48 protein-coding genes and 1 riboswitch (1 of these 49 running past the window's edge) are annotated in these 57671 nt (G+C 58.8%); of the genes, 19 read left to right on the top strand and 29 right to left on the bottom strand.

Annotation, left to right across the window (positions count from 1 at the left end; genetic code table 11):
- Positions 1-297 carry the 5' portion of a hypothetical protein gene (locus tag QSV77_RS11435; protein ID WP_302733559.1) on the bottom strand. 189 nt of this gene lie to the left of the window's left edge, so only the first 297 of its 486 coding nucleotides appear in the window; it begins with the start codon at positions 295-297; its stop codon lies off the left edge, out of view.
- 243 nt (positions 298-540) lie between these two features.
- Here QSV77_RS11435 and QSV77_RS11430 point away from each other — a divergent pair, with 243 nt between their 5' ends.
- From QSV77_RS11430 to QSV77_RS11405, 6 genes are all read left to right on the top strand, one after another.
- Positions 541-1404: a MurR/RpiR family transcriptional regulator gene (locus tag QSV77_RS11430; protein WP_046799507.1), complete on the top strand. Its 864-nt coding sequence runs from the start codon at positions 541-543 to the stop codon at positions 1402-1404.
- 83 nt (positions 1405-1487) lie between these two features.
- Positions 1488-2270: an SDR family oxidoreductase gene (locus QSV77_RS11425; RefSeq protein ID WP_302733558.1), complete on the top strand. Its 783-nt coding sequence runs from the start codon at positions 1488-1490 to the stop codon at positions 2268-2270.
- A gap of 44 nt (positions 2271-2314) precedes the next feature.
- Positions 2315-4234: a beta-N-acetylhexosaminidase gene (locus QSV77_RS11420; RefSeq protein ID WP_302733556.1), complete on the top strand. Its 1920-nt coding sequence runs from the start codon at positions 2315-2317 to the stop codon at positions 4232-4234.
- 12 nt (positions 4235-4246) lie between these two features.
- The gene (locus tag QSV77_RS11415; protein WP_302733555.1) at positions 4247-5680 is read left to right on the top strand and encodes a M81 family metallopeptidase; all 1434 of its coding nucleotides are present in this window, start codon (positions 4247-4249) and stop codon (positions 5678-5680) included.
- A gap of 62 nt (positions 5681-5742) precedes the next feature.
- Positions 5743-6948 carry an MFS transporter gene (locus QSV77_RS11410; RefSeq protein WP_302733554.1) on the top strand — a complete coding sequence of 402 codons (1206 nt, stop codon included), beginning with the start codon at positions 5743-5745 and terminating at the stop codon, positions 6946-6948.
- Between the two features lie 78 nt (positions 6949-7026).
- Entirely contained in the window at positions 7027-7767 is a 741-nt protein-coding gene (locus tag QSV77_RS11405; protein ID WP_269701271.1) for a copper homeostasis protein CutC, read from the top strand.
- Here the strand turns inward: QSV77_RS11405 and QSV77_RS11400 are convergent.
- The 7 genes from QSV77_RS11400 to QSV77_RS11370 form a co-directional block, all read right to left on the bottom strand.
- The gene (locus tag QSV77_RS11400) at positions 7733-8884 is read right to left on the bottom strand and encodes a glycosyltransferase family protein (RefSeq protein WP_302733552.1); all 1152 of its coding nucleotides are present in this window, start codon (positions 8882-8884) and stop codon (positions 7733-7735) included. The two genes, QSV77_RS11405 and QSV77_RS11400, sit on opposite strands and share 35 nt — an antisense overlap.
- Positions 8881-10128 carry a glycosyltransferase gene (locus tag QSV77_RS11395; RefSeq protein WP_302733551.1) on the bottom strand — a complete coding sequence of 416 codons (1248 nt, stop codon included), beginning with the start codon at positions 10126-10128 and terminating at the stop codon, positions 8881-8883. The genes QSV77_RS11400 and QSV77_RS11395 overlap by 4 nt, the downstream gene beginning before the upstream one ends.
- Before the next feature lie 44 nt (positions 10129-10172).
- Complete coding sequence (locus QSV77_RS11390; protein ID WP_269701278.1) at positions 10173-11381, bottom strand: glycosyltransferase family protein; 1209 nt, start codon at positions 11379-11381, stop codon at positions 10173-10175.
- Positions 11382-11453: 72 nt separating this feature from the next.
- Positions 11454-12629, bottom strand: coding sequence for an ABC transporter permease (locus tag QSV77_RS11385; RefSeq protein ID WP_302733550.1), 1176 nt, complete (start codon positions 12627-12629; stop codon positions 11454-11456).
- A complete protein-coding gene (locus QSV77_RS11380; protein ID WP_142842335.1) occupies positions 12626-13624 on the bottom strand; it encodes an ABC transporter permease in 999 nt (332 codons plus the stop codon). The genes QSV77_RS11385 and QSV77_RS11380 overlap by 4 nt, the downstream gene beginning before the upstream one ends.
- Position 13625: 1 nt before the next feature.
- Positions 13626-15527 carry an ABC transporter substrate-binding protein gene (locus QSV77_RS11375; RefSeq protein ID WP_302733549.1) on the bottom strand — a complete coding sequence of 634 codons (1902 nt, stop codon included), beginning with the start codon at positions 15525-15527 and terminating at the stop codon, positions 13626-13628.
- A complete protein-coding gene (locus tag QSV77_RS11370; protein WP_302733548.1) occupies positions 15524-17416 on the bottom strand; it encodes an ABC transporter ATP-binding protein in 1893 nt (630 codons plus the stop codon). The genes QSV77_RS11375 and QSV77_RS11370 overlap by 4 nt, the downstream gene beginning before the upstream one ends.
- Before the next feature lie 211 nt (positions 17417-17627).
- On the opposite strand from QSV77_RS11370, the gene QSV77_RS11365 reads away from it, so the two are divergent.
- Positions 17628-18587 (top strand): glycosyltransferase family 32 protein, encoded by a 960-nt coding sequence (locus tag QSV77_RS11365; RefSeq protein WP_302733547.1) that lies wholly within the window; start codon positions 17628-17630, stop codon positions 18585-18587.
- On the opposite strand, the gene QSV77_RS11360 is transcribed toward QSV77_RS11365, so the two are convergent.
- Together QSV77_RS11360 and QSV77_RS11355 are read right to left on the bottom strand one after the other, a co-directional pair.
- Positions 18579-19322, bottom strand: a complete 744-nt coding sequence (locus QSV77_RS11360; RefSeq protein ID WP_302733546.1) for a polysaccharide deacetylase family protein — start codon at positions 19320-19322, stop codon at positions 18579-18581. The two genes, QSV77_RS11365 and QSV77_RS11360, sit on opposite strands and share 9 nt — an antisense overlap.
- Positions 19319-20416 (bottom strand): glycosyltransferase family 4 protein, encoded by a 1098-nt coding sequence (locus tag QSV77_RS11355; RefSeq protein WP_302733545.1) that lies wholly within the window; start codon positions 20414-20416, stop codon positions 19319-19321. The genes QSV77_RS11360 and QSV77_RS11355 overlap by 4 nt, the downstream gene beginning before the upstream one ends.
- Before the next feature lie 127 nt (positions 20417-20543).
- Between QSV77_RS11355 and QSV77_RS11350 the strand changes: the two genes are divergently transcribed.
- On the top strand, positions 20544-21884 hold the full coding sequence (locus QSV77_RS11350; RefSeq protein ID WP_161991393.1) for a nucleotide sugar dehydrogenase: 1341 nt from the start codon (positions 20544-20546) through the stop codon (positions 21882-21884).
- A 12-nt stretch (positions 21885-21896) separates the two neighbouring features.
- Positions 21897-22379 (top strand): class I SAM-dependent methyltransferase, encoded by a 483-nt coding sequence (locus QSV77_RS11345; protein ID WP_142842340.1) that lies wholly within the window; start codon positions 21897-21899, stop codon positions 22377-22379.
- A 37-nt stretch (positions 22380-22416) separates the two neighbouring features.
- Here the strand turns inward: QSV77_RS11345 and QSV77_RS11340 are convergent, their stop codons facing one another.
- The 4 genes from QSV77_RS11340 to QSV77_RS11325 form a co-directional block, all read right to left on the bottom strand.
- The gene (locus QSV77_RS11340) at positions 22417-24111 is read right to left on the bottom strand and encodes an adenylate/guanylate cyclase domain-containing protein (RefSeq protein WP_302733542.1); all 1695 of its coding nucleotides are present in this window, start codon (positions 24109-24111) and stop codon (positions 22417-22419) included.
- Positions 24112-24433: 322 nt separating this feature from the next.
- The gene (locus tag QSV77_RS11335) at positions 24434-25294 is read right to left on the bottom strand and encodes an MBL fold metallo-hydrolase (protein ID WP_142842342.1); all 861 of its coding nucleotides are present in this window, start codon (positions 25292-25294) and stop codon (positions 24434-24436) included.
- 185 nt (positions 25295-25479) lie between these two features.
- Positions 25480-25935: a cyclic nucleotide-binding domain-containing protein gene (locus tag QSV77_RS11330; protein WP_046799488.1), complete on the bottom strand. Its 456-nt coding sequence runs from the start codon at positions 25933-25935 to the stop codon at positions 25480-25482.
- Positions 25936-25978: 43 nt separating this feature from the next.
- Positions 25979-28696, bottom strand: a complete 2718-nt coding sequence (locus QSV77_RS11325; protein WP_302733541.1) for an ABC transporter ATP-binding protein — start codon at positions 28694-28696, stop codon at positions 25979-25981.
- Positions 28697-29041: 345 nt separating this feature from the next.
- Between QSV77_RS11325 and QSV77_RS11320 the strand changes: the two genes are divergently transcribed.
- A complete protein-coding gene (locus tag QSV77_RS11320; RefSeq protein ID WP_302733540.1) occupies positions 29042-30862 on the top strand; it encodes an alpha/beta fold hydrolase in 1821 nt (606 codons plus the stop codon).
- Here QSV77_RS11320 and QSV77_RS11315 read toward each other — a convergent pair.
- Genes QSV77_RS11315 through QSV77_RS11295 form a run of 5 tightly spaced genes read right to left on the bottom strand, consistent with a single transcriptional unit; the run spans position 30830 to position 36618 of the window.
- Entirely contained in the window at positions 30830-33286 is a 2457-nt protein-coding gene (locus QSV77_RS11315; protein WP_302733539.1) for a glycoside hydrolase family 2 protein, read from the bottom strand. The two genes, QSV77_RS11320 and QSV77_RS11315, sit on opposite strands and share 33 nt — an antisense overlap.
- A complete protein-coding gene (locus QSV77_RS11310) occupies positions 33283-34266 on the bottom strand; it encodes a DUF1839 family protein (protein ID WP_302733538.1) in 984 nt (327 codons plus the stop codon). The genes QSV77_RS11315 and QSV77_RS11310 overlap by 4 nt, the downstream gene beginning before the upstream one ends.
- Positions 34267-34272: 6 nt before the next feature.
- On the bottom strand, positions 34273-35181 hold the full coding sequence (locus QSV77_RS11305) for an amino acid--[acyl-carrier-protein] ligase (RefSeq protein ID WP_302733536.1): 909 nt from the start codon (positions 35179-35181) through the stop codon (positions 34273-34275).
- 4 nt (positions 35182-35185) lie between these two features.
- On the bottom strand, positions 35186-36367 hold the full coding sequence (locus tag QSV77_RS11300) for an acyl-CoA dehydrogenase family protein (protein WP_302733535.1): 1182 nt from the start codon (positions 36365-36367) through the stop codon (positions 35186-35188).
- Positions 36367-36618: an acyl carrier protein gene (locus tag QSV77_RS11295; protein WP_003504852.1), complete on the bottom strand. Its 252-nt coding sequence runs from the start codon at positions 36616-36618 to the stop codon at positions 36367-36369. The genes QSV77_RS11300 and QSV77_RS11295 overlap by 1 nt, the downstream gene beginning before the upstream one ends.
- Before the next feature lie 182 nt (positions 36619-36800).
- A riboswitch (TPP riboswitch) is annotated at positions 36801-36912 on the top strand.
- Positions 36913-37006: 94 nt separating this feature from the next.
- Here QSV77_RS11295 and thiC point away from each other — a divergent pair.
- The 6 genes from thiC (at position 37007) to QSV77_RS11265 (ending at position 42273) form a co-directional block, all read left to right on the top strand.
- Positions 37007-38830, top strand: coding sequence for a phosphomethylpyrimidine synthase ThiC (thiC, locus tag QSV77_RS11290; RefSeq protein WP_302733529.1), 1824 nt, complete (start codon positions 37007-37009; stop codon positions 38828-38830).
- 1 nt (position 38831) lies between these two features.
- On the top strand, positions 38832-39836 hold the full coding sequence (gene thiO / locus QSV77_RS11285) for a glycine oxidase ThiO (protein ID WP_302733528.1): 1005 nt from the start codon (positions 38832-38834) through the stop codon (positions 39834-39836).
- A complete protein-coding gene (gene thiS, locus QSV77_RS11280) occupies positions 39805-40002 on the top strand; it encodes a sulfur carrier protein ThiS (protein WP_174032668.1) in 198 nt (65 codons plus the stop codon). The genes thiO and thiS overlap by 32 nt, the downstream gene beginning before the upstream one ends.
- Before the next feature lie 4 nt (positions 40003-40006).
- A complete protein-coding gene (locus QSV77_RS11275; protein WP_302733527.1) occupies positions 40007-40780 on the top strand; it encodes a thiazole synthase in 774 nt (257 codons plus the stop codon).
- Positions 40781-40869: 89 nt separating this feature from the next.
- The gene (locus QSV77_RS11270; protein WP_302733526.1) at positions 40870-41874 is read left to right on the top strand and encodes a P1 family peptidase; all 1005 of its coding nucleotides are present in this window, start codon (positions 40870-40872) and stop codon (positions 41872-41874) included.
- Positions 41875-41877: 3 nt separating this feature from the next.
- Positions 41878-42273 (top strand): winged helix-turn-helix domain-containing protein, encoded by a 396-nt coding sequence (locus QSV77_RS11265; RefSeq protein WP_302733525.1) that lies wholly within the window; start codon positions 41878-41880, stop codon positions 42271-42273.
- Here the strand turns inward: QSV77_RS11265 and modC are convergent.
- The 4 genes from modC to QSV77_RS11245 all read right to left on the bottom strand — a co-directional run bounded on the left by modC (position 42242) and on the right by QSV77_RS11245 (position 46358).
- Entirely contained in the window at positions 42242-43318 is a 1077-nt protein-coding gene (modC, locus tag QSV77_RS11260) for a molybdenum ABC transporter ATP-binding protein (protein WP_302733524.1), read from the bottom strand. The genes QSV77_RS11265 and modC overlap by 32 nt on opposite strands.
- Positions 43315-44022, bottom strand: a complete 708-nt coding sequence (gene modB, locus QSV77_RS11255; RefSeq protein WP_065116060.1) for a molybdate ABC transporter permease subunit — start codon at positions 44020-44022, stop codon at positions 43315-43317. Before modB ends, modC begins: the two co-directional genes overlap by 4 nt.
- A gap of 53 nt (positions 44023-44075) precedes the next feature.
- On the bottom strand, positions 44076-44867 hold the full coding sequence (gene modA / locus QSV77_RS11250) for a molybdate ABC transporter substrate-binding protein (RefSeq protein ID WP_142842356.1): 792 nt from the start codon (positions 44865-44867) through the stop codon (positions 44076-44078).
- A gap of 207 nt (positions 44868-45074) precedes the next feature.
- The gene (locus tag QSV77_RS11245; RefSeq protein WP_302733523.1) at positions 45075-46358 is read right to left on the bottom strand and encodes an FAD-binding oxidoreductase; all 1284 of its coding nucleotides are present in this window, start codon (positions 46356-46358) and stop codon (positions 45075-45077) included.
- 130 nt (positions 46359-46488) lie between these two features.
- Here QSV77_RS11245 and QSV77_RS11240 point away from each other — a divergent pair, with 130 nt between their 5' ends.
- Both QSV77_RS11240 and QSV77_RS11235 read left to right on the top strand, forming a co-directional pair.
- Positions 46489-47403 carry a LysR family transcriptional regulator gene (locus QSV77_RS11240; RefSeq protein ID WP_302733522.1) on the top strand — a complete coding sequence of 305 codons (915 nt, stop codon included), beginning with the start codon at positions 46489-46491 and terminating at the stop codon, positions 47401-47403.
- Positions 47404-47506: 103 nt separating this feature from the next.
- The gene (locus QSV77_RS11235; RefSeq protein ID WP_003521320.1) at positions 47507-47743 is read left to right on the top strand and encodes an Lrp/AsnC ligand binding domain-containing protein; all 237 of its coding nucleotides are present in this window, start codon (positions 47507-47509) and stop codon (positions 47741-47743) included.
- A gap of 273 nt (positions 47744-48016) precedes the next feature.
- On the opposite strand, the gene QSV77_RS11230 is transcribed toward QSV77_RS11235, so the two are convergent.
- The 3 genes from QSV77_RS11230 to epmA form a co-directional block, all read right to left on the bottom strand.
- A complete protein-coding gene (locus QSV77_RS11230) occupies positions 48017-48205 on the bottom strand; it encodes a hypothetical protein (protein WP_045019798.1) in 189 nt (62 codons plus the stop codon).
- 377 nt (positions 48206-48582) lie between these two features.
- Positions 48583-49647, bottom strand: coding sequence for a lysine-2,3-aminomutase-like protein (locus QSV77_RS11225; protein ID WP_271362442.1), 1065 nt, complete (start codon positions 49645-49647; stop codon positions 48583-48585).
- Positions 49644-50708, bottom strand: coding sequence for an EF-P lysine aminoacylase EpmA (gene epmA / locus QSV77_RS11220; protein WP_302733518.1), 1065 nt, complete (start codon positions 50706-50708; stop codon positions 49644-49646). The genes QSV77_RS11225 and epmA overlap by 4 nt, the downstream gene beginning before the upstream one ends.
- A gap of 250 nt (positions 50709-50958) precedes the next feature.
- On the opposite strand from epmA, the gene efp reads away from it, so the two are divergent.
- Positions 50959-51528 (top strand): elongation factor P, encoded by a 570-nt coding sequence (gene efp, locus QSV77_RS11215; RefSeq protein WP_142842361.1) that lies wholly within the window; start codon positions 50959-50961, stop codon positions 51526-51528.
- A 114-nt stretch (positions 51529-51642) separates the two neighbouring features.
- On the opposite strand, the gene QSV77_RS11210 is transcribed toward efp, so the two are convergent.
- The 3 genes from QSV77_RS11210 to QSV77_RS11200 form a co-directional block, all read right to left on the bottom strand.
- Entirely contained in the window at positions 51643-53085 is a 1443-nt protein-coding gene (locus tag QSV77_RS11210) for an efflux transporter outer membrane subunit (RefSeq protein WP_271362440.1), read from the bottom strand.
- Between the two features lie 150 nt (positions 53086-53235).
- Positions 53236-56325, bottom strand: coding sequence for an efflux RND transporter permease subunit (locus QSV77_RS11205; RefSeq protein WP_142842363.1), 3090 nt, complete (start codon positions 56323-56325; stop codon positions 53236-53238).
- A gap of 53 nt (positions 56326-56378) precedes the next feature.
- Positions 56379-57581: an efflux RND transporter periplasmic adaptor subunit gene (locus QSV77_RS11200; protein ID WP_302733517.1), complete on the bottom strand. Its 1203-nt coding sequence runs from the start codon at positions 57579-57581 to the stop codon at positions 56379-56381.
- Positions 57582-57671 lie beyond the last annotated feature (90 nt).

Genomic DNA, 57671 nt, shown 5'->3' with positions numbered 1-57671 from the left:
GGTGGTGAAGATGGCGCCTCTTGGGTCTTCGGCAAATTGCTGGGTTTGAAAATCCTTGGCCTGTTTCAGCCACTCGTCGCGATAGGCGGCGAGCGACGGGAAGGACAGGCGCCAATTGTCCGGATTAGTCTCACGATTGGCGTTGATGCCGAGAAAGCCGTCCTCGACGAAATCATCCGCGACCTGCGACCAGTCGGCGGCGAGGAAGGCATCGATGTCCCGCGTCACCAGCATTTCCCAGATCGAATGGCGGGCTGTGTCTGTTTCGGTAAAGGGGTTTTTGAATGGATCGCGCATGGTTGTGGTCCGTTGTTGAAATTATTTTCAGGATTTGGAGATTTCTCTGGCGCAGATTGTTGGCATATGCTCATCTCGCAATCAACAAAGAAAATCATTTTCAAATCAAGGATATTCGGCGTGTCGTCATCGGGACGGAAGATGGTCGATTCATGGGTATGCACGGTTGACGGGCGTCTTGGATTAGGATGCATCGGTAACGGGGCCAAGCCTTAAGTTTTGGCGGAACGGAGACCGGTGAACATGGATATTTTCGCAAGAATACAGGAAGACAGGGGGCAGTTCTCGCAATCGGAACGGCGGATCGCCGATATTCTGGTTTCGGACTTCGAATTCGCCGTCAATGCCTCGATCATCGAGCTTGCGGCTCGCGCCGAGGTTTCTCCGCCGACGGTGACACGTTTCTGCCGTCGTGTGGGTTGTCTGAGCTTTTCGGATTTCAAGGTCAGCCTCGCCAAGACGGCTTATGTGGGCATTCGTTATCTCACCTCGGAACCATCGAGCACCGGCCCGTCCGATGTTGCCGAGGAGGTGCTTGCCAAGGCGCAGGAAGCGCTTTTCCTGCTGCACAAGACGCTTGACCCCGCCCTTGCCGAAAAAGCGGCGATCAAGATCGCCAATGGCGGCATGATCTATGCCTTCGGTGCCGGCGGCAATTCATCGATGATCGCCTCGGAAATCCAGAACCGGCTGTTCCGCCTTGGTCTGCGTGTCTCCACCAGTGCCGATCACAGCATGCAACTGATGATGACGGCCGCCGCACGCAAGGAAGACGTGATCATCGGTTCGTCCTTTTCCGGTCGCAATATGGAACTGGTGAAGTGTTTCAGGCTGGCGCGGGAAATGGGAGTGACCACCATCGCGCTGACCCAGAGTGACACGCCGCTTGCCGTGGCTGCGGATATCGTCGTGGCCGTCAATGTGCCCGAGGGAAACAACATCTTCCGTCCGACCTCATCGCGTTACGCCTATCTGGCGGCCGTCGATATTCTGGCGACACTTGCCGCTTATCACCACCGGCAAAGGTCGATGGTGACGCTGCGTCACATCAAGCAGCAGCTCGTGGAACATCGCGATTCGGATGACAAGCAATTGCTCGGTGACTGAGCAAGGACAATGAAAAAACAGGGCTGCATTGCCTGATATCCCGCACCGTGGCGGGTTGGAAAGCTTCAAGGGAGTGGTAGGAGATGAAGGACAGGAAAGACCAGCTTGCCGTCGTTACCGGCGCGGCAGGTGACATTGGTCGGGCGATTGCGGTAGCACTTTCTGAAAGTCATGCGAAGGTGGTGCTCGTCGATATCGATGCCGATGCCTTGTCCAATGCGCTTTCCCAGCTTTCCGGCCCCGGCTTTGTCGCGAAGTCCTGTGATGTCACCGATCCACAGGACCTTGCGCGGCTGGCCGCCGAGCTTGCGGAACTGGGCGATGTCGCGACCCTCGTCAACAATGCGGGTGCTGCAAGGGCCGTCAGTCTGCACGACACGACCGCCGACATATGGCGCAAGGACAATGCCCTCAATCTGGAAGCGCCGTTTCTGTGCTTCAGGGCTTTTGAGGAAGCGCTGAAGCGGACACAAGGGTCGGTGGTCAATATCACCTCCGTCAATGGCATGGCGGTGTTCGGCCATCCGGCCTATAGCGCGGCCAAGGCCGGGCTGATCCATCTGACGAAGCTGATCGCCGTCGAATACGGAAAATTCGGCATCCGCTCCAACGCCGTGGCGCCCGGAACCGTGCGCACCCAGGCCTGGGAAGCTCGGGCGGCCAGCAATCCGCAGGTCTTTGAGGAAGCGAAGCACTGGTATCCGCTGCAGCGGATCGTGCGGCCAGAAGATGTGGCCAGCGCCGTCGCGTTTCTGGCCGGTCCGCAGGCACAGGCCATCAGCGGCGTGTGCTTGCCGGTCGATTGCGGGCTGACGGCGGGGCAGGCGCCGCTGGCCCGGACTTTTTCGCAATCCGAACACTACTGATCGAAGCCCTCTCAGGGGCTCAATACGCAATGAAGGGCAGCATCATGGCGCTCGCAAATTATCGTCTCGAAAATTCATGGCATCCGCTCGCAGAGTCCGCATCCGGCGGCTTTACGTTCACGCTGGTCAATCTTTCCCGCGAACCGCTGAAGGATTTTCGCATCGTCTACACCTCGCTGACGCGGACGGTGGACAAGCCGGTTTGCGGCAATGCCGTTTATCTGCGCCGCAATGCCAATTTCCATGAGTTTGCGCCGCCAGCTGGTTTCGTGCTCGAAGCGGGGAAATCCTGGCGCTTCACCGTCGATGGCCTCCTGAGGCCTGCCCGGCATCGCACCGACGGGGCGAAATCCGCCTATGTCAGCCTTGCCGATGGTACACATCGCGCCGTTGATGTCGGCGATTTGATGCTGGATGGGCGTCATAGCGAGCCGGCACCAGTGCTGCTTCCGGAAGGCGAGCTCGATCTGCCTTTCGCCATCCAGCCATGGCCCGCTGAAATCAATGCCGAACCGGGCGAGGGCTTTCCTGTCGCGCTTTTCCCGACGGAAGACGCAAGCACGGAAGAGGTTCTTGCGGTGGAAACCGTGCTTTCCCTGTTCCGCAGGCTTTTTACCGTCGGTCATGTGCCCTTCAGCCTTGCGCCGGTTCATGAGGGAAAGCCGCTTCATTTCAAGCAACATAGCGGGCTGGAAGCGGAAGGGTATCGCATCACCTTCTCCGAAGATGCGGTCGTCGTGGAGTATTCGGCCGCTGCCGGTCTGCAATATGGCCTGACGGTTCTGGCGCAATTGCTGCATGGCGCGCGCGTCGATCCCAAATTCCGGTTCCCGGCGTCCGGCAGCATCAGCGATGCGCCGCGTTACAGCTGGCGCGGCTGCCATCTGGATGTCTCGCGGCAATTTTATCCGACCGGCGATGTCGTGCGGCTCATCGATATTCTCGCATGGCTGCGCATGAACCGTTTCCATTGGCACCTGACGGATGACGAGGCATGGCGTCTCGAAATCAGGGCCTATCCGCTGTTGACCACCGTGGGTGCGACCCGTGGTCCGGATGCACCGCTTCTGCCGCAGCTTGGCAACGGGGCTGAGCCGGTTTCGGGCTATTACACCCAGGACGACGTGCGCAGGGTCGTTGCTCACGCGGCCGCGTTGAATGTCGAAATCGTGCCGGAGGTTGATATTCCCGGCCACAGCACGGCGGCTCTCGTCGCCTATCCGGAATTGACGGATGGGCAGGAAGCGCCCGACAGTTATCGCTCGGTGCAGGGATATCCGAACAACGCGCTCAACCCAGCCATCGAGCCGACCTATGAGTTCCTCGGCAAGATATTTGACGAGATGGTGGAGCTGTTCCCGTCGCGGTTGATCCATATTGGCGGCGATGAGGTTGCGGATGGTTCATGGCTGGCCTCGCCGCTTGCCAAGGCATTGATGGAAAAGGAGGGACTGGACGGCACCTTCGGCATCCAGTCCTATTTCATGAAGCGTATTCAGGGGATGCTGCATGAGCGTGGCCGCCAGCTTGCCGGCTGGGACGAAGTTTCCCATGGTGGCGTTGTTGATCCGGCTGGAACATTGCTGATGGCTTGGCAGAAGCCGGAAGTCGGTCTTGAGCTTGCAAAACAGGGTTATGACGTGGTGATGACACCGGGTCAGGCCTATTATCTCGACATGGTGCAGGATGAAGCCTGGCAGGAGCCGGGTGCAAGCTGGGCCGGCACCGTTCCGCCCTCGCATACCTATGCCTATGAGGCCGTCGGCGAATTTCCCGAGGAATTGAAGGAGCGGATGAAAGGTGTTCAGGCCTGCATCTGGTCGGAACATTTCCTCAACCGCGCCTATTTCAACCATCTGGTTTTCCCGAGATTACCCGCCATTGCCGAGGCGGCATGGACGCCGAAGGCGCAGAAGGACTGGCTGCGGTTCTCCGCCATCGTTCCCTTGAGCCCGGTTTATTAAGGGGAAGGTGCCATGCGTATTGCCGTTGGTGGAATCCATACCGAATGCAGCACCTATTCGCCGGTGCTGATGGGCGAGCAGGATTTTCGCGTCTTTCGCGGTGCGGAGCTTCTGGAGGCCGAATACTTCAATTTTCTCGGCGAAGGCAGGGCGGAAGTGCTGCCGCTTCTGCACGCTCGTGCGGTGCCGGGCGGTCCGGTGTCACGGGTGGCTTATGATGCATTCAAGGCGGAGTTTCTTGACCGTCTCAAGGCTTGCCCGCCGCTCGACGGGCTTTATCTCGCCATGCATGGCGCGATGAATGTCGAAGGCATGGATGATGCGGAAGGGGACTGGATTTCCAGCGCTCGCGCCGTCGTCGGGCCGGATGTGATCATTTCCGCGAGCTACGACCTGCATGGCAATGTCAGCCAGACGATCGTCGATCAGCTGGATATATTCGCCGGCTACCGAACTGCGCCACATATCGACGTACGCGAGACGATGGTGCGGGCTTGGACGATGTTGCTCAAGGCCCTGAAAACGGGTGAAAAGCCCGGTGTGGCTTGGGCGAAAATTCCCGTTCTCCTGCCCGGTGAAAAGACGTCCACCGAAGATGAACCGGCCAAAAGCCTTTATGAGGTTCTGCCGGGCTATGACACCCGGCCCGGCATTTGGGACGCGAATTTCATGATCGGTTACGTCTGGGCTGATGAGCCACGGGCGACGGCCTGCGCGGTGGTGACGGGATCGGACCGAGAGGCCGCACAGGCCGTTGCGGCCGAAATCGCGCAATCTTACTGGGATGCCCGGCAGAATTTTCGTTTCGGTCCTGTGACCGAGCCGCTTGAGGCCATTCTGGATATTGCGGAAAAGACGGCTACCGGCCCGATCATTCTCGCTGACTCAGGCGACAATCCAACCGGTGGCGGGGTCGGCGATCGTGCCGATGTTCTGGCGGCGCTGATTGCGCGCAACTGGCAGGGTGCTCTCCTGGGCGGCATAACCGACCGACCGGCGGTCGAAGCCTGCTTTGCGGCAGGCGAGGGGGCGGGCCTTTCCCTGAAGATCGGCGGCAGTCTCGATCCGCAAAGCCCTTCGGTCACTGTCGAAGCCAAGGTCCTGAAATTGGATGATTCCAGCGCTGCGGATCAGCGGCAGGCGGTGGTAGGTATCGGCGGCATCACCGTCATTCTGGCGGCGCGACGCAGGCCCTATCACATGATTTCGGATTTCACGCGTCTCGGTTTTGATCCGAAGGCGATGAAGCTGCTGGTCGTCAAATCGGGTTATCTTTCACCGGAGCTTGCGCCGATCGCCAATCCCAACCTGATGGCGCTGACAGAAGGCGTTATCAATCAGGATATCGAAAACCTTCCCAACCGCCGTCGGGACGGGGATTTTTACCCATGGAAGCCGCATTTCGATTATATGCCCGAACCCATTCTTTCGGCCCGCTGGCGATGACAGCGGTCCGGTAGCTTTTATCCAGCGATCCGGCGGGGCCGGATCATCTCAGGCGAATATCCATGCCGTCGGCTCTTTCCATCGTCATCAACAATCCGTCGATCCGCATCGGGGCGCTCGCCATCCTGTTTTTCGGATTTTCGAATGCGGCGACCGCACCTTATCAGGCGGTCATCGGCATTCGCGAAATCGGGCTCAGCAACACCGTTTATTCCCTGCTAATGCTGTTTGCCGCCATCATCAATGTCAGCGCCAGCGTGCTGATGGGCATTGTCGCTGACAGGTTGGGCGAATATCGCAAACCCATGCTCTATATCGCGCTGTTCGGTGTCAGCGGTTATATGCTGGTTTATCTGGCGGGGAATGCCACGGCCTTTGTGAGCGCGAAGCTCATTCTCCTGCCGATTTTCGGGGCGATGAACTCGCTGATCTTCGCGCATGTGCGCGCCGATGCCCGCAATCTTTCGACGGGCGACATGATTGCCGTGAACTCGATCATGCGGGCGACAATCTCGCTGTCATGGGTGCTGGTACCGGGCATCGTCGGCATTTTTCTCATCAGTTCCGGCAATATGCTGACGGCCTTCCTGTTTTCCGGCCTCTGCGCACTCGTCTGTTTTCTGCTCGTCGCCTTCTGCCTGCCTCGGGCCGCCACGCCGGCGGCGGTGAATACGGAAGCGCGTTTCGGTCTGCGTGCCTCGCTTGCGGAAATCGGATCACGGCGGGTTTTGTTGCGGATCATCGCAATCGCGCTCATCTGCTCGATGCTGCATCTCAATGATTCGATACGTTCGCTCATCATCACGGGCCAGGCGAAGGGCACGGTGGCGGATATCGGCATCGTGGCGGGCATCGTTGCTGCGCTGGAAATCGTCTTCATTCTCTTATGGGGCTGGATCGAAAAGAAGGTGCCGCAAACCCTGACCTTGGCGGCGGGAGCGGTGCTTTATGCGGCCTACCTCATTCTGCAGGGGCTTGCGACGGAACCCTGGCATATCTACGCGCAGACGTTCATCAGCGCGCTGGGGGCTGCTGCCATCATCAGCATCCCCATCACTTATCTGCAGGAGTTGATCGCGGACCGGCCGGGGCTTGGAAGCTCGCTGATCGCGGTCAATATCTTCCTCGGCGCAGGTCTTGGCGCTTTGATTTTTGCTCTGGGAACGATGGTCTCCACCTATTCGGGTACCTCGATATTGGGGGCCATCGTGGGTCTTGGCGGTGTTTATATGCTCTACACGCTTGATGGGACGGGTCGCCGCAGGTAGAGCGTCGAACCCAAAAGTGTGGCGGTTTTCAAATGGTCCAGTGCGTAAACAGGGCACGTTCAAATGAAAGAGGTTAGGATGATTCTCGAGATTTGCGTGGACGATGTGGCCGGTCTGGAAGCGGCGGTTCGGGGCGGAGCCGATCGGATCGAGTTATGCGCTGCGCTTTCCGGCGGCGGTGTAACGCCGTCTGCCGGCTTCATGCAACGGGCGGCGTCCTGTGGATTGCCCGTCAGCGTGATGATCAGGCCGCGCGCCGGTGACTTCGTGTTCACGCGCGATGAAGCCGATGTGATGAAACGCGATATCGACGCGGCACGTGCGGCAGGCCTTTCCGGCCTGGTGCTTGGCGCATCGCTTGTCGATGGCTCGCTGGATATCGCTCTGCTCGAGGAACTGCGCCGTCACGCCGATGGGCTGGATATGACGCTGCACCGCGCCTTCGATGTCGTTCCCAATATGGATGAAGCGCTGGAGGCGGCCATCGCGCTTGGTTTCCCGAGAATTCTGACCTCCGGCGGCGCGCGCTCGGCGCTTGAAGGGATAGAGGCGCTGGCGCATCTATCCGAGAAAGCAGCCGGTCGGATTGTCATCATGCCGGGTGCCGGCGTGCGTCCGCAGAGCGTGCAGGCATTGCTGGATCGCTTTCCGATTACGGAAATCCACGCATCCTGTTCTGCCGTCCCATTTTACGACCCGGAAAGCCGGGTGGCGAAGCTCGGTTTCACCGGCGATGGGCGCAAGGGCACGGATGAGGCGGCGGTTCGCGAATTAAAGGCGATGCTTAGCGCTCATCATAAAGGCGGCGCAAAGCTCTAGCCGTACCGGCCGCCCCATCGAGATCAAGGTGGATTGCGTCCGGTCCCGGCAGGGCCAATGCCGCCGTGATGGCATCGGCCATGGATTGCGCGGAGATATCCTTTTCCTCCAGAACCTGCGCGAGCCCCAACCGCGCGAGCCGCTCGGCACGGGCGCTCTGTTCGGTTTCGCCACCGACTGCGAAGGGTATGAGGAGTGAGCGGCATTTGGCCTGAAGAATATCGCAGACGGTGTTGTAACCCGCCTGTGAAACCGAAAGCCGCGCGCCGGCGAGCAGGCTCGCGAAATCCTTGCGGAAACGGAAGACAGAGACATTCTCCGGTGCCTCAGCCGAAATCGCGTCGAAATCCACCTGGGGCATGTTGGGGCCGGTGACGAGGCACCAGTTCCCGATGTCGTCCAGCAGCGGTGCGGCCTCAAGGGCTGCCCGGACAAGTGCTGCACCGACCGCGCCACCGCCGGCGGATACCACGATATCGAATTTCTCCGCCGGTTGCGGCGGTGGAAGCGGGGCAACAAGGCCGGTATAGACGATGCGCTGGCTGATCTCGCCGGCAAAGGGGAAGGTGTCTTCCAGCCGGGCGAAATTCGGATCGCCATGCACCAGCACGGCATCGAAATGTTTTTTCACCAGTGACACGGTTTCTTCGTCCCGGCCCGGCTTGGTTTTTTCCTGCAGGATGTCGCGCAGCGATGTCATGACCAGCGGGCGCGGTTCGCTGTCCTCGATCTCGTCGAGCAGCGGCAGCAATTCGAACCGCACCTGCCTGCGGCCGAAGGGGAAAGCTTCGATAATGACGATATCGGGTTTTGCACCGTGATAGGCGCCAATCAGCATATCGGTTCTGAGCTTCCTGAAGGCGTCGTCCACCGGCTTGCCGGAACTGTCGACAAGACCGGAAAAGCTGCCGTCGCTGACGGCGATCGGTGGTAGCTCGACATGGCGGATTCCCTCGCCCGGAAAGCCCGGAACCGGGGTGCCGCCTGTGACCAGAACGACATCGAAACCATTCGTCTGCAGGGCATTGGCAATGCGGCTGGCGCGGGCGATATGGCCGATGCCCAGAAGATGCTGGACGTAAAAAAAGACGGAAGGACGCTTTTCCGGTTCACTCATGGTGCTTTTTCCCACTCGGTCTCGAACAGGGCCTTCAGCTCGCTAATGCTGGTGCGGTGGTCGAAAGCGGTTCGCACACGGTTCTCGGCGGCACTGCCCAGACGCTGGCGCAATTGCGGATCGGTGATCGCGCTGCGCAGAGCCTGCGCGAAGGCGGTCGGATTTTCCGGTTCCGTCAGCAAACCGTTTTCGCCAGAGACGAAAAATTCCGGAATGCCTGAAATATTGGTGGAAATGCAGGTCAGCGCCTGGCTGGCGGCTTCGACCAGCACATTGGGAAGGCCGTCACGGTCGCCATCGCTGGTAATGCGGCAGGCAAGTGCGAAGAGATCAGCTTCCCGGTAGTTTTCCAGCACCTGTTTCTGGTCCATGGCGCCGGTCCAGACGATCCTGCCGGCGATGCCAAGCTCGTCGGCGAGTTTCCTCAGTGCCGTAAGTTCGTCGCCGCCACCGATATGGGTGAAACGCCAATGGATATCCTGCGGCAACGAAGCCAGCGCCTGCAGCAGAATATCGATGCCTTTTTTCTTGACTGCCCGACCGACGCTTAAAATCCGAACCGGATCATCTGCATCCGATCCGTCTCTTGCCGGTCGCGATGTTTCGAAATGCGGGAAGCGGGTGAGATCGAGCCCGTGATAGCTGAGATGCACGTTCTGCTTCGCCCCCGAAAGGGTCTGCAAATGCTGAAAACCGCCGGCAGTGCAGGTCACGGCCCAGCGGGCGCTTTGCAGCTTGGCGGCAAGGTCGCGATCATTCGAGGTCCAGATATCCTTGGCATGGGCGGAAATCGTCCAGGGTGTGCCGGTGATCAGATGGGTATAGGCAGCGACCGAAGCGGGGGTGTGGATGAAATGGACATGCAGCCACTCGGCATCCACAGGCCATTCATGCGCCAGCACGGCGGCTTGACCGAAACGGCGGAGGCGGTTGCGGCTGAGATCATGTGGCAGATCACTGAAGAAGCGGCGGAGCGCGCTGGTGAAGCCCGGTTTCTTGCGGCAGGCCCACAGCGCTTTCAGAACGCGCAGCGGCTCCTCATGCAGATATTCCGGCAGGTAGGTGACGGGTGCGCGGATTTCATCGTGAACGGGGTGACGTTTCTTGTCTGTCGGCCGGCGCATGGACATGAGTTCAAGTTTCAGTCCCGCCTTTTCAAGTCCCAGAAGTTCCTGGGCGATGAAAGTCTCGGACAGGCGCGGATAGCCCTTGAGGAGCACCACGATTTTTTTTGTATCGGTCACGTTGCGCGTGTCTCTTTTTGAAGCGGTGGTTGTCGGGGAGCCGGTCACGCGGAGAGCGTGATTGGCGTCCGTTCGCCCTCGGGCGGCAGCCATTCGGCGATCCGTTTCGATATATTTTCCAGACCGTCGAGCTTCAGCTCCCGCGAATTGACGGAGGGTGGTGCACGGCCGGGCAGGGCTTTGAGAGCTTCCGCCATTTTTGCGGGGTTTTCGGCATCCTCCGGCAAAAGCATGTCGAAAAGGCCGAGTTCCGAGGCGCGGCTGGCGCGGATCAGCTGCTCTTCCCGCGGCACGGTGCGCGGCACGACGAGGGCGGGCTTGTCGAAGGACAAAATCTCGCAGACGGTGTTATAGCCGCCCATCGATACGACGGCCTGGGCGCCGGCAACGAGATCTTCCATGCGATTGTCGAATTCGATGATCTCGATATGCGGAATATCGGCGACGCTGCTCATGAAGCGCTGACGCTGATCCGCCGGCATATAGGGGCCGAGAACCACCAGTGCCTTGTGGGTGAGTTCCGGATCATGGCGGTAGGCGTTGATGACATCGTCGATCAATTCACTACCATCGCCGCCGCCGCCGGTGGTGATGAGAAGGTAATCGCCTTCCGGCCGATGCGCCACGGTTTCTGCCTGCGTTTTGGATCGCTGCAGGAAGCCGACGAAATCCATCTTGTCACGAACATTTTCGGGAACATCCAGTCCCGTCAGCGGGTCGTGGAAATCCGGCGGGCCATAGACCCAGACGTGGTCATAAAACTGGCCGATCTTGGTCATGACGTTGTTACGCTTCCACTCGGCTTCGAGCAGTTGCGGCGCATCCATGACATCGCGCAGGCCGATGACGAGCTTGGTTCCCTGTCCCTTGAGATAAGCGAGGGTTTCCTCCACTTCACCGCGCAGACCCATGGGTTCCTTGTCGACGATGAAGATGTCAGGCTTAAAGCTTTCGGCCGTATGATAAATGATGGAGCGGCGCATCTTCAGGGTTTCCTGAAGATCGATATGCCTGTCCATCGAGGTGTATTCGCCGTTGCGCAGCTTGATGACGCTCGGGATTTTCACGAAATCGACGCGGGCGCGATAATCGAAAGCGCCGGCAATGGTGGCTCCCGAAATGATGAGGACGTTGAGGCCGCGATAATCCTCCACCAGTGCATGTGCGATCGTGCGACACCGCCGCAGATGTCCGAGGCCGAAAGAATCGTGGCTGTACATGAGAATACGCGCGTCGTTCAAACGGGAGGTCATGGGCCACACCTCTTGTTGCCTTTCACGATAAAGGCGATGGCGGAAAGGCAGTTCATCAAGGCGTGTTCCATTTTATCTGAAGGGATCCGCAGCATCACGTAGTCCGTCACCGAAGAAATTAAAGGCCAGAATGACGAGAACGACCGGGATCGTCGGTATGAGAAGCCACGGATATAGCGCAATGACGCTGACGCTGCGCGCTTCCGTGAGCAGAATTCCCCAACTTGTGATCGGCGGGCGCAGACCAAGGCCGAGGAAGCTCAGCGCAGTTTCACCGAGGATCATGCCCGGTATCGTCAATGTGGCCGAGGCGATGAGATGCGACATGAAGCCGGGAATAAGATGTCTGCCGATGATGCGCGGTGTGCCCGCACCCATCAATTGTGCAGCCAAAACATAGTCTTCCTCGCGAAGCGCCAGCAATTTCGAGCGCACGGCACGCGCCAGCCCCGTCCAGTCCAGCATGCCGAGAATGATGGTGATGCCGAGATAGACGAGGATAGGGCTCCAGGTCACCGGCATGATTGCCGCAAGCGCCAGCCATAACGGAATGCTCGGAATGGATTGCAGGACCTCAATGATGCGCTGGACAATCAAATCGAAGGTGCCGCCGCGATAACCGGCGAGACCGCCGATCACAATGCCGAGAACGAAGCTCATGGCGACGCCAAGAAGGCCGATGGTGAGCGAGATGCGTGCGCCGTAGATAATGCGCGACAGCACGTCGCGTCCGAGCCGGTCGGTGCCGAGCAGGAACATTTCACCGCCTTCAGCCGGGCATACAAAGTGGGTACTGCCTTCGAACATGCCCCAGAAACGGTAGGTATCGCCCTTGCAGAAGAAACGCAGCGGCTGAACATCCGTCGGCACGTCGCGATAGACACGCCGCAGATTGTCCATGTCGAGCGTCATTTCCCGACCGTACACGAAGGGCCCGACAAACTTTCCGTTGTCGAACAAATGAATGGCCTGCGGCGGAGCGTAGATATGCTCGATATTGCGGGTATGGAGATTGTAGGGCGCGAGGAACTCGCTGATCAGGATCGAAAGATAAAGCACGACCAGAAACGCGCCGGACCAGACGGCGATCTTGTGCTGGCGGAACTGCCACCACATGAGTTTCAGCTGTGACGCCTTGCTGAAGGCTGCCATTCCGGATGTGTTCGGTTCGATCAGGGATGGATCGAAAGGTGCGGTCGAAACGTAATGGGGCAGTGCTTCGCCTGCTTTCGGGATGGATGAAGTCATTTGACGTTACCACCTCCGAAGCGGATTCGCGGGTCGAGTATGGCAAGGGCGATATCCGACACCAGAACGCCGATCACCGTCAGGAAAGCCAGGAACATCAGGAACGAACCGGCCAGATACATATCCTGGCTCTGCAGTGCCCGGATGAGCATGGGACCGGTGGTTTCGAGCGACAGGACGACGGCGGTGATTTCCGCGCCTGATATGATGGCGGGCAGGATCGAGCCGATATCCGAGATGAAGAAATTCAGCGCCATGCGCAGCGGATATTTGGTTAGAACCTTGAAGGGGTGCAGGCCCTTGGCGCGGGCGGTGACGACATATTGTTTCTGCAATTCGTCCAGGAGGTTGGCGCGCAGGCGGCGGATCATGCCGGCTGTGCCGGCCGTTCCGATGATAAGGACGGGTATCCAGATATGCTCGAGGATCGATCTGAACTTCGCCCAGCTCATCGCCTGGTTCAGATATTCGCGGTCCATCAGATGGCCGATGGAGATGCCGAACCAGATATTGGCGAAATACATCAGGATCAGCGCCAGCATGAAGTTGGGGATGGCGATGCCGAGCAGGCCAAGGAAGGTCAGGCCATAATCGCCCCAGCTGTATTTATGCGTGGCAGAATAGATGCCGATTGGAAAGGCGATCAGCCAGGTGACGATGATGGTGAGGAACGACACCAGAACCGTGAGCCAGAGGCGATCTCCAACGACATCGCTGACGGGTAGCTGATATTCGAAGGAATAACCGAAATCGCCAACCAGCATGCCGGTCGCCCAGCGGAAGTAGCGGATCGGAGCAGGCTGGTCGAAACCGTAGCGGACGCGCAGCTCCTCGATTTCGGCAAGGTTGGCCGTCTCGCCCATGGCGCGCAGTTCGGCGACATAGCTTTCGAAATAATCGCCCGGCGGCAGTTCGATGATGGTGAAGACCAGCATCGAGATCAGGATCAGCGTGGGGATCATCACGAGGATGCGCTTGAGAACATATCGCAGCATATCAGGCGTCCCCGTCGTACCAGAAGGCATCCGGCAGGTAGACGCCGAGATACGATGTGGGCTCATAACCAAAAAGCGCCTTTTCGGGCACGTTTCGCATGCGTTTAACATGGACGACAGGCTGAAGCGCGCCGTTGACGATGCCGATGGAAAACACCTGCTGGGTATAGATGCCAAGCATTTCCAGCCAGATGGCCTCGCGCTCCTCCTCGGTGACGCTTCGGCGCCATTTTTTCAGGAGGTCGAGCAGATGTGCCGCCTCCGGCAAATCGGGCTCCTTGCCCTCGCGGCCGCCGGAAAGATAATGGATGCCCCAGACCGGCCATTGCAACTGGTCGTCACCGGTGGGCGCAAGGCCGGAAGGCAGCATGTCCGGCGTGGGCACACCATTGTCCATGCCCATCCATACCGACATCATCACCTCGCCGCCCATGGCGCGTTTACGGAAGACGTCGCGCTGGGTGGGGCGGACGGAAACCGCAATGCCAATATGCCGCCAGTGATCCGTCACCAGTTCCATCACATCGGTTTCAAGCGTGCTCTCGCCTGTCGTCTCGACGATGATGTAGGCCGGACGACCGTCTGGAAGGAGCCTTATGCCGGCATCGTCGCGCTTGTCGAGACCCACTTCATCGAGCAGCCTGTTGGCTGTCGCGCGATCGAAGGCGCTCCAGGCTTCGGCAAATTCCGGCCGGTAGAGCGGACTTTCCGGCAGAACCGTGTCGGCACTTTCCTTCGCCAGCCCGTAAAAACAGACCATGTTGATTTCATGACGGTTGATCGCAAGGGACAGTGCACGGCGCACCCGCACGTCCTGGAAATAACCCCGCCATGCCGGGTCGGCGCAATTGAGGTTCGGCAGAAGCGCAACGCGTGATCCCTGCGAGCGCTTGTACAGGTTGACCTTCAAGGGGAAACGCTTTTCGGCATCCTTCAGGAAGGTGTAGTCGGCGAAATCGAGGCCGAAATATTGCAAGTCACTGTCGCCGGATGCCGTCTTGGCCGAGATGATATCGGAGGAGGTGACGTTCAGCAGGAAGCGATCGAGATAGGGCAGCTGCAGGCCGTTTTCATCGACACGGTGATAATAGGGGTTGCGCTCGAATACGAACTGTTCGGCCGGCGGCGAGGTCGTGTTGCGCCATGCGTCCAGCGTCGGCAAAGCCGGGTTTTCCGGACGCACCTGCCGCGACATCTTGATATGCAGCCCGCTCCAGTCATCCGCCTTGTTCTTCTTGATGAGTTTGGCGAGATTTTCGGCAGTCTGATATTTGATGTGGAACTGCTTCATATAAGCGGCGGGCAGGAACAGTCTCGCCGGCGAGGCAGCCGCAAGTTTCGCCAGAAAATCCGGGTTCGGGCCTTCCCAGGTGTAACGCACGGTCAGCTGGTCGATGACTTCGATCAGGGGCGGATTGTTGTTGACCAGAAGTTCGATCGGCGGACCGCCCTTATGGATTTCCTTGTTGAGGGCGACATCCTCCCAGAAATAGCGGAAATCCTCCGAGGTAAAGTCGCTGCCATCGGACCATTTGTGGCCCTCGCGCAGCTTGAAGGTGAAGATGCGTTCTTCCTGAACGTCGTAGCTTTCCAGAATGTCCGGGTGCAGCTCGAATTTTTCGTCATAACCGACCAGCCGGGCATAATTGCTGATCGGCATCAGCCTGATGTCGCGCTGGCCGCCGATGAGCATGCGCACGGAGCCGCCATGTTTTCCCGGCTCGCGGCCGAGCGATTTCATATTCATGACGCGGGGGTTTTTCGGCAGACGTTCCGCAACGTCGGGCAACTCGCCCTTTTCCCGCTTTTCCTTGAAATAATCAGGGTCGGTATAGGCGGCGCGCGCATAGGCCGGCAGGAAGACGGAGGCCATGAGGGCGAGAGTGGTGCGGCGCGTTATCAAGGGCGAAGCTCCCGGATATCGACGTTGCCGTTTGCGAGAACAAAATGGCCGTCGCCCAGATCGGCGGAAATCATGTCGCCATCACCCTCGTCACGAAACTGTTTGCCCCAGTCGAATTTGCCCGTCGCGCTGATCTTGCCAATGGTGCGGAAATCAAGCGGACGGTCGAGGTCGGGAAAGGGCACGGCCGCCAGCAGCGATTTCGTGTAGGGATGCACGGGGGAGCGCATCATGATTTCCCGCGGCGCCAACTCAACGATGCGACCTTCACACATCACGGCCACGCGGTCGGCCATATAATCCACCACTGCCAGATTGTGCGAGATGAAGAGGTAGGTGAGACCGAGGTCTTTCTGCAAATCCTTAAGCAGGTTGAGAATTTGCGCCTGAACCGAGACATCGAGCGCGGAAACGGGTTCGTCACAGATCAGCAGTTCTGGCCCAAGCGCCAAAGCTCTCGCAATGCCAATGCGCTGCCTTTGGCCGCCGGAGAAGCTGTGCGGATAACGGTTCAGCGCGCTTTCTCCAAGGCCGATCGCCTTGACGAGATTGCGGACTTTTTCGGCGCGGTATTTCGCATCACCCCGCCCGTGGATTTCCAGCGGCTCGCTCAGGATATTGCCGACCGTCATGCGTGGCGAGAGCGAGGAGATGGGGTCCTGAAAGACCATCTGTATTTTCGAGCGCAGTTCCTTGAGGTCGCCGTCTTTGGCGTTGAGAACGTCGATGTCGCCCTGCGGACGGTGGAAGGTGACGGAGCCTTCATCCGGGCGAACGGCGCGCATGAGGATCTTGCTGACGGTGGTCTTGCCGCTGCCGCTTTCGCCCACCAGCCCGAGGCATTCGCCACGGCGGATTTCAAAACTGACGCTGTTGACGGCCTTGGTGGCGTTGGCATCGCCTTTGCGGAACCAGCTGGACTTACGGGTCGTGAAGGTCTTGCTGATATTGTCCACTGTCAGAAGCGGGCCGGGGGTCTTGTTCACCGCAGCGGTTTTTTTGCCGACAAGGCTTTCGTGATCAACCTTGATCTCGCGCAGCGCCTTAAGTCTCTCGCCGGGCTTCATGTCGAAATGCGGCACGGCTGCCATCAGGCCCTTGAGATAGGGATGGCTTGGCGACTTGAAAATCTCGTCGACAGTTCCGGCTTCCATGATCTCGCCCTGATAGATCACGGCAACTTCATCGGCGATGTTTGCCACCACGCCGAGATCGTGGGTAATGAGCAGCATGCTCATATTCAGCCGGCTCTGCAGATCACGCAGCAGCTTGAGGATCTGCGCCTGGATGGTCACATCAAGAGCTGTCGTCGGCTCGTCGGCGATCAGCAGCGCCGGACGACAGATCAGCGCCATGGCGATCATGGCGCGCTGGCGCATGCCGCCGGATAATTCGAAGGGGTACATGTTCACGACCTTCTTCGGGTTGGAAAACCCTACAAGGTCGAGCGTTTCATACATTTTTTCCGCGCGTTCCGCCGGCGACAGGATGCTGTGGATGCGCAGCGCCTCATCGATCTGATTACCGACGGTGTGCAGCGGCGAAAAGGAGGTCATCGGCTCCTGAAAAATCAGCCCGATGCGATTTCCGCGTATCGAGCGGATTTCCCGGCCGTCTTTTGGCAACTGCAACAGATCGACGGGGCCGGCTGCGGCATTTTCCGGATCTGTGAAGAGCACGCGGCCGTTCACCCGTGCCGTCTTGGGATGGATGCCCATGATGGTCTGGCCGATGACGGATTTGCCTGAGCCGGATTCTCCCACAAGTGCCGTGACTTTTCCGGGAAGGATACGAAGGCTTGTGCCCCTCACGGCATCAATGGTGCCGCCCATAAGAGAAAACGAGACCCGCAGGTTTTCAATACGGAGCAAATCTGCGCCTGCGCTCATGCCAAAGGGTTCCTTGCCGTCTCTTTATCGTTGCCTTGTGACAATTTGCTCAGGAGGGCTTAAAGGCACGTTATCGCAGGGTTTGTTGTCTGTCTATGCTTCTGAAACATCGAATTGTGCAGCAAATTCAAAGCCGGCTTCTGAAACGCGATGGCTTGCCTGACGGCTCTTGTTTGGCGATATGTTAACGAGCGTTTCTGGATGAGGATCCATGTCCGACAAGAAATATTATGACGCGCAGCTGGAGAAAGCCCGACAGTTGCAAAATGACGGCCAATATGCGGAAGCGCATGCGCTTCTCCTATCTCTGGTTGCGGCAAAAGACGGGTACCTGATGGGTGAGCGGACGGTGCTCGGTCTGCCGCGCCGGCTGCATGCGGCGCGGCTGCGTCTTGCCAAGGCGGAAGGCGATATGGTCGCCAGGATCGGTTACCAGTATACGCTGGTGCCGCCGCCTCATGTGCTGGCGAAATATGCACAGTTTTCACCGGAAGAGCGCCGCACGATCAATCTCAAAAGCAGGGAGGATGTGCCGCGGTTCATCCACCAGATATGGATCGGTCAAAAAGCCCCGCCGGTATCGGTGGGCGCCTGGGCAGCTCATGCCGCGAGGCACGGATATGGCTACCGTCTCTGGCGGGAGGCTGATCTTGAGCGGGAAGGCGTGTTTGCAGACGCCGTCTTCAAGACCATGCTGGATCAGGGAGATTATCCGGGCGCGGTGGACGTGGCCCGTTATATTGTGCTGGAACGATTTGGCGGCATCTATCTAGACTGCGACTGGTATCCGGCGCGGGACGATGTGAGCTTCGAGGCTTTCCTGCCTCTGGTGGGGCTGACGGCATTCGATGAAAAAACGCCGCGTGATACGGGGCAGGGCAGCATGCTGCTTGCCAATTCCTTCATTGCTTCCCCGGCAGGCCATCCGGTTTTTCGCAGGATGCTGGAGGCGTTTCCCGGTGTCCTCCAGGAAATGCCGCGCGCACCGGCCTGGTGGTCAACCGGACCGCTGATTTTTACCGTCATCGCCCGGGAGGGAAGCATCAGCCTTGCACCGGCGTCGTTCGTTGCGGCGTCTCTTGCCGATCATACGCCGGTTGCGGTGGTCGAAGCGCTCCGGCAGAAGCTCAACGAGATGAATGGGTTGCTGATCGCCTGGAAATCATGGTGAGATTTCGTCTACGAGGTCTCCGGAAGAGCGCCATCGAGCTGCGGGATGATTGTTGGTTGCTTCGAAAAGCCGCCCCAGAAATCGCCAGACATTCTCGTCATGCACGAGATGATGGGTGAGGATGCCGGTGGTGCCGCCGTCTTCGGCGGTCCTCAGGATGCGGGCAGCGGTTTCGGCGAAAAGGATATCGTCGTTGCGGCCGCCTCGGCTGCCGTGCCAGTCGATCACGTCGACATGGGTGTTCAGACGGGGCGGCAGGGTGTTTTTCTCCGGGCCGAAAACGGACAGGGCGCGATATCCGAGACCCGCCAGTCCATCGACGATAATGCCATCCACGCGGTTCCATGGCGGCACGAGCATCGGCACGAAACGTGTGCCATGCAGGTCGTGGAGTTTATCCAGTCCGGATTGTAATTCGTCGAGAACAAGGGAAAGCTCCCGGTGAGCGCCAAGTTCCTGTTTCTTCTCACCGTTCCCGGCATAATTTGTGTGCGACCAGCCATGCACGGCCACATGGGCAATATCTGACGCATCCAGATATTGCGCGAGCCTGTCCGTCGTCATTTCGGGAATGACGGCGAGGGTTACCGGAACGGAAAAGCCGCGGCAAAGATCAAGCAGCGTATCGAGCGCGGATGTCGGCTCCACGGCATCGTCGTCCCGAAGCCAGAGATCGGCGGTCATGCCGCGCCGGCTGCATTCATCCAGCGCTGCAACCAGTTTTTCCACACTCATGATCTTCGCGCCTTTGCTTGCAGCAGGATATGGTTCAGCTCTGTCGCGGCGTTTTCCAGGGATCGTTCATTGACGACGAACTGGCGGGCCGCTTTTGCCAGTTCTTCGCGCTGCCTGTCATTGCCGAGCAGGGTCTTGATCGCGTCGGCATAGGCGGCTGTATCATTTTCCGGTGTCAGTAATCCTGTGGTGCCGGATTTTACCACTTCGGGAACGCCAGCCACTTTTTCGGCTACCACCGGCAAGCCGGCGGCCTGTGCCTCAAGATAGGCAAGACCATAGGCTTCGCCATGGCCGGGCCAGACATAGAGAGATGCTTTTGAAAGAAGTGCGGCGATGTCGGTTGCGGTTTTTTCGCCGTGCCAGACAAGACGATTTTCGGGAAACGTGTTGAACATCGCCTGTACAGTTGCGCGTTCCGGCCCGTCGCCGATGATATCCAGTGTCCAGTCGAGATCCTGCGGTAACAAAGCAAGTGCTTCGGAAAGCGCGCGATAACTGTTCAGCTTGTCGCCCGCCCGTATCATGGCGACGGTGATGAGCCTCCCCGGCTTCGGGTTTGGGGCATTCGCAACAAACTTTTCGGTATCGATAAAGGGTGGCAACATTGCAGAGTGCAGGGTTGGAGACGCGCGCAAAAGCCCTTCGCGATCCCGCGCGGTGAAGCAGATATTGACCGCGGCCGCGTTCAATGCGGCCAGCAATTCATCCTGTATCGCCTGCCAGCCCATGGCATTGCGCTTTGGCGAATAGGAGGCCTCGGCGGTGACGTAGGCAATATCGAACCGTCTGGCGAGTTCCGGCCCGAGCAAATCCGGGGCCTTGTAGTAAGGGTGGTAACAGAACCAGAGGTCTGGCGCGCCTTCCAGTTTCCAGCGCTTGGTAATCGCCTCGATTTCACGCTCGGCTGCATCGGCAAGCGAGGTTCGTGCCGGGTCATCCGCCTGTTTAAGAAAGCTGCGCAGTTCGGAAGCAACGAAGACCGAGTGGCCGCCCATCGTCATCGCCTGCATCAGCAGGCGGGCCATCAACCGGTCTCCGGAGGGAACGGGATGGTTGGGCGATTTGAGCGGCGAATAAAAAGCGATCTTCATGCCGATGGTTGTGCGTTGGCGGCGGTTCCTGCGTCAACCGGAATTTGAAAGGGCCGAGCCTTGACAGCCCGGCCATTCTTGCCCAACTGAAAGGCATCTTTTGCACATGCGCGGAGCGTGACACGCTTTGACTTTTTCTGACATTTCCCAGAACCTGCTTTCCAGCATCGAAAATAAAACCGCCAAGGCGGGTGTGATCGGCCTTGGTTATGTCGGCCTGCCGCTCGCCATGACGGTCGCCAAGGCCGGGTTCAAGGTCGTCGGTTTCGATATCGACCCCGGTAAAATTACCGCGATCGATGCGGGCCGCAGCTATATCGAGGCGGTATCCGATGAGGTGCTCACAAGTGTCAGGCAGGACGACGGCTTCGTCGCGACGGCCGATTTTGCCCGACTGGCCGAATGTGATGTGATCGCCATCTGTGTGCCGACGCCGCTGACAAAATATCGCGAGCCGGACCTTTCCTATGTCGAAAAGACCTGCCGGGATATTGCCGCGCATCTGCGCAAAGGACAGCTCGTGGTTCTGGAATCGACCACCTATCCCGGCACGACCGATGGGGTGGTGAAGACCATTCTGGAGAGCCGCGGGCTGGTTTCCGGCGTTGATTTCTTCATCGGCTTTTCGCCCGAGCGGGAAGATCCCGGCAATCGTGATTTCGAGACTTCGACCATTCCGAAGGTCGTTGCCGGTGATGGCGAAGCGGCTGGAAAACTGATGGCCGCGTTTTATGGATCGGTTGTCAAAAAGATCGTGCCCGTTTCGACAAACGCCACGGCCGAGGCGGTGAAAATCACCGAAAACGTCTTCCGTGCCGTCAATATCGCGCTCGTCAATGAACTCAAGGTCGTCTACGAGGCCATGGGCATCGACATATGGGAAGTGATCGACGCGGCAAAAACCAAGCCTTTTGGTTTCATGCCGTTTTATCCCGGTCCGGGCCTTGGCGGCCACTGCATACCGATCGATCCGTTCTACCTCACCTGGAAATCACGCGAATATGAATTGCCGACGCGGTTCATCGAGCTTGCCGGGGAAATCAACACCGGCATGCCCCGTCACGTCGTCGGGCGGGTTGCGGAAGCGCTCGATATTCATTCCGGCAAGGCGCTCAGCCGTTCGAAGGTTCTGGTTGTCGGTCTCGCCTACAAGAAGAACGTGCCCGACATTCGCGAAAGCCCCTCGCTGAAGCTCATCGAACTTATCCAGGAGCGCGGTGGCGAGGCCGCCTATTATGATCCGCATGTGGCGGAAATCCCGAAAACCCGGGAATACAGCCACCTAATGGGCATGAAATCGGTGCCATGGGACAGTCGGACGATCGGCGCTTTCGATGCCGTTCTCGTGGCGACCGACCATGACAATGTTGATTATGCCGCGCTCAGTGAATGGGCGCCGCTGATCATCGACACGCGAAATGTCTTTGCGCGGCGAGATATTGCTGCAAAACACATCATCAAGGCCTGATACGGACGGACCATGAGCAGACTGGACAGTTTTATTCGCCGGTTGACCGCGCAGCGGGATATTCTCAACCACCTCGCGGCTGATCTCGATCTGCCAGAAGAGGGTGCACTGATGGAAATCGGTCTCGGAAACGGACGCACTTTCAATCACCTGCACGAACTGTTTCCCAGCCGTCGTATCATCGCTTTCGACAGGGCCATGGGTGCGCATGCCTCGTCGGTTCCGGCCCCTGAGGATCTTGTTATTGGTGAAATCTCGGAGACCGCGCCTGCCTTCATCGGTGCAGATGCGGCGATGGTTCATGCCGATATCGGCACGGGCTATCCGGAAAAGGACGCGGTTACACTGACGTGGTTGCCGGATCTTGCCGCGGGCGTTCTGGCGAAAGGCGGCATCGCCGTCAGCGGTCTGCCGCTGGAGCATCCCCTGCTGAACCCGCTGCCGGTGCCGGAAAGCGTGCCAAGGGACCGCTATTTTCTCTATCGCAAGATTTGAACCTGCGCAGGTAAACAGCAACCGCCCGGGCCTTGTCCTAGAGATAACGTTCGCTCTCTTCCTTCGAGAGCAGGAAAACTTTCATCTGTGAGTTCCGTCCGCGGATGGTGATCTGTTCGCTGCGAAGGTCGGCGATATCCTGCCCTGCCTGCGTTAGCGCCGGTTCGGAAACAACGATGGCTGCGCCGAATTCCTTGGCCTTGGATTCGAGCCGGCTTGCGACATTGACGGTATCGCCGATGGCCGTCAGGGTTTTTGCGGCGCCATATCCCATGACACCGACGATGCTTGGGCCGGCGTGAATGCCGACCACAACTTCGAGACGGACGGCGAATTGTTTCTCCAGCCCCTCGTTCAAGATTGCGATATCGCGCAATATGGTGGCAGCCGCCTTCATCGCATTGCGGCAGGCATGTTCCTCGCCCTCTCCAAGTCCAAAAAGGGCCATGGCTCCATCGCCGATGAACTTGTCGAGATGGCCGCCCGCGTGCTCGACGGCCTGGCCAACGATGGTGAAATAACGGTTCAGGAGGAAGACAACATCATAGGGCAGCTTCGCCTCGGACAGCGTGGTGAAGTTACGCAGATCGCAAAAGAGGATGGCGATTTCCTCTTCCCGGCCGGGGCGGGCCAGCTGCGCATCGACCGGCAGGTCGCTCTGCTGGGGCGGCGAAACGAGAAGCGCGATACCAAGATCGCTCGTGGGGCGTAGCTGACAGCCGAGCCTCACATCCGAATCGGCATGGATGCGTCGCAATGTGGTTTGCTCTATGTCTCCGGGCGGCGGAAGCGGGCCTTTGCTGTTCAGAATCTTGACCCGACAGGTTGAGCAGCGCCCTTTGCCACCGCAGACCGAATAATGCGGTATGCCCGCAAGCCGGCTGGCCTCCAGAATGCTCAGCCCGGCCGGCACACGCGCCTGCGCGCCATGTTCGTAGCGGATTTCGATGGCCGTCAACCGTTGCCGCCAGCTGCGCACGCCGCGCAGGACGAAAACCAGCATTACCGCGCCGATAAACGACGTTTCCGCCGTCCCGGTGATGAACCGAATCTGCGTCTCCATTTCCCGTTGCAGCGGTAACTCGTCTTTTTGAATGGTATTGTCGACGAGCCCCGGAGGAAGCGCATATTTTTCGTCGATCTCCGCCAGCCATCGGCCGGCATCGCTGAAGCCCAGCAGCGCCAGAAGCGGCAGCATCACCGCCACCGTCATGAACAGCCCGGCTATGCGCGGGTACCAGTCGCGGTAACGTAGCCAGAAATACAGGCCGATGCATCCGTGGACCCAGATGACGATCAAGGCGAGGCTTTGCCACGCGCCCTGTATCGGGTTGTTGATCCACAGCCTGCGGATGACCGAGTAGTAGCCGACATCGATGCCATAAATCATATGCGACACGCGGATATTGACGGCGTGGCCGATGATCAGAAACGGGATCGACAGGCCGAAAATGACCTGAAGCGCTTCGCGCAACGGCATGCGCAATGTTCTGCGCAGATAGAGCGAGCGCAGAACAAGGCAGACATGCACCAGAACCGAGCCATAAAAAAGCAGGCTGCTGATGGGGTTGAGCCAGATGAGGCTGAACCATTTTCGGGCCCGTTCGGCGGTGTCTATGGAGATGAGTGCAAGGGAGTGATTGAAAAGATGGGAAAATACAAAAGCAAATATGATGAGACCGGATAAAATCCGGGCCCGTCTCAAATTGGTCTCCGAAAAGAAACGGATCATGCAAATCCCATCATGTGGTCGCTCAGCGCAGAATCATCATTTAATAAGCCGTGACGTCCTTAGTGCAGGGAATCTCGTGGCAATATCGTGGAGCAAAAGGCTGGCAACGGTCAATTGTGCGTGTTCGAATGTCGCCGGCGCATGTCCTGTTTAAAAAGGAGCCGTTCGGTATGCTCTCGCCCTTTGTTTTACGCATCGTCCGGACATAAAACCGCTGCGCATTTTATTGGAAATTTTCTGGACGCACGATCGCAATCGCGACTTGGGGACGCTGCCAGGCACCCAAACTTTCGCCGTGACCAGGAGGTTGCGGTGACCGCGATCAGAGTTCGATTATCTGGCCGTCCATGGCAGCGAATGCACCACCGAACTGGGCTTTCGCCTGTTTTTCGATACTGTCCAGCTCCTCGTCGCTGCGACTTGGGGCATGGTGTATGAAACCGACATTTTTTGCATCGGCCAGTTTGGCAAGGCGGATCGCCTGTTGCCAGGACGAATGGCCATAACCGCGATAAAGGCCCATTTCGTCGTCGGTGAACATGGCGTCGTAGAGGAAAAGATCGACATCCCTGATCAGATCGAGCACGGTTTCGTCGATGCTGCCCGGCTCATGCTCCGTATCGGTGATGATGGCGAGGGATTTTCCTTCCCAGTCCAGCCTGTAGCCGATGGCATTACCGGGATGATTGAGCATTCCGGTTCTGATTGAAAGGCCGGGGCGCGGGTTGAGCGTGTCGCCGGGCATGAAGTCCCGCGTCACCATTTTTGCGCAGCAAACCTCCAGCGGCACGGGGAACCAGGGTGGGCTCATGAAATCCTTGAGCATTTCCCGCGTTGTCATGATGCCGGCCAGGTGACCGGACCAAATAGCGACGTCGTTGCAGCTGTTGTAAAACGGCTTGAAGTAGGGGAAGCCGACGATGTGATCGTAATGACAGTGCGAGAAGAACAGATCGACGTTGGTAATGCCTTCCGCCCGCAACGCCAGACCGGCGGGATGTAGCCCAGACCCTGCATCGAACAAAAGGACATGATCTCCGCATCTTACCTCGATGCAGATGGTATTGCCGCCATATTTTCGGAAGTTTTCACCTGAAACAGGAAGCGTTCCCCGCGCGCCCCAGATCTTTACCCGAAAATTTCTATTACTTTCCCGACTTGCTGTGTCGGAATCGAACGCCATGACACACCCCAATAACAACGGAATCTTACACGCTTCCCCCATGAAGCCCGTTGTCTCTACAGATTTTTATATCCGCCTTCTGGCGGATGCCTTTACCTCTTATTCAGTCAGCATTTCATTTATATTGCAATGGTGCGACATTTATTTTTCTAATATCGCCCGTCGGGGTAGCAAGGAATTGCCACTCATGTTCTGGCGCTTGCGCGCGCCTTGCTCAGTTCCGTCGTCGTCTGGGTGAGGCGTTCGGCAAGAACGCGCATGACTTTTATGGTGATATCCGGGAAATCGGACATGAGCTTGAAGAACTGCTCCTTGCCGATCCGCAGGGCTTCGACATTGGTGGAGGCGCGCACGGTTGCGGTTCTGACGCTGTCACAGAGGATGGCGATTTCGCCGACGATGGCGTTGCCGGTCATTTCCGCCACTTTCAATGTGCCTGATGGGGAATCGACCAGAACATCCACCTTGCCGGTCAGAACCACATAGGCCGCATCGCCGACATCCCCCTGCCGGAACAGCACGTCACCCGTATGATAGGACACCCGATCCGATGCAAAAGCGAGTAGTTTGAGCTTCGACGGTTCCATTTCCGAAAAAAACGGGACGCGTTTCAGCATTTGAATTTCGTCTTTGAAGAGCATTGCCTTACCCTATTCTTGTTCCACCTCGGCCACGTTCTTGGACTTATGTTGCGACCATGTCCTTGAATGTACCGTTTTCCTGCGCCAGAGTCTCGTAACTTCCGTCGGCGGTGATTAGTCCCTGGTGGACGAATATGACCCGGCCGAACATGCGTGAGAGCGTTGCATTCGACAGAACCCATATGATTGACGGGTTATTGTTGTTCTGTTTCAGGAGTGTGATGACCCGCTCGACAATTTCCTCCTGTTGTCGGGGATCGAGGCCGGGAAGGGGGCGATTAAAGACGTAATAGTCGGATTTGCGGATCAGCGCGCGGGCAAGATTGAGCTTCTGACGCTGCAGCGGACCAAGCCGCTTGCCGCCGGCACCGAGGTTGAAATCGAGGCCGACCGCCAAAACACGCTCGTAGACGCCCTGCTTGCGCATGACATCGGCGACGATGTGGGTGATACGCCGCGAGGCATCGGTATAACGATGGCTGACCTTGCCGAAGAGAATATTGTCCAGCAGGCTGGTGGCGCTCATATATTTCGTCGGATCGTAGATTTCGATGATGTTTTTCAGGCTGTCGGGCAGGTTTTCATGGAACATGTGCCGGACTTCGACGATCCTGTTCATGATTTCCGGCGACAAAAGGCCGAAACGCTGCCGGGGCTCGATGTAAAAGAAGCTCAGCCGCAGCATCGCGCGTTTTTCGCTCTCATTGGCATCATCGAAACCACGGCCCTGCAGGCGCTGCAACATCTGCTGATAGACCGGAATGTCATCGGGCGTCATGAATGTGAGCTGCTGGAAGAAGGGATGGTCTCCCGGCAGATCGGCGAAGATTTCGACGATGTTTTCGGCGATCGTGTAACCCATCTCGAACAGGGTTTTGACAAGACCGGTTTCGCGCATCAGCGAACGGAAATAATCGCTTTCGATGATGGTCCGGATCGTCTGGGAAGAGTCTCGCATGGTGCCGAACAGCAGGTTTTCGCCGACCGTCGCTTCGCTGTTGTAGCTCTCAAGCTCGAAAGGCGCGATGAGGCCGCTCAAGTTCTCTTTTTCCAATTCGGCGCGCAGCACATGCCGCAGTTCCACGATGCGGGCGGCAAGATGCAGGTCGGTCAGGGGGTCGATCGACGAGCGCAGTGCAAATTCGAGGATATCCTGCGACAGCTCCACGCTGTCGAGCACGGCCAGGATTGCGCGAATGAGATTTTCCGGTTTGCCGTCACCGGACGGGCTGGAAGCGTAGTCGATCCATTCGCTGTTTATGTCGATCAGCGGATTGCCAGCCATCTTGGCTTCGCGGATTTCCCACTTGCGGTGTTCCAGAGCCGCACCCTCATAGTTTTTGTCTGCGAGCGGGGCGTGTTTCAGGCCGTAGAGCAGATTGTCCATCAGGCTGGCATGGAAAAAATAACTGTCCGAGGAGACATAGGAGATGCGCCGTCCCGTCAGTGATTCCGGCAGTTCCAGTATGTCGACATCATTGATGCTGATCTTGCCGGAGGCCGGCCAGAGTGTCCGACCGATCGCATCCGCAAGCGCTTCGCCTCCCGCGCCGCCGACGATGGCGATGACTTCACCCGGCTCGATCTTCAGCGATGCCTGCTCCAGAAGCCGGCTGCCGCTGTCGTCTTCCAGTGTCAGATTGGTGATGACGATCGGTGCGGTGATGGCTGCGACGGTTCCCGGCGACAGTTTCTGCACGTTCTCTTCGATCATGTTCGGGGCATTGAACTGTTCGAAGACCTGCTCGTATTTCACCTGCACATCTTGACGTGCCTGATCCCAGTCGATCAGTTCCTTCAGCGGTCCGGGCAATTCCTTGTAGGCGTTGATGACGGCGACCAGCTGGCCAACATCGAGGCTGCCCTTGAGGGTGAGATAACCGCCAAGCGCATAAAAGAAGAAGGGCGTAAGCTGCGCGAGGAAGTTATTGATGAATTTGACCAGAAACTTCCACTGGTAGAGATCGTAGCGGATCTTGAAGATGTCGCCGAGCCGGTGGGAGGCGTCGGCGCGCTCGAAATTGGACGTATCATAGGCGTGGATGGTGCCGATGCCGTCAACCATTTCGCCGATGCGCCCGGCAAGCTGGCGCGCGCTCAACTGCCTCTGGCGACCGAGTTCAATGAGGCGGCGGCGCATCTTGGGGATGATGCCGACCTGAATGGCGGCCATGAATGCAGCGATCAGACCCAGCCAGAAATTCTGCACGAGGATGAAGAAGAGAGCAGAGAGTGCCTGACCGCCGAGAAGCGCTGGCTGCACGAAGGCGTCGCCGGTAAAACCGCCTAGCGGTTCAACCTCGTCCTTCACCATGCTGGAGATCTCAGCGCCCTTGACCCGCTTGAAATGGCTGGGCGGGAAGCGCAGGATCCTGTCGATCAGCTCAAAGCGGACGCGCCGGAGAAGCCGTTCGCCAAGGCGCCCCTTGAAGGTATTGATGTAATATTTGAAAAGCCCGTTGATGACGACAAGCGCAAGGAATGTCAGGCTGAGCGCCATCAGCATCGACATGCGGTTGAGTTCGAGCCCGGGGAACAAGGTCACGGTGCCCCAATAAGGGATATCGACCGTGAGATGCATGAAAAGCTGTGTTGCGTTCGCCCCTTCGAAACCATCCCCCTGAATGGGGCCGTTGACGATCTGCTTGGGCAGATCGAAGGCGAGGAAATAGGGGATCATGGACAGGGCCACGATCAGCAGAATGAAAAGCTGCTGCCGCCTCGTGTGCGACCAGATATAACGCGTAAGGCTTTGTTCCATATAAAACTTCTATGACCTGTCGGGGCAAGCCCGGGGTGTTGGTTTGCGCGGTGTCTAGACGATCCGGTGGGCGGGTGGCGCAAGCTCCTCCTGCAAATAGGTACGTGACTCGCTATTTATCAGTATATTCAAGCGGTTTCGAGCAAAATAGCATCCGCATCGAGGCTTACCCGCCACACTGAAAGATTGTTTTTGCAACCCATGTGTCGCAATCCATATAAATGCGACAGTATTTTTAGAATTCTCTAATGTTATTGTTTTTAGTGTAGAACAGGCGTTAAGACACTTGGGTATAGTGATCCCATAGTGGTTGAGCCAGACGCTGGCGCAATAGTGGCAAGGTCGATGGCGATAGATATTTCAGAGCGTGCAGGCGGCGAACCTCCCCTTGAGTCACGGCAGCGTTTCGACATTGCAGCGGATGGAATGATCGCGCATCCCGTTTCTTTTGAAGGGCTTGCCGGTATTTTTCATCCGGCGCGCAAAGATGTGCAGCGGGATCATGCGGTTCTTTTCGTCAGCCCGTGGGGCATGGAAGAGCTGTGCAGCCGCAAGTTTCAGCGCGTTCTGGCCGAGCGGCTGGCCGCTTCCGGCGTTGCCAGCCTGCGATTTGACTATCTTGGCTCAGGCGACGCGCTCGATCCGGACGATGTGGGTCGGGCGGCGGACTGGCTTTCCGACACGCGCGCGGCGTTTGAGTATCTGAAGCGTCTTTCCGGCTGTTCCGGGGTTGTCGTTGTGGCGCAGGGCCTCGGTTGCGCGATTGCAGCTCAGGCACTTGCCGGCACTGCACCCGCCGGTTCCATGGCTCTTCTGGCGCCGGTCGTCTCCGGTCGCGCCTATCTGCGTGAACTGGCGATGTGGTCCTCCATGATTGACGATGGTCTTGGTCTGTTGCCCGCGCAACGCTCAGTACAGCCCGGGGCGATCGCCGGAATGACCATGCCTGTTGGTGTTGCGGATACGATCAAGAAGATCAATCTCTCCGGTCTTGAAACTGTTCCGGCCCGCAATGTCCTTGTGCTTGCGAGAGCCGGTCGTGTGACCGACAGTGATCTCGCCAGACATCTCGCGGCGCTTGGCGGTGAGGTGAAAGAGGCGGCGTTTTCGGGTTATGACGATCTCGTTTCCAGCCCGACGCTTTCGAAAATATCCGGCGATGTCGTGAACCGACTGGTGGATTGGGTCTTGTCACAGACCCATGCCGGGAACCCGGTTACATTCCCTGAAGATTTCACCATCAACGCGCTGCAGCGCGGCCAGGGTTTTTTCGAACAGCCGGTGCAATTTGGCGAGGGCGGACGGCTTTTCGGCATCTTTTGCGAGCCGGACCATCGCCAACCGGTTTCTTCGGTCCTTCTGCTTGGCGCGGCCTATGACCGGCATGCGGGCTGGGGCAGGCTTTCCGTGCAGACCGCCCGTGCCCTTGCGCGTGCCGGTGTCGCTTCGCTGCGCTTCGATGCCGCCAATATTGCCGACAGCCCGCCGGTCAAAAACGTGCCGGATCAGGTTCTTTACGATGTCTCGCAGAATGACGATGTCTCTGCCGCTCTCGATTTTCTCGAGCGGCGCGGTAAAGGTCCCTTCATCGCGGCCGGCCGGTGCAGCGGCGCCTATCTCGCTTTCAACGGCGCGCTTGCGGATGGTCGGATCAGCGCAGTCGCTGCGGTCAACCCGGTCGTCTTCCACTGGCAGAAAGGCCGCTCGGTCGATGAAGCCTTGCACAAGCGGCCGCGTTCGTTTGGGGAGTACAGCCAGCGTTTTCGCCAGGGGGCAACGTTCAAGCGTCTCTTCAGCGGCGATGTGGATGTCATCAGTGCCGGGCTGAATATCGTCAAGGCAACGATGAAGAAGCTTTCGACAAAAACGGCAAGGCTGTTCCGCCGGGGCAGCGAAGAAGGGCGCGCCGTTTACCATGCTTTCGATTCACTCAAGGCAAAGGGCACCGCTGTCAGCCTGCTCTATAGCGACAATGACGACGGGCTTGAGCATTTTCGCTATTATTTCGATGCCGACGGTCGCGGGCTTTCGGTCTATCAGAATGTGTCGCTGACAATTATTGCCGATGCCGACCACAATCTTTCGACACCGGAAGCGAAAACGATCTTCATCGATGCGGTGACGCGATTGGCTCTAAAAGGAGAAACGCCGGCCGGAGCCCAGTGATACCACGTCTCCGGACGGTGGCGTTTCGATTGTCCCGGCCTCCGGCACAAGATTGATTGTCTTGCTCTCGCCGGGGGCGAGATGGAACCAGTTTTCCGAGGCACGATAGCCTTCCGCCGACACATGGACGGATTGCGCCAGCCGGTCGGTACCGATTTCGAGCGACCAGTTGCCGTTGGTTTCGCTGATACCCGAAGACAAATTGGCAGCATGCAGCGCTTTTTTCCGGCCGAGCGGAAAATGGAAGGCGTCGGCGATAACAAGCCCGGTTGCGACATCACGAAGCCGGGCGACCGTGACATCATGGGATGGCGGGCCGAAACGATAGGCATAGGTCGTATCGAAAAAGGCGCCGAACAAATCGGTCGCGGCAATTACCTGGCTCTGCCGCGGCGAGAGCGTTAGCGGGCGTTTGGCGTGCACGACTGGCTGCATGCCGTCGCGCAGGCATGTCAGTTCCAGCATGGCGTCCAAGCTCTCGCTGGTTTCGTTGATGAGATGGATGTTCAGCCCGTTGGTGCCTTCATCGGAAAGGCTGAGCTGGATGGGGCGGAACGCCCGCTTCAACGCGTGCCAGACGGATTTGGGTCGGCCGGTGGCGTCGATGATACCCCAGCCAGCACCGGGAACGAGATCCTGCAGGGTCCAGACCAGCGCGCCCCGACAAGAGGAACCGCTGCGCCGCCATTCGGCGAAGGTCGCTTCCATAACCTCGGCCGTTGCTGCACGGGACATGTCGAGATAAAGCCCGCCATCCTCGCGTCGCAGAACGTCCGGCTCAACGTCGTAAAGCAGCTTCAGATAATGGTCGCGAACATCTTCGAAATCCCAGGACGCGCCGCGATCGCGCGGCGTGCGGGCTTTCCAGCGTGGATCGTGCACGGCCACGCCGGGAAGATATTTGTCCAGCGTTTCCTGTTCGGGAATATTGGAAAAGGCCAGGCACTCGGCGGCAAAGCGTACATCGGCGCGGCGGGCATCTTCGAGCGGGCGGCAATAGGCGCCCACACCATAATAGTGACCGACCCCGGCATTGGGGAAAAATGGCAGCGCGCCGCCGGAGGGGGAGTTGGTGACATAGGCCGCATCCGGCCGTTTCTCAGCCAGCACATCCGGAATAATCTCCTCGGTGAGCGTCGCCTTCCATATGTGTTCCGGCAGGCCGAGCATGGCGCCCTGCTGGTACATCTCGCTGCCGCCGCAGAAAACGGTGAGGGATGGGGAAAGCGCTGTTGTCTCGAGGAACTGCGAGATTTCCGTAACAATATGCTGGCGCAGGCCGTCATCCTTTGCCGGGTAATCGAAATTGGCAAGCATGGCGTCCTGCCAGACCATGATGCCCAGTTCATCGCAAAGCGCGAAGAATTCCGGCGTCTCATAGGCCATGGTGCCGCCGATACGGATCATGTTCATGCCGGCTTCGGCTGCTTTTTTGAGCCATGGCTCGTAGTCCGGCCGTGTTCCCGGCAGGCGCACGATGTCGGCCGTCGTCCAGACTGCGCCGCGGCAGAAGACGGGTTGGCCGTTCACCTTGAGCCCGAAACCGTTGCCATCCTCGTCGTTATCGATCTCCACCTGGCGGAAACCCGTGCGCCCGAGCCTGTGTTGCTTGCCGTCCAACTCCAGAATGATGTCGTGCAGCGCGGGTCTGCCATGGGTGTGCGGCCACCAGATTTCGACACCGGGTATGAGCAGTTCGCCGAGGAGTTTGCCGTCTTCGCCCTTTGAAAGATTGATGCTGTAACCCGCGCAAATCACCCGTGCGGACTGGATGTCGCGGTTCGCTTCGAGATCGATACTGACCTTTCCCGTGCCGGTATCGTCAAGCGAAGATTGCAGGGTGCAAAGCACGCTTTCCTGCTTGATGAGGCTGATGGGTCGCCATGGGCCAGCGGCATGGATTTCCGGGCACCAGCCGGGCATGTGGCCGAGCGCGGTGGTGCGGATCAGCCGCAACCCCTGTGTGTTCATCATCTGCGGACGCCAGCGGGCGCGCGGACCGGTTTTTTCGAGCCGTGGTGCAAGCGCCCGGAAACAGATCGAAAGTTCGTCCGCGCCTGTGAGCGTGACTGGCACTTCCAGCCTTTCGAACATGCTTTGGCTGGCGGCGATCAGCTCACCGTTGAAGAAGATTTCCGCAATGGTTGCGAGGCCGTCGAAGCGCAGTGTGGCCCGTTCCCGCACATCGGAAATCATCGTCAGCCGATACCAGGCATCCCTGTCGTTGAGCGTGACAGGAGCAAGACGATCGAATTTCCCGGCATCTTCCAGTGCCTGCGCCACCGTGCCGGGCACGGAGACGTGCAGGCTTTCAAGCGTTGCGGGGATGTCAGACGGGGTTTCGCAGGCATCGGCGGGCGTCAGTGTCAGCGTCCAGCCTTCACTCAGAAACTCCTCGCTTTCGCCCGGAAAATAAGTCCTCACGCGGCCTCGCTGGCGTCAGATAGTTTCGCCGCAAGGCTTTCCATCAAGCCATCCCATGCGTCCGCTGCCGGATCGAGCACGGATGCCAGCGCATCGAATTTGCGGCGGGTGACAGCGCGGGCAAGCTGGAACTGCACGGTCTTGGCGACCTCGGAGATACGCAGCGCGTGGTCTCTTGCTTCAGAAAAACCGTCCCTGTCCAGCCATTCGAGGTGGCTTGCCGCCAGTTCGAAATTGGCGCCGAGCTGGCGCAGCGTGTTGAAGGCATATTTGTGGAAAAAGCCGAAAGGCCTGTCGGCAACCTTTTCCACCTGCGCCGGAAACATGGCTGAAAAGGCCCTGACAGGATTGGCGGATGGACGCCGCGAAAAATGAAATTTCAGCAATCGCTCGGCCGTCTTGCGAATATGGGCCGACGAAGGATTGCTTTCTGCGAATTTCGCAAATTCGGTGTAGGGCAGGAAGGGTGGGTCGGTCTCGGCCAGATGGTGCTGGAACAACCCGTCGAAATCCTCGCCCGACAGATGGAAAAAGCCGGCATTGTGGAAGTAGTCTAGTTCCCGGTTCGCCAGATCGAGCCGGTTGATGGCGACGGTGGTTTTGCCGTGCTCCTTCTGATAGCCCACCCCATGGGTGTCGGGCATATAGAAGCTGTCCATCTCGACCAGGCAGATGCGACCGCGTTCCAGCTGCGCCTCGATGTGGTTTTCCACCCGGTCGAAGATCGCCAGTTCGGTGGCGCGAACGCCATAAAGCGCTTCGAGATCTTCCAGCGGCACCTTGAAGAAGGTGAACTGGTCACCCTCAAAGTCCTGCGTCAGGGTGAAACCGAACATGGCTTCCGGCGGCAGGCCTTTCGAGGCCAGAACCTCGATCCACAAATCGATGTAGCAATTGGTTTCCGGCCACATTCTTTCGGAAGAATGGAGCGGATGTTGCACATAGTTCTTGGGATCAAGGCCCGGAAAAATCTGCCGCATGGATAATCAGCCCCAGAGGGTTCCCACGACCTTTGCAGGCCATTTCTTCACATCCAGACCATGATGCGCAAACAGCGCCAGAGCGATACGCTCAAGGCCGAAACCGACGCAGGCGGTATGGGCGACATCGCCGTTGGCGAGGTTCAGACCCCATTTCTGGCCGAAGGCATCCTGATGGTAGTTGAAGCTCATGCAGGCTGTCGGGTTGGTCGTCGATGTGACCGGGATCAGCAGTTCGAATTTCAGGTTCTGATCGCGCTGGTTGTTGGCGAGCATCTTGCCGGCGCGGCCGAAGAAAGGATCGTTGGCGACGTCGATGGTGACGTCTAGACCGACCGCCTTCATCATCTCGACGCCGCGATCCATCCAGGTCTGGCGGAATTCGGTGACGTCGGACTCTGTGCCCATGCAAACATATTCGCGCATGCGGAAAAGCTGCTGGCGCGCCGGATCCTTGGAGGGTTCGTGGCGGAAGCAATAGGACTGGATGTCATAGAGACCGCCGCCGGCGGGCAGCGCGCCGCGCTTGGCGATCGTCGGATAAAGCGGATAGCAGGCTGCCGGCGTCAGCACGATGTCTGTGGCTTTCTGGTCCTTGGTCCAGTCTTCACCCTCATCCAAGCATTTCAGAAGGCTGACATGGTCAAGCTCGCAGCCGCAGAAGGAGTGGACCGTGCCGGCCAGCTGCGGGAAGCTTTTCATGTAGCCGCTTTTTTCAAAATAGGCGCGGTTGATGCCGGGCGGAAAACGGATCGCCTCGGCGCCATCGGCGGCGCCCGTGCGGTCGATCAGCCGCTCGAATGCGGCAATCACGTCCTCGAACTGGCCGCTGCGTCCATAAAGACCGTCCACACCCGTTTCAATCAGCAGGCCTTCTTCGAACAGTCGATCGAGGAACGATGTTTGCATGTCCATGGTCTTATCCCAAGAGGCTGGTGTCCTGCTTGTGAACCAGCAGGAGATTGGCGGAATTGCCGAGAATACGGTCGTTGGAGATCATCAGGCGGGCGGAATGCGCGTCGCGCAGATGCCGGCCGAGGCTGTAGGGCGTGCCGTTCTTGTAGCCCATGATGCCGCAGACCAGCATGGCGTGATCGATGATCTCGAGAATGGTTTCCGAAGAGCAGATCTTCACATTGTTCATGGCGACAGCAAAAGCCATGGACATCAGCTTTTCGGCATCGCTCTTGGTGTCCTCATAAGCCTTGATGCCGGCAATGATGTTGGATTTCACCACCTGCAGCTTGGTGGAGACCTCGGCAAGCCGTATCGCGCCGGGAGGGGCGGTGCCGGGTGACTTGCGGGCCGCGGCTCTGACGAAGGATTGCGCGCGCAGCACCGCGTCGGAGGCGATGCCATACCATACGGCGCTCCACAGGAGATGCGAGCTTGCAAGCATGGATTGTGCAGCAATTTCCGCGAAAGGCTTCGGGAAAATCTGCGCCGCCGGCGCTTCGCCGCGGAACAGGAAACCGTCCGAACAGGTGCCACGCATGCCGAGCGTGTCCCAGATATGGGTCTTTTCGAGCGTGTACTGGTTTTTCAGGAAAACGGTCATCACCTGATCGGCAGGCGCTGCGTCCTTATGGGCGCGCGAGGTGATGAGGATCGCATCGGCATTACTGCCATAGGAAATGACGGTGGCATCCTTTTCCAGCCGGCAGCTATCGCCATCGACCTCGATTGCGCAGATGGAATTGCGCAGATTGCCGCCAATGCCGCCTTCGGTGGTGGCGGAGCCGAGCAGAAGCTGTTCGCCGGCGATGCGGCGCATGAAGCCCGCATGCCATGCGCTTGCCTCGCCGTGTTCCACCAGGCTGGAAAGCTTGATGTGATGCATGGCGAAAATCATCGCCGCTGCCGAACAGGCCTGGCCGAGCCGCGCGCAGATATCGGCGATTTGCTGCAGGGATGCGCCTTCACCGCCCAGCGAGGAGGGAACCTGGATGCCCAGCAGGCGTTCCTGCCTCAGCGCATCGACAGCTTCCTGCGGGAAGCGGCCGGTGACATCCACCTCATCCGCATGTTTGGCGGCAACGGTCGCGACACGGCCCGCGCGCGCGGACAGCGTTTCATCCTGCGGCGCTACGGTCACGTTCATCAGGCAGCCTCTTTACCATCCAGAATGAGCTTAACGGTGTCTTCAATGGCCTTGATGCTGGCGAAGGACTTGCGGTTCAGCAGATTGTCGGGAAACTCGATATCGAATGCTTCTTCGATACCCAGCATCAGTTGCACCGATGCAAAGGAAGAAAGGCCTGCCGCATAAAGATCTGCTTCATCTGCAATCGTATCGACGGGGGTGGGAAGCTGGCCGAATTTTGCCAGTATTTCACGAATAGTCGCATTCATTCCGACGTATCTCCAATGAAATTAACATTAGGAAGGTTTGTGCTTATCGTTATGTCGCAAACGATAATATTCACCTAAACCGTTAGGTTAATTACAACTAACGGCAGCATGCGCCATTCCCGCACCTTTGCCAAGCGTTGATCGGCGGCCTTGACAAAAGGCGGCCGGTGTTTTTTCCTGTGGCCATTCACCAGGGGTGTCCCGTCAAGGGGCTGAGATTCTGCTTTCATGCGCAGTGACCCGTTGAACCTGATCCAGTTCATACTGGCGTAGGGACGGTGCAAAAACCTGATGTCGGCTGGCGTGTGCATTGCGCTGTCGGCGCTGCGGTATTTTCCATCATTCCGGCTCGAACTGGGTCTCCACTGTCAAACTTTGGAGCCTCAAGATGAATATCGCTGCCAAGAATATCCCGCTGTCGGTCACCACCGGGCCGCATGCCGCCTCCACGAAAATCCACAAGCCAGGAATTTTACATCCGCATATCCGCGTGCCGATGCGCGAGATCGCCGTCCACCCGACGGCAGGCGAACCGCCGGTAACGGTTTATGATTCCTCCGGCCCCTATACCGATCCCACGCATCCCGTTCTGATCGAAAAGGGTTTGCCGCGAATGCGTCATGACTGGGTTGTGGCACGTGGTGATGTCGAGGCTTACGAGGGTCGGCACGTCAAGCCGGAGGATAACGGCTTTGCCACCGGCGAGCGCCTGACGCCCGAATTTTCCGTGCGCCACCAGCCACTCAGGGCGACTGCTGGCAAAGCGGTGACACAGCTTGCCTATGCGCGAGCCGGCATCATCACCCCGGAAATGGAATTCATCGCCATCCGCGAAAATCTCGGGCGCGAGGCGGCCAAGGAGAAGCTGGTGCGCGATGGCGAAAGCTTTGGCGCGCATATCCCTGACTACGTGACGGCCGAATTCGTTCGGCAGGAAGTGGCGTCGGGTCGGGCCATCATTCCTGCCAATATCAATCATTCGGAACTTGAACCGATGATCATCGGCCGCAATTTTCTGGTGAAGATCAACGCCAATATCGGCAATTCCGCCGTCACTTCCTCCATGGCGGAAGAGGTGGAGAAGATGGTCTGGGCGATCCGCTGGGGTGCGGATACCGTCATGGACCTTTCGACCGGGCGCAACATCCACAATATCCGCGAATGGATCATCCGCAATTCGCCGGTGCCGATCGGCACGGTGCCGCTTTATCAGGCGCTGGAGAAGGTCAACGGCATTGCCGAGGATCTGAATTGGGAGGTGTTTCGCGACACCCTGATCGAGCAGGCGGAGCAGGGGGTGGATTATTTCACTATCCATGCCGGCGTGCGGCTGCATTACATTCCGCTCACCGTCAACCGCGTTACCGGCATCGTCTCGCGCGGCGGGTCGATCATGGCCAAGTGGTGTCTGCATCATCATCGCGAGAGCTTTCTTTATGAGCATTTCGACGAGATTTGCGACATCTGCCGCACCTATGACGTTTCCTTCTCGCTGGGCGATGGTCTGCGCCCCGGCTCGATTGCCGATGCCAACGACGCGGCTCAGTTCGCCGAGCTGGAGACGTTGGGCGAGCTGACGCAGATCGCCTGGGCGAAGGACTGCCAGGTGATGATCGAAGGCCCCGGCCATGTGCCGATGCACAAGATCAAGGAAAACATGGACAAGCAGCTGAAGACCTGCGGCGAGGCGCCCTTCTATACGCTTGGACCGCTGACCACCGATATCGCACCCGGTTACGACCACATTACGTCAGGCATCGGTGCGGCGATGATCGGCTGGTTCGGCACCGCGATGCTCTGCTACGTCACGCCCAAGGAACATCTCGGCCTGCCCGACCGTAACGACGTGAAGGTCGGTGTCATCACCTACAAGATTGCCGCCCATGCCGCCGACCTTGCCAAGGGCCATCCGGCGGCACAGGTGCGGGATGATGCGCTGTCGCGCGCAAGGTTCGAGTTCCGCTGGGAAGATCAGTTCAACCTGTCGCTCGACCCGGATACGGCGCGGTCCTTCCATGATGAGACCTTGCCGAAAGAGGCGCACAAGGTTGCGCATTTCTGCTCCATGTGCGGGCCGAAATTCTGCTCGATGCGGATTTCCCATGATATCCGCGCCGAGGCGCAGAAGGAGGGGCTGGAGGCGATGGCCGCGCGCTTCAAGGAAGGCGGCGAGCTTTATATGCCGCTTCCGACGCCTGCGAATGCCGAATAAAATGCGCGTCCTTGTCAAGGGAACGGGGGTCGCCGGATTGACGGCGGCCTTCGAGCTGGCGCGGAGCGGCGTTATTGTCGAGGTGTCGGAGCGCAATTCCGAGCCTTCGCGCGGGGCGTCGTTCTATGCAGGCGGCATGCTGGCGCCCTGGTGCGAGCGTGAAAGTGCTCAAGAGGCGGTTCTGACGCTCGGTAAGGTGGCGCCTGACTGGTGGGACGAAGCGGCTCCCGGCCTTGTAGTCCGTAACGGCACGCTGGTGGTCGCGCCTGCCCGCGACAAGGCGGAGCTGTCTCGTTTCGCATCGCGGACCAGTGGCTATCGCTGGGTGGATGAGGGCGAAATCGCCGCTCTGGAGCCTGATCTTGCCGGCCGGTTCCGATCCGGACTTTACTTCCCGGGCGAGGGACATCTCGATCCGCGTCTTGCTTTGAAATCGCTGCATGAGCGGCTTTGCGCCATGGGTGTGCCGTTTCATATGGGCGTTTCGGTGGATGAACAGCGGTTCGACCGGGTGGTGGATTGCACCGGGTCTGCGGCGGTAGGAACGATGTCCAGCCTCCGCGGTGTGCGGGGAGAGATGCTTTATCTCGGCACGCCAGAGATTTCCCTCTCCCGTCCCGTCCGGCTGCTGCATCCGCGCATTCCGCTTTACATCGTGCCGCGTGAGCCCGGCCGCTTCATGGTGGGTGCGACGATGATCGAGACGGAGGATGCGGGCGCCATTTCCGCCCGTTCGATGATGGAATTCCTCAATGCCGCCTATGCCGTGCATCCGGCCTTTGCGGAGGCGGAAATCATCGAGACCGGCACGGGCGTGCGCCCCGCCTATCCCGACAATCTGCCTGACGTGACCGAGGACGGGCGGACCATCTTCATCAACGGCGCTTACCGGCATGGCTTTCTGCTCTCGCCGGCGATGGCACGGCAGGCGGCGGGGATCGTCTGCCAAACTCTTATTCAAAAGGAACAGGATCATGAAACTTCTGGTGAATGGCGACGAGCTTGATCTTGCCGCCGAGACGCTGGCCGGTCTGCTTGCCAGCCTCGAATATGAGGGCGAGTGGCTGGCGACGGCGGTCAATGGCGATCTGGTGCATTCGGAAGAGCGCGCCGATTATTTGCTGAAGGATTTCGACCGTGTCGAAATCCTCTCGCCGATGCAGGGAGGCTGAGGCCATGCTGACGCTTTATGGCCGCGAGGTCTCGTCCCGTCTTCTGCTCGGTACGGCGCGTTATCCGTCGCCCGCCGTGCTTGCCGATGCAGTGCGGGCCAGCAATACCGATATTCTGACGATTTCGCTGCGCCGGGAAATGGCGGGCGGCAAGCAAGGCGGTCAGTTTTTCGAGCTGATCCGCGAACTGGACCGCCATGTCCTGCCCAATACCGCCGGTTGCCACACCGTGAAGGAAGCGGTGCTGACGGCGAAGATGGCGCGTGAGGTGTTTCGTACCAACTGGATCAAGCTCGAAGTCGTCGGTCATCACGATACCTTGCAGCCCGATGTCTTTGCGCTGGTGGAGGCGGCAAAAATCCTCTGTGACGAGGGTTTTGAGGTCTTTCCCTATACGACTGATGATCTTGTCGTGGGCGAAAAGCTGCTGGAGGCCGGCTGCAGGGTGCTGATGCCCTGGTGCGCGCCGATCGGCAGCGCCATGGGACCGCTCAATCTGACGGCACTGAAATCGATGCGGGCGCGGTTTCCCGATGTGCCGCTGATCGTCGATGCCGGTATCGGCCGGCCGTCACATGCGGTGACGGTGATGGAGCTTGGCTATGACGCTGTTTTGCTCAATACGGCGGTTGCCGGGGCACGTGAACCAGTCGGTATGGCGGAGGCTTTTGCCCGCGCGATAGAGGCTGGCCACCGGGCATTTCTGTCCGGGCCGCTGGAACCACGGGATATGGCCGTTCCCTCGACACCTGTTATCGGGACAGCGGTTTTCTCCTGATTGCGGCTTTTGCCAGAGGCGGGGCATGTCACCTTTTTGCGTTGACAGTGCCCGGCCGCGGCGGGATACCGGGAGAAAAGGGGAACGGCATGGCGACACGCAACAATCTTCTCACGGATATCGACGGCGTTTCGGTCGGCAATGTCACCGATCTCTCCCTCGGCTCCGGCGTCACGGCGATTGTTTTCGAAAAGCCTGCCATCGCCTCCGGCTCGGTTCTCGGCGGTGCGCCCGGTGGGCGCGATACTGGCCTGCTCGATCCAGCGATGACGGTTGAAACCGTGGATGCACTGGTGCTTTCCGGCGGTTCGGCCTTCGGGCTGGATGCGGCGGGCGGGGTTCAGGCCGGGTTGCGTGAGATCGGTCGTGGGTTGCAGGTAGGTTCCACCCGCGTTCCCATCGTGCCGCAGGCAATTCTCATGGATCTGCTGAATGGTGGTGACAAGGAGTGGGGTCTGCATTCGCCTTATCGCGAGATGGGATATGCGGCCTTCAAGGCGGCAGGTCGCGAGACTTTCGAACTCGGAACGGTGGGCGCAGGAACGGGCGCGACGACTGCCACCTTCAAGGGTGGCCTCGGTTCGGCCAGCGCCATCAGTTCCGGCGGCTATAAGGTGGCGGCCATCGTCGCGGTCAATGCGCTGGGTTCCGCGACTGTTGGCACAAGCCGTCATTTCTGGTCCGCGCCGTTTGAAATGCAGGGCGAATTCGGCGATTGCGGTTTTCCGGAGCATTTCGAACCGGACCATACCGCGCTGCGGCTCAAGGGGGTCAATCTCACCGCGACGACCATCGGCGCTGTCGTGACCGATGCGACACTTACAAAGGCGCAGGCGCATCGCCTCTCCATCATGGCGCATGACGGGCTGGCGCGTGCGGTTCTGCCTGCCCATTTGCCGAGCGATGGCGACACCATGTTCGCGGCTGCGACCGGCGACAAACCGCTTGAAGGCGGCGTTCATTTCGCCGAACTCTGCTATCTCGCCACAATCGTGATGGCGCGAGCGGTGGCGCGCGGTGTCCATGCGGCGACGGCACTGCCGGTGGCGGGCGCGCAAAAAGCCTATCGCGATCTTCATGGGCAGGACCGTTGAGCGATGAACGAAACGAGAGTACCGCTGAAACCCGTCCTCCGCATCGATTTCCCCCCCGGAGAACGTCTTGGACATGGCAAGATCGAGTTGATGGAGCTGATCGTTGAGACAGGCTCGATCTCGGCCGCCGGGCGGGCCATGGATATGTCCTATCGCCGCGCATGGCTGCTGGTCGATGCGCTGAACCATATGTTCATGCAGCCGGTGATCGAATCGCAGCGCGGCGGCAAGCAGGGTGGCGGGGCGGCGCTGACTGCCTTCGGCACGGAACTGCTCGAGCGCTATCGCGGCATGGAAAGGCGAATGACCGAGGTCTTGCGTCAGGATATTGAGTGGCTGGAGGCCAACCGCAATCCCGAGGGTGCCGTCAATAGGGATCGAGAGCCGCCGATTTTATGATTGCGTGCACCGGTTTGCCGGGCTCCAGTTGCAGGCGTTCTCGCGAGAGGTCGGTGATGCGCGACTGGATGATATCGCCACCGCAATCCACCTGAACGGTCACCATACCGTCCTCGCTGACCGAGATATCTGCGATATGGCCTTCGAGAATGTTGAGCGCGCTGAGGCCTTCGGGTTTCACCAAAGCCAGCATGACATCGCGAGCCGGTATAAGCACCCGTGCAGGGTTGCCGGGTGCTCCCATTTTTGCCGGAACCTGAAGCAGCGCTGTGCTGAGCCTGACGGCGGCAAGCCCGTGCCGTGCATCGAAGCTTTCGATGTGTCCTGACAGGATGCTGCCCGCTTCCCGCCGCTCCAGATGGCTGCTGAAATCGGGTCTCCCCAGCACATCGGCCGCATTTCCCTGCGCTTCAACCTTGCCGTCTTTCATCACCACGATGCGGTCGGCAAGGCGGGCGACTTCCTGGATGGAATGGCTGACATAAACGATCGGAATTTTCGTCTCGTCGCGCAGCCGTTCGAGGTAGGGAATGATCTCGGCCTTGCGCTGTTCGTCCAGCGAGGCGAGCGGTTCGTCCATCAGCAACAGTCTGGGGGAAGAAAGCAGGGCGCGGCCGATGGCAACGCGCTGTTTTTCGCCGCCTGAGAGTTTGTTCGGACGGCGCTGTAAGAGATGGCCGATGCCGAGCATGTCGACGATACGGTCATCCTGTGCGACCTTCGTTTTGTCTGAGGTGAACCATCTGCCATAATTCAGGTTTTGTGCCACGCTGAGATGCGGGAAGAGCCGCGCCTCCTGAAAGACATAACCAAAACGGCGTCTGTGGGCCGGCAGGAACAGCCGGTTTCCGCTATCGGCCAGTACTTCGCCGTCGAGCGAGACTTTTCCTTCATCTGGCCGCAGCAGGCCGGCAATGATGCGGATCATCGATGTCTTGCCGGAGCCGGAGCGCCCGAAGAGTGCGGTCACGCCGCCTTCGGAGGCAAATGACGCGTCAAGTTCGAAGGAGCCGAGGCGGTGGTGAGTTGAGACCGAAAGCGTCATTCCATGCTCACCCGTTTGCCAATGATACGGGCCAGAAACTCCGAGACAAGCAAGGCGAGCATGGAAATCACGACGGAAACGATGGTCAGTCGCAATGCGCCGGCGTCGCCGCCGGGCACCTGCGTGAAGGTGTAGATGGCGGCGGAAAGCGTCTGGGTCTCGCCCGGAATGTTTGAAACGAAGGTAATGGTCGCGCCGAATTCGCCCATGGCCTTGGCAAAAGCAAGGATCATGCCGGCGATTATGCCGGGGAGCGTCAGGGGCAGCGTGACGGTGAGGAACACCCAGAACGGGCTTGCCCCGAGGGTACCCGCTGCCTCCTCCAGCTTGCGGTCCACCGCCTCGATGGAGAGGCGGATGGAGCGCACCATCAGCGGGAAGGCCATGACGGCGCAGGCGAGCGCTGCACCGGTCCAGCGGAAGGAAAAGACGATGCCGAAATAAGTATCGAGAAATTGCCCGATGGCGCCCCTGCGGCCGAAGAGAACGAGCAGCAGAAAGCCGGTGACGACGGGTGGCAGAATGAGTGGCAGGTGGACGATGCCGTTCAGCAGCGACTTGCCCCAGAAGCGACCGCGGGCCAGCGCCACGGCCACCGCAATGCCAAAGGGCAGGCTGGCAAGCATGGCGATGGAGGACACCCACAGGCTGAGCCTGATCGCCGTCCATTCTTCAGGGCTGAGTGTCCACCAATGCAATGCCATATCCTGCAATCGTCAAGTTTCATGGCCCACCGGGAGGTGGGCCTGAGACAAGCTTATTTCAAAACGGTAAAGCCTTGCTTTTCGAAGAAGGGCGTTGCCTTGGCCGACTTCAGGAAGTCCAGATAGGCCTTTGCTGCCGGGGACTTTGCTTCTGAGAGAATGGCGACCGGGTAGATGATCGGCGGGTGGCTGTCTTCCGGGAAGGTGCCGACAATCGTTACGCCCGGATCAGCGGCTGCGTCGGTCTGGTAAACGATACCGTAGGGTGCTTCACCGCGCGAGACGAGCAGCAGGGCGGCACGCACGCTTTCAGCGCCGGCGACTTTCTTTTCAACCGAAGACCAGGCGCCGAGCTTTTCAAGAGCGGCCTTGCCGTATTTGCCGGCGGGAACGGAATCCACCGCGCCCATGGCCAGACGGCCTTCACCCACGAGAGCAGCAAGATCGAAGCCCTGCTTGATATCGACCGGCTTTGCCTTGTCTGCGGGAGCGACGAGAACGATGCGATTGCCGAGAAGATTGGAGCGGCTGTCAGCGTTGATCAGCTTCTTTTCGGCGACATAGTCCATCCATGCAAGGTCAGCGGAAATGAAGATATCCGCCGGTGCGCCCTGCTCGATCTGCTTGGCGAGCGCGGAGCTTGCGGCATAAGAAACGGTCGCTTCGTTGCCGCTTTCCTTTGCCCATTCGGAATTGATGGCGTCGAGCGCGTTTTTCATGCTCGCGGCAGCAAAGACCGTAACTTTTTCGGCGGCATGGGCCGGAACACCCACAAAGGAAGCTGCCACCCAGAAGGAGGTGGCGGCGGCAATGGTTTTGAAGAAGCTGCGACGCAAAAGTCTCATGGTCTGTTACCCCCGTTTCGAGATATTCTGGTGAATATATCGATAGGCCTATAGGGCAATCATTATATTTTCAAGAATATATCGATGGGTTGGGGGAAAAGGCCGCAGCTTTGGCTGGCGCGGTCAGTGAAAAAAGTTCGAGAACTTGTCATTCGTCATGTTCTGACCTGTGCCCGACATCGCAGGCATAACTGCCCGCATATCCGATCAGAAACGTTCGCCGGCGAAATGGGCGATCTGTGCGCCCGCTTCGTAGTAAGCTTCCTTCACCGCACGGAAAGCCTGTGCCTTGGGTTCCGTTATCGGCAGGGGCAGGTCGCTTTCGGTTATGTCACCCAGAATATGCTGTGCAATTACCTTACCGAAGGCGGTGCCGGGCGCAATACCGCGGCCGTTATAGCCTGAAAAGCCGACGACATTGTCTGCGAATTTGTGAAAGCGCGGCACGGCATTGTCGGTCATGCCGATCTGGCCATACCATTCACATTCGAATTCCGTATCCCCGAGCTGCGGGAAAAGCCGTTTCAGCGAGCGTTTCGCCCAGGCCCGGTGAATGGCGCCGCCGGTGCCACGCAGGGCGCCGACACTGCCGAACACCAGTCGGCCGGCCTTGTCCATGCGGAAGGATGAGAGGATTTCCTTCGTATCCCAACAGCCCTCACGGCCCGGCAAAATGCTTTTTTTAAGGTTGTCGCCGAGCGGCTTCGTGGCGAAGTTGAAATAGGGCAGGTAGGTCTGTTCGTCACGGACAATCTGCCACGGGCCGGTGCTATAGGCTTCGGTGGCCACGACGATCCAGTTGGCGGTTACCGATCCCTGTTGCGTCTTCACCACCCATTGTCCACCGCTGCGTTCGGTCGCCACCACGGGGCTTGCGGTGTGCAGCCTTGCACCTGCATTTTGTGCGGCGATGGCGAGACCACGAACATAGGCAAGCGGCTGGATCGTGCCGGCGCGGGTGTCCAGAAGAGAGCCGGAATAGGCCGTGCTGCCGGTGCGCCTTGCCGTTTCGTCGGCATCGAGAACACACACGGGCGCCCCCCTCGCAGCCCATTGTTCACAACGCTCGCGAATCTCGGTGAGGCCCTTCTCGCCGACGGCGCAATGTAAGGTGCCGTTTTTTTCGATCTCGCAGGGAATCTCGTGTTTTTCCACCAGTGTGCGGACGAGCAGCGGCGCATCGCCTAAAAGGCCGAGAAGACGTTCCCCATAAACCTCGCCCAATACACCCGGCAATTCCCTGGGCATGACCCACATGCCGCCATTGATGAGGCCGACATTACGGCCTGCGCCGCCGAAGCCGATTTCCTTAGCCTCGAGAAGGACGACGTCCACGCCTCTTTCAGCAAGATGCAGGGCGGCGGATTGCCCGGTGAAACCGCCACCGACAATGACAACATCGGCAACCGTCGAGCCCTGCAAGGCGGGCGTTACGGGCGGCTGCGGCGCGGTCTTTTCCCAGAGGCCGTGCGAGCGGGGATCATTATACATCGTTCCACCATATTCCGGGCCAGTTCATTTGTTTTTCGTATGAGTGACAAGCCCTTGTTTATGAGACTTTACAAGCGGTCGTACCTGTTGAATATCGACATATCATCAATAGTTCATTCCCGGAGGGAATATGGTTCTGCCGCCGCGCCGTTTTCTGCCATCGCTTTCGCTGCTGGCGGCCTTCGAAGCCGCTTCGCGGGCGGGCAGCGTTACCGCTGCGGCGAGGGAACTCGGCCTGACGCAGGGCGCGGTCAGCCGGCAAATCCTGGCGCTGGAAGAACAGCTTGGCGTGGCGCTGTTTGTTCGCGAGCGGCAGACGATCCGGCTGACAAGGGCGGGGGAGGGTTATGCGCGGGAAATTCGCGAGGCCCTGCGACGGATCTCGACGGCTTCGCTTAATCTGCGCGCCAATCCGGATGGCGGCACGCTCAATCTTGGCGTTTTGCCCAGCTTTGGCACGCGCTGGCTCGTGCCGCGCCTTCCCGATTTCATCGCCCGGCATCCGGGTGTTTCGGTCAATCTTCTGACGCGGTCGTCACTGTTCGATTTTCGGACCGATACCGTCGACGCGGCGATCCATTTCGGTCTGCCACACTGGCCGGGCACCGAGCTGGTTTTCCTGATGCAGGAAAAGGTCGTTCCGGTATGCAGCCCGGCCTTCAGGGAGCGCCATGAACTTTCAAGGCCGGGCGATCTGTTGCAGGTGCCGCTGCTGCACATGACGACACGGCCGGATGCCTGGGAACAATGGTTTCGCGGCCATGATGTGCGTTTTGACAATGTGCACGGCATGCTCTTCGATCAGTTCACCACCATTGCCGAAGCTGCAGGTGCGGGGCTCGGCGTATCGCTCATTCCTTCCTTCATGATCGAGGAGGAGTTGCGAAGTGGGCGTCTGGTTGCGGCTGTTGCGGGGGAAGTGGAAAGCGAAGAGGCCTATTACCTCGCCTGCATGCCTGATCGCGCCGGTTATGCGCCGCTTGAGAGCTTCCGGCGCTGGATCGTTGCCGAGGCGGCAATTGGGCCGGGAGCGTTTTCGGCGTAAACCGGCGGGCGGTCTTGCAAGTCTGCTGCGGCTCAGCCAATAGTGCGCCATGACGCGTGGCGCCAGATGCCACACACCGAAAGTTCCAATACGGGAGATGTCCGTGAAGCCCATTTTTGTTCAGCTTCAATGTGAGCCCGGCAAGACCTATGATGTCGCCGACGCCATCTATAAAACCGAACTGGTTTCCGAGCTTTATTCCACCAGCGGCGAATATGATCTGCTGCTGAAAATCTATCTTCCGCAGGAAGAGGATATTGGCAAGTTCATCAACCAGAACATCGTCAATATTCCAGGGATCGTCCGCTCGCTGACGACACTGACCTTCACCGCGTTCTGACGCAGATAAGCATTCATGCATGCATGGATATCATCGCTGTGAAGGCGGTGGTCGGGCTGCCCGGGGGTGCGCGCCGCTTCATCGAATCTAGATGTGTTGTTTACGGGAAGGCCTTATCGGGGCTTTTCGGATCAGCGGATGGGAGTGTTTTGATACACCCTGCAGCAAACTGTCATGCAAAATAAAAGCGCGCCATCGGCCCGCAATTTGGGGTCCGATATTTGGCGCGCTCTGGTTTTGACGGTTCTGTGAGCAGGCGATGGTTTTCCGGCATCAGGCCGCGGCCAGATTCCGGTTGCGCACGAGATCACGGATTGCGATCCGCACGTCATCGGCACTGTCGAACTTCTGTTCGTCCAGATCGTGAACGTGGAACTTCACCGCGATGAACTTCAACCGGTCGTTGTCCGGTATGACGATGCCGACGGGTTCGCCAGCGAATTCAATAACTTGCTTTTGCATAGATATACTCCCGCTGTGGCTAATTCACAGCATGTTGTCGAACTGAATTTCAGGAAATTGAGACCGTTAAGTCACATTCGACAGCAGCGGGAACACGTGGATTTAAATCCAGCATTCCAGGACACAAGACCAAGGATTGCGTTAATGTTGATATATTTTGACATGACACACTCCCTGTAATTGGTGTTGGTCCGGAATCAGGAGACTCGTTCTCCAGTTACACACTGATAATCCAGACCCGCATGAAAATCAATGCTGATTGTTATAGGTAGAATATTTTTCTTTATGATGACAGGAGAGGGGCGGAATTGTGAAATTTTTGTTTTCGTTGGGGGCCGCCCGCAAAAGCCCGGCACAGCGGGCTTTTTATGTTTTTTTTAATTGCTGCCAGCTGTCCGCGGCGGGTAAATATGATCGTTTCCGTTGAAATCGGATATGGAATAACAGCCATCGCGGGTTTTTTCGGCCGCATTTGAGCCAATTGCCGCCTTGCCGTGGCCTCCGGGTATGTCGAGAACATAGGTCGGCTGGCAGAGACCGGAGAGATTTCCCCGCAGAGCGGAAACGATTCGCTGGCCTTCTTCGATCGATAGCCGGAAATGGCTGGTGCCGGGCGCAAGATCTGGATGGTGCAGGTAATAGGGCTTGATGCGGGTCTCAACGAAGGCGCGCATAAGCTCGGCCAGAGTTGCGGGGTCGTCATTGACGCCCTTCAGAAGCACCGTCTGGCTGACCATGGCTATGCCGGCATCAATCAGCCGCGCGCAGGCGCTTCTGGCTTCGTCGCCAAGTTCGCGTGCGTGATTGGCGTGCAGAGCCACATAGGTGGTCTTGCCGCTGGCTTTCAGGGCTTCGATAAGCGGCCCGTCGATGCGCTCAGGATCGACGACCGGCACGCGGGTATGAAAACGAACGATCTTCACATGCGGTATGTCTTTTAACCGCTTCATCAGATCGGACAGGCGTCGCGCCGAGAGCACCAGCGGATCGCCGCCGGTGAGGATCACCTCCCAGATGGCCGGGTTGGCTTTTATGTAGTCGAATGCGGCGTCCAGCTCCTCCGGGCTCATCATGCCGTTGCCCTGCGGGCCGACCATTTCGCGACGGAAACAGAAACGGCAATAGACGGGGCAGACATGCACTGCCTTTAAAAGAACCCGGTCGGGATAACGGTGAACGATGCCATGCACGGGGCTATGGGCGTCGTCGCCGATCGGATCGTCCCGTTCTTCGGGAAGGTGGATAAGTTCGGCCGTATCCGGCACGAATTGCCGGGCAATGGGATCCTGTGGGTCGCGGCTATCGATGAGGTCGGCAATTGGTGGCGTGATCGCCAGCGCGTAACGCTGCGTCACCGCGCGCAGGCTTTCCAGCGCGCTGGCCTCGATCAGCCCCGCTTCGACAAGCGCTTCCGGTGTCTTGATGGTTTCAAGCCTTGTCATCGTCCATATTCCGCAACGGGTGCCCACATGACGAGATCGATGCGGGGAGCGCCGGTTGCCAGCATTACCAGCCGGTCAAAACCGAGCGCGATGCCACTGGCTTGCGGCATGATGGCGAGAGCCGCCAGAAAGTCCTCGTCCAGCGGATAGGTCTCGTCATAGACCCGCTGCTTCTCGGCCATTTCCATTTCGAAGCGCCGTCTTTGCTCTGCAGCGTCGGTCAATTCACCGAAGGCATTGGCAAGTTCCACGCCGCAGGCATAAAGCTCGAAACGTTCCGCCACCCGCGCATCTTTCGCGGACTTGCGGGCAAGGGCTGCTTCACTGGTTGGGTATTCATCGAGAATGGTGACGCGGCCGAAACCCAGTTCCGGCTCCACCCGCTCGACGATGACGCGGCTGAACATATCCGCCCAGGTGTCATCTTCGGCGATGCGGATACCGGCATGGGTGAGGCTGGCGGCGAGATGTCGCTCATCGGTCTCGCCGTTTCGGGCGATTGTGGCCAGAAGATCTATTCCCGCATAACGCTCGAAGGCCTCGGCGACGCTCAGGCGTTCGGGCTCCAGAAACGGATCGACACTGCGGCCACGATAGGTGAAGTTTTTTGTGCCGGTGGTTTCAGCGGCCAGTGCCAGAAGATCGGCGCTGTCCTTCATCAAGCTCTCATAGGTTTCACCGACCCGATACCATTCCAGCATGGTGAATTCCGGGTGGTGCAGGGGGCCTCTTTCCCGGTTCCTGTAAACATGGGCGAAACAGGAAATACGTTTTTCACCGGCCGCGAGCAGCTTCTTGCAGGCGAATTCCGGCGAGGTATGGAGATAGAGCGGTACGGCATCGCCGCCCGGCGTCAGGCCCTCAGTGGCAAAGGCGTGCAAGTGGGCCTCGTTACCGGGGGAAATCTGCAGGGTGGCGGTATCGACCTCGAGAAAATCGGCGCGGGCAAAGTGGCTGCGAAATGCCGACTGGATCGCGTTGCGGCCAATGAGAAAAGCGCGGCGGTCGGCATGGACGTCGGGCGTCCACCAGGGCGACATTGTCTCGTTGCTTGCACGCATCTTCTCTTCTTTTCCGTCTTCTCTGCGGCGCCTGTTGCGGATAAACGGCCCGCAAAACGCCTGATCGCGTCATTTAAAGCAATTCCGGGCGGAAAACCGCTAGGCACTCTTCCGCGAATTGCTGTAGAAGGCTGGCAATTCGCGCGGATTTAAGGTAGTTGCGCCCCAGAAAAAAGACAAAATGTCTGCCGGGGCCGGTGCTGCCGCGCAGTCCTTTACGACGCATTTCATCGAGTTACAAGGAAGTCATATGGTCAAGGTTATCGCCTCATCCGTCCGCAAGGGCAATGTTCTCGACGTGGACGGCAAGCTTTACGTCGTTCTTACCGCGCAGAACTTTCACCCCGGCAAGGGCACGCCGGTTACGCAGGTGGACATGCGCCGCATCGTTGATGGCACGAAGGTCTCCGAGCGCTGGCGCACCACCGAACAGGTCGAGCGCGCTTTCGTCGAAGACCTGAACTTCCAGTTCCTTTATGAAGACGGCGAAGGCTTCCACTTCATGAACCCGGAAAACTATGACCAGGTCGTGGTTGATGTCGAGACGATGGGTGACCAGAAGGCATATCTGCAGGAAGGCATGACCTGCGTTCTTTCCATCCACGAAGGCAACCCGCTGGCTGTTGAACTGCCGCGCCACGTGACGCTGGAAATCATGGAGACGGAACCGGTTGTGAAGGGCCAGACGGCTTCTTCGTCCTACAAGCCGGCAATCCTTTCCAACGGCATCCGCACGATGGTTCCGCCGCATATCGATGCCGGCATCCGCGTGGTCATCGCCACGGAAGACAATTCCTACGTGGAACGCGCCAAGAACTGAGCCTGGTGACGGGTTAAACAAAAAGCACCGGGTGACCGGTGCTTTTTTTATGTCTGGAACAATAAAAAAGCCCGCGTCGAAACGCGGGCTTTTTCGTTTGCCTTGTGGCGTTTCTTACATGGCCTTCGCTGCGGTCCGGGTCGGGCCGGCTGCTTTCTTCGGGGCTGGCTGGCCAACGGCATAACCGCCGCCGAGCGCCACGTTCAGCGACACGTAGTCCTGTGCAGTCGTCTGGATCGCCGTGGCAAGGTTTGCCTGCGCATCCGAGACAGAGCGCTGAGCATCCAGAACATCCAGCAGGGACGATGCGCCATCACGATAGCTGGCGGTGGAGAGTTGCAGCGCTTCCTGGTAGGAGGCGACGGTCTTTCTCAGCGCATCGACGGTACGCTGGTCGCGATTGACGGCGGCCAGGGCGTTCTCGACTTCTTCCACCGCGTTAAGAACGGTCGATTTCCAGACGAGATATTGTTCGCGCGCCTGCGAGTTGGCGATGTCGACGTTGGCGCGCAGTCGGCCACCATCAAGGATCGGAAGAGTGAGGCTCGGACCGAAGGACCAGCTATTGGCCGTTCCTCTACCGCCGCCGCTCAGGAAATTGTAGCTCGGGGTGATCGCGCCACCAAGCTCGATGCTCGGATAAAGTTGAGCCTCGCTTACACCGATCGTGGCGACAGCAGCGGCAAGATTGCGTTCGGCGACGCGAATGTCCGGACGGTTGCGGATCAGGTCGGCCGGGATGCCGGTGCGGGGAATTGCGCGCGCAACAGGCTGGCGTGCGCCTTTCTGCAGTTCGGTAATAAGCGATGAGGCCGGCATTCCGAGCAGGGTCGCGATGCGATGCGCGGCCCTGCGGAAGCTGGTTTCAAGGCCAGGGATCTGTGACAGCGTGGAATTGACCAGACCTTCGGACTGGACGACGTCAAGACGCGAGGCCGCACCGGCTTCGAGCTGCAACTTGGTCAGATCAAGCGTTTCGCGGCGGGAAGACAGGTTCTGACGGGCAATCGCCAGACGCTCCTGATAATAACGCACGTCGATATAGGCTGCGGCGACTGACGAAATCAGTGTGAGGCGCTGAACATCAACGGTAGAATAAGCGGCATCGAGCGACGCATTGGCGCTTTCCGTTGCCCGGCGGTAGCGGCCGAACAGGTCGAGGAACCAGGAAACGCTGAGGCCGCCGTTGGACACGTTAGTGACGGGAACGTCACGGTAGCTGCCCTTGGTTCCGCTGGTCGTGTGGCTGCCGCTGCCCGTCAGGCTTGGCAGGCCGCCGGCGCCCTGCACGATCACCTGGGCCTGCGCCTGATTGATACGTTCGATCGCCTGCATCACGGTCAGGTTCTGCGCCAGGCCGGTGGAAACGTAACCGTTCAGGCGGCCATCGTTGAAGGCAGTCCACCATGCAACGCTGCTGATGTCGCCATTACTGGTTTTTCCGGCTTCCGCAAACTTTCCCGGCAATTGAACTTCCGGCGTCTTGTGGTCGGGTCCAACAACGCAGCCTGAGAGCAGCAGCATTGTCAGGGGAAGAGTAGCGCGAATAGACAGCATATAATTTTCCCAATTCTCTAGGTTGGCTTACCGAGCGCGGCTTGCTGACAAATGGGCTGCGCGGTCGATATGCCGTAGAAACGTGCATTTGCCAAATCGGCAACATTTCTAGCAGCGTATTAACGGTTGGCACAGCCCATTTTTGTTTTGTTAACGCCTTGAAAGGCGACGAATGATGACGAAAAAGGACGGAACGAAGAAAATTCCGAGCAGTGTTGCAGAAAGCATACCACCCAGCACCCCGATACCGATTGCATTTTGCGCCGCGGAACCTGCCCCGGTTGCAATCGCAAGAGGTACGACACCGAGGATAAAGGCGAGCGACGTCATGATGATCGGACGCAGGCGCAGCTTGGCAGCCTCCAGTGTCGCCTCCAGCAAAGTTAAGCCGTGCTCCTGCCTTTCCTTGGCGAATTCGACGATCAGGATCGCGTTTTTCGCCGCAAGGCCGATGGTCGTCAGCAGGCCCACCTTGAAGTAGACGTCGTTTGACTGGCCGAAGAAATGTGCTGCGGTCAATGCGCCAAGCACACCCACCGGCACGGCCATGATGACCGAGAAGGGGATGGACCAGCTTTCATAAAGCGCGGCAAGGCAAAGGAACACGATGAGCACCGACAGAGCGTAAAGCATGGGCGCCTGCGAACCGGACAGACGTTCCTGGTAGGAAATGCCCTGCCACGCCACGGTGTAGCCGCCCGGCAGGCTTGCCGTCAGCCGCTCCATCTCGTCCATGGCGTCACCGGAGGCGACACCCGTCCCGGCGGTACCTTCAAGCGAGATTGCGCCCGTACCATTGTAGCGTGCCAGAGACGGCGGGGCGTTGATCCACTTCACCTCGCTGAAGGAGGAGAAGGGCACCATTTCGCCGTTGGTGTTGCGGGCATACCAGAACTTGAGGTCGTCCGGCTGCATGCGGTAGGGCGCGTCGCTCTGGACATAGACGGGCTTGAGTTCGCCGTTGAGCGTGAAGTCATTGACATCCCGGCCGGCAAAGATCGTCGTCAGCATGAGATTCACGGAGGCAAGATCGACGCCCATGGCTCCCATCTTTTCCTGATCGAGAATGATCTTCATCTGCGTTTCATTGTCCTGGCTGTCGCTTCGAAGCGAACTGATCTTCGGATTGCCGGTGGCAAGCGCGATCAGTTCCTTGGATGAAGCAGTCAGGGCGTCAGTGCCGTTGCGGCCGCTATCCACGAGATACATCGAGAAACCGCTCGATGTACCCATGCCCTGAATGGCTGGCGGCAGAAGCGGGAAGACCTGCGCATCGCGGAAACCGAAGAAGGTGCCCATGGCGCGCTGCACGATGGCGGCAGCGTGCTGATCGGGCGCGGTTCGTTCGCCGAAATCCTTGAGCTTGGTGAAGACGATTGCGTTGTTCTGACCCGAGCCGCTGAAGCTGAAGCCAAGCACGCCGAAAACCGATTCGACATTGGCGGCTTCTTTTTCACGGAAGTAGCTCTCGACCTGCTTCACCACCTCGTTGGTGCGTTCGATGTTCGAACCGGTCGGCGTCTGAATGATCGTCAGAAGCACGCCCTGGTCTTCCTGCGGCAAGAACGAGCTTGGCAGCTTGCTGAAGAACCAGGCGCAGCCGCCAATGACGATTGCGAAGAGGATCATCACACGCAGGGGGCGTTTCAGCAGGTAGCCGATGGAGGAGACATAGCCGTCCGTCGTCTTCCCGAAGCCGCGGTTGAACCACGCGCCCGGACCGCGCTGCTTTTTATGGTGGTCGATGGGCTTGAGCATCGTGGCGCAGAGCGCCGGCGTCAGAACGATGGCGACCACCGCTGAAAGCAGCATGGCTGAAACGATGGTGATCGAGAACTGACGATAGATGATACCCGTCGATCCGCCGAAGAAGGCCATCGGAATGAACACGGCTGTCAATACAAGCGCGATGCCGATGATCGCGCCAGTGATTTCACCCATCGATTTTTCGGTTGCCTCGACCGGCGACAGGCCTTCTTCCGACATGATGCGCTCGACGTTTTCAACAACGACGATGGCGTCATCGACGAGAAGGCCGATTGCCAGAACCATGGCGAACATGGTGAGGGTATTGATGGAGTATCCCGTCAGCGCAAGGATGCCGAAGGTGCCGAGAAGCACGACGGGCACGGCAATCATCGGAATGAAGGTGGCTCTGAGGTTCTGGAGGAACACCAGAAGCACGACGAAGACGAGGATGATCGCTTCGATCAGCGTATGCACCACTTTCTCGATCGAAAGCTTCACGAAGGGTGTCGTGTCGTAGGGATATTCGATTGAGACGCCCTCGGGCAGCGAACCCTCGACGGCGGAAAGCGCCGACTTTACGCGCGCCGCCGTATCGAGCGCGTTCGCACCCGTGGCAAGATTGACCGCGAAACCGGCAGAAGGCCGGCCGTTGGAGCGGGAATCACCGCCATAGGTTTCCTGGCCGATTTCGATGCGGGCCACGTCGCTGAGACGGACAGTCGAGCCATCCTTTTCGACTTTCAGGATCACCGATTCGAAATCGGCGACCGTGGTGAGCTGGCTCTGCGCTGTTACCGTCACGTTGAGCTGTTGACCCTTGACGGCAGGCACCGCGCCGAGCGAGCCGACTGACACCTGCGTGTTCTGGCTTTGGATGGCGCCGGTGACGTCGGCCGTGGTCAGCTGATATTTGTTGAGCTTGAACGGATCCAGCCAGATGCGCATCGCATATTCAGAGCCGAAGACGTTGATGCTGCCCACACCTTCCAGACGCTTGATCTGGTCTTCGACGCGTGAGGAGAACACGTCGCCAAGATCGGCCGAATTGCGCTTGCCATCGGTCGAGATCAGCGCCCCCACCATCAGGATGCTCGATGTGGAGCGGCTGACCTGGATACCCTGCTGCTGCACGGTATCAGGCAACTGCGACTGGACGAGCTGCAGCTTGTTCTGCACCTGAACCTGCGCGATGTCAGGCATGATGCTGTTACCGAAGGTCAGTGTCACTTCGGCGCTGCCGGTGGAGGAAGACGACGTCATATAGGTGAGGTCGTCGAGGCCGGTCATGCCGTCCTCGATGATCGTCGTTACCGATTTTTCGACTGTTTCGGCGCTGGCGCCGTTATAGGTCGCGCTGACGCGCACCGTCGTCGGTGCAATATCGGGATATTGCGAGATGGAGAGCGTCGCGATTGCCAACGCGCCGCCCAGCATGATGACGATGGCGATAACCCATGCAAAAACGGGGCGCCGGATGAAGAAATGGGCCATGGCAGTCCTGCCTTACCTTTTACGAGCTTCGACCGAGGGTTTCGTGCTCATGCTTATTTCGAGGGGGCGGCGGCAGGCGGAGCTTGCTGCGGCAGAACAACGATACCGCGATCGTCGATGGTTACTTCCACCGGCGCGACAGTTGCGCCGTCGGCAATCCACTGGAAGCCGTCCACGATGAGCTTGTCGCCATCCTTGACGTTTTCCATCACCAGCCAGGCGTTGTTGGATTGCTGGCTGGACGGGAAGGTGCGGGTTTCCACCTTGTTTTCCGCCGAGACGAACTTTGCGGTCAGTTCGCCATTGGCATTGCGGCTTGCCGCGCGCTGAGGAATGCGGAAGCCCTTCTCCTTGCCGATGGTCAGCGTGGCGCGAACATAGGTGCCGGGAAGCAGAAGATCATCCGGATTGTCGAAGAGGGCGCGAATGGAGAAAGTGCCGGTTGTTTCGCTCACCGCCATGTCCGACATGTCGATCTTGCCGTCATGTTTGTATTCGGTGCCGTCTTCCAGCGTCAGATGAATGCCGGTTTCCTTTGTATCGCCGCCGAGTTGGCCCGACGAAATCGCATTTTTCAGACGCAGAAGATTGATGCTGGATTCCATCAGATCGATATAGATCGGATCGATGCGGCGTAGCGTCGTCAAAGCCGTCGTCTGGTTTGCCGTCACCACGTTGCCGATGCTGAAAGCGGTGGCGCTGGTGATGCCATCGAAAGGCGCGCGAACCTTGGTGAGATCGAGATTGATTTCAGCCGTTTCCAGCGCCGCCTTGGTCTGGGCCACGTCGGCCTGTGCCTGCAGCAGCGTAACCTTGGCGTTTTCATATTCGATCTGCGTTGCGCCGCTGTTGACCAGCCGTTCGTAGCGGGCAAGGTTCGCCTCGGCGCTTGGAACGCTGGCTTCGGCCTTCGCCACGCTTGCCTTGGCCTGCGCCACTTCCGCCAGATAGGTGTTGTCTTCGATCTGGTAGAGAACGTCGCCCTGCTTGACTTCGCTGCCTTCCTTGAAGGGAATTTCGCGGATGATGCCGGTGACGCGCGGACGAATCTCGGCCGTCTGGAACGCGCTGGCGCGACCGGGAAGCACTGTTGTCAGAGGATATTCGCTGCTCTTCATCATGATGATGCTGACCGGAGACGGCGGACGCTCGGCACCCTGACCGGCGGTCTGGCTGCTCTCGCCGCCATCGCTGCATCCTGCCAGGACCGCGGTTACACACAAAGAAGCAAATAGGGGTAAAATACGTCGGCTCATTGTTCTTCCCTGCGTATCGGTCGCATTCAACTATAAGCGCAATGTCGCTCGGCGGATGCGTGCCCGGGAGGAACGGTTAAGACGGGAAAG

It is taken from the genome of Agrobacterium sp. V1, assembly GCF_030518355.1.
GTDB classification, from domain to species: domain Bacteria; phylum Pseudomonadota; class Alphaproteobacteria; order Rhizobiales; family Rhizobiaceae; genus Agrobacterium; species Agrobacterium cucumeris.
Note: the sequence above shows the minus strand (reverse complement) of the source record. Positions and strands in the feature narration are given on the sequence as shown.

Excerpts from the sequence above, each read along its gene's own strand:
- QSV77_RS11245 (WP_302733523.1), bottom strand. The coding sequence starts at position 46,358 with ATGTATAATGATCCCCGCTCGCACGGCCTCTGGGAAAAGACCGCGCCG.
- QSV77_RS11420 (WP_302733556.1), top strand. The coding sequence starts at position 2,315 with ATGGCGCTCGCAAATTATCGTCTCGAAAATTCATGGCATCCGCTCGCA.
- QSV77_RS11265 (WP_302733525.1), top strand. The coding sequence starts at position 41,878 with ATGAACGAAACGAGAGTACCGCTGAAACCCGTCCTCCGCATCGATTTC.
- QSV77_RS11335 (WP_142842342.1), bottom strand. The coding sequence starts at position 25,294 with ATGGCGTTCGATTCCGACACAGCAAGTCGGGAAAGTAATAGAAATTTT.
- QSV77_RS11405 (WP_269701271.1), top strand. The coding sequence starts at position 7,027 with ATGATTCTCGAGATTTGCGTGGACGATGTGGCCGGTCTGGAAGCGGCG.
- QSV77_RS11425 (WP_302733558.1), top strand. The coding sequence starts at position 1,488 with ATGAAGGACAGGAAAGACCAGCTTGCCGTCGTTACCGGCGCGGCAGGT.
- QSV77_RS11270 (WP_302733526.1), top strand. The coding sequence starts at position 40,870 with ATGGCGACACGCAACAATCTTCTCACGGATATCGACGGCGTTTCGGTC.
- QSV77_RS11300 (WP_302733535.1), bottom strand. The coding sequence starts at position 36,367 with ATGAACGTGACCGTAGCGCCGCAGGATGAAACGCTGTCCGCGCGCGCG.
- modC (WP_302733524.1), bottom strand. The coding sequence starts at position 43,318 with ATGACGCTTTCGGTCTCAACTCACCACCGCCTCGGCTCCTTCGAACTT.
- modA (WP_142842356.1), bottom strand. The coding sequence starts at position 44,867 with ATGAGACTTTTGCGTCGCAGCTTCTTCAAAACCATTGCCGCCGCCACC.
- QSV77_RS11390 (WP_269701278.1), bottom strand. The coding sequence starts at position 11,381 with ATGACCTCCCGTTTGAACGACGCGCGTATTCTCATGTACAGCCACGAT.
- QSV77_RS11370 (WP_302733548.1), bottom strand. The coding sequence starts at position 17,416 with ATGAGCGCAGGCGCAGATTTGCTCCGTATTGAAAACCTGCGGGTCTCG.
- QSV77_RS11320 (WP_302733540.1), top strand. The coding sequence starts at position 29,042 with ATGGCGATAGATATTTCAGAGCGTGCAGGCGGCGAACCTCCCCTTGAG.
- epmA (WP_302733518.1), bottom strand. The coding sequence starts at position 50,708 with ATGCGTGCAAGCAACGAGACAATGTCGCCCTGGTGGACGCCCGACGTC.
- QSV77_RS11340 (WP_302733542.1), bottom strand. The coding sequence starts at position 24,111 with ATGATCCGTTTCTTTTCGGAGACCAATTTGAGACGGGCCCGGATTTTA.
- QSV77_RS11345 (WP_142842340.1), top strand. The coding sequence starts at position 21,897 with ATGAGCAGACTGGACAGTTTTATTCGCCGGTTGACCGCGCAGCGGGAT.
- efp (WP_142842361.1), top strand. The coding sequence starts at position 50,959 with ATGGTCAAGGTTATCGCCTCATCCGTCCGCAAGGGCAATGTTCTCGAC.
- QSV77_RS11330 (WP_046799488.1), bottom strand. The coding sequence starts at position 25,935 with ATGCTCTTCAAAGACGAAATTCAAATGCTGAAACGCGTCCCGTTTTTT.
- QSV77_RS11275 (WP_302733527.1), top strand. The coding sequence starts at position 40,007 with ATGCTGACGCTTTATGGCCGCGAGGTCTCGTCCCGTCTTCTGCTCGGT.
- QSV77_RS11410 (WP_302733554.1), top strand. The coding sequence starts at position 5,743 with ATGCCGTCGGCTCTTTCCATCGTCATCAACAATCCGTCGATCCGCATC.
- thiC (WP_302733529.1), top strand. The coding sequence starts at position 37,007 with ATGAATATCGCTGCCAAGAATATCCCGCTGTCGGTCACCACCGGGCCG.
- QSV77_RS11430 (WP_046799507.1), top strand. The coding sequence starts at position 541 with ATGGATATTTTCGCAAGAATACAGGAAGACAGGGGGCAGTTCTCGCAA.
- QSV77_RS11205 (WP_142842363.1), bottom strand. The coding sequence starts at position 56,325 with ATGGCCCATTTCTTCATCCGGCGCCCCGTTTTTGCATGGGTTATCGCC.
- QSV77_RS11225 (WP_271362442.1), bottom strand. The coding sequence starts at position 49,647 with ATGACAAGGCTTGAAACCATCAAGACACCGGAAGCGCTTGTCGAAGCG.
- thiS (WP_174032668.1), top strand. The coding sequence starts at position 39,805 with ATGAAACTTCTGGTGAATGGCGACGAGCTTGATCTTGCCGCCGAGACG.
- QSV77_RS11400 (WP_302733552.1), bottom strand. The coding sequence starts at position 8,884 with ATGAGTGAACCGGAAAAGCGTCCTTCCGTCTTTTTTTACGTCCAGCAT.
- QSV77_RS11295 (WP_003504852.1), bottom strand. The coding sequence starts at position 36,618 with ATGAATGCGACTATTCGTGAAATACTGGCAAAATTCGGCCAGCTTCCC.
- QSV77_RS11240 (WP_302733522.1), top strand. The coding sequence starts at position 46,489 with ATGGTTCTGCCGCCGCGCCGTTTTCTGCCATCGCTTTCGCTGCTGGCG.
- QSV77_RS11325 (WP_302733541.1), bottom strand. The coding sequence starts at position 28,696 with ATGGAACAAAGCCTTACGCGTTATATCTGGTCGCACACGAGGCGGCAG.
- QSV77_RS11380 (WP_142842335.1), bottom strand. The coding sequence starts at position 13,624 with ATGCTGCGATATGTTCTCAAGCGCATCCTCGTGATGATCCCCACGCTG.
- QSV77_RS11310 (WP_302733538.1), bottom strand. The coding sequence starts at position 34,266 with ATGCGGCAGATTTTTCCGGGCCTTGATCCCAAGAACTATGTGCAACAT.
- QSV77_RS11355 (WP_302733545.1), bottom strand. The coding sequence starts at position 20,416 with ATGAAGATCGCTTTTTATTCGCCGCTCAAATCGCCCAACCATCCCGTT.
- QSV77_RS11210 (WP_271362440.1), bottom strand. The coding sequence starts at position 53,085 with ATGCTGTCTATTCGCGCTACTCTTCCCCTGACAATGCTGCTGCTCTCA.
- QSV77_RS11305 (WP_302733536.1), bottom strand. The coding sequence starts at position 35,181 with ATGGACATGCAAACATCGTTCCTCGATCGACTGTTCGAAGAAGGCCTG.
- QSV77_RS11415 (WP_302733555.1), top strand. The coding sequence starts at position 4,247 with ATGCGTATTGCCGTTGGTGGAATCCATACCGAATGCAGCACCTATTCG.
- QSV77_RS11200 (WP_302733517.1), bottom strand. The coding sequence starts at position 57,581 with ATGAGCCGACGTATTTTACCCCTATTTGCTTCTTTGTGTGTAACCGCG.
- thiO (WP_302733528.1), top strand. The coding sequence starts at position 38,832 with ATGCGCGTCCTTGTCAAGGGAACGGGGGTCGCCGGATTGACGGCGGCC.
- modB (WP_065116060.1), bottom strand. The coding sequence starts at position 44,022 with ATGGCATTGCATTGGTGGACACTCAGCCCTGAAGAATGGACGGCGATC.
- QSV77_RS11230 (WP_045019798.1), bottom strand. The coding sequence starts at position 48,205 with ATGCAAAAGCAAGTTATTGAATTCGCTGGCGAACCCGTCGGCATCGTC.
- QSV77_RS11360 (WP_302733546.1), bottom strand. The coding sequence starts at position 19,322 with ATGAGTGTGGAAAAACTGGTTGCAGCGCTGGATGAATGCAGCCGGCGC.
- QSV77_RS11385 (WP_302733550.1), bottom strand. The coding sequence starts at position 12,629 with ATGACTTCATCCATCCCGAAAGCAGGCGAAGCACTGCCCCATTACGTT.
- QSV77_RS11365 (WP_302733547.1), top strand. The coding sequence starts at position 17,628 with ATGTCCGACAAGAAATATTATGACGCGCAGCTGGAGAAAGCCCGACAG.